Source organism: Candidatus Enterococcus testudinis (assembly GCF_002140915.1).
In the GTDB taxonomy this organism is placed as follows: domain Bacteria; phylum Bacillota; class Bacilli; order Lactobacillales; family Enterococcaceae; genus Enterococcus_D; species Enterococcus_D testudinis.
In genome coordinates this window covers 1864409-1920717 of sequence record NZ_NGKU01000001.1, presented here as the reverse complement: position 1 = coordinate 1920717, position 56309 = coordinate 1864409, and the positions used below count along the sequence as shown (strand labels likewise).

Genomic DNA, 56309 nt, shown 5'->3' with positions numbered 1-56309 from the left:
TCTCTTTTTCTGATTTCCATTTGGAGCTTTCTTTCTCGCTCTTCTAGTTCAGCTTCTTCTTGTTTTTGTTGTCTCTTTAGTCTGTATTTAGGGATGTACACAATTGCTGAAATACCTAAAATAATAGCAAGTAACCCCAGTAGAAAAGGAGCAATTGATATTAAAAAACTTGCCAGAATACAAAATCCAATAATCCCTATACACCCACCACAACCACAACCGTTATCTTCAGTAACAATATATCTTTTTCCTATAATTCTCCTCTTTTCCTTTTTGGATTAATACCAAGTGTATGATCTAGAATCTAATAGTTTTGAATGACCTAATGCATTTTCTCCATTATAGACATAAACATGTAGCGAGAAATCACTAGTAAATACCCCAACTGCATTTTGAATAGAGGAGGCCAAAGAGTCTTTTTCTTGAGTTGTAAAGCTTACAAAATCAGCAGTTACATTCGCTTGAATGTCAGATCCAGTGTATTCAATTGATCGAATAATTAACCATGGCGCGAAGAAATCATCTGGAGTTCCGTTGTCAGTAGGATTTCCGTCACCATCTAATGTCCCCAAGGCAAAACCTTGGTTTTCCTCGATATATCTAACAAGTAAGTCATTTATTTCTTTTATCTCATTTGTTTCTGTTTCAGTACTTTCTTCTGACGATGCAATAGTTTTCTCTTCTTTCTCAACTTCGGATTCAATAGTATCTACTTCAACTATTTCTCTTTCTTCTTTCTCTTCAGGAAGGTCTTCTTCCTTTTGCAAAATTTCTGAACTGCTTTTAGCTATACTTTCTTGTTCTGTTGTGATTCCTTCATTTTTGTTACTGCTACATCCTATTAGTAGAATTAAAGCAGGTAGTAACATTCCATAATGTTTTTTATTCATAACCTGTCTCTTATACACATCTAGATGTGTATAAGAGACAGGGTAGTAACATTCCATAATGTTTTTTATTCATAACTCATCTCGCTTTCTTTTTTTGTTTATATATCATAAAAATAAATAATATTTATTTTTATTGACGAAAAACTTTTTTTAGGTGCAAAAAAAATTCTGTTAATCTTAAAATGGGTCGTGAACTTGATTTTTTTCTATGTTCCAACTATCTAATAATCCTTGTCGATAGTATGATGTTTCTCCTCCGCATTGAGGACAGTATCTGAATCCACCATCTAAAAAAACTTGACAGCCACCTTGTATTTGATCAATGAGTGATTTTTCTTCATGGCTTCCAAATGAATCTAATTCTATAAATCGATTATCAGGACCACCTAAGCAGGAGTTATGTAAGATCACTGAGCAATAAGGGCAAAAAATGTGATTAGCACTAATTTCTTCAGATTCACATCGTGGACACGTAATAGGATTTCCTTTGTCATCGGTTTCAATTTTTGAATATATCATAGATTTTTTCCTCTCCATTTTATAGGTTGTGTAATTATAGGCACTTGATTTAATAAATGAACTATTAGAGCAGATCGCACAAAATTTAATAGAGTTTCTATGGACGGAAGAGCATACAATACATATTTTTGAATTAGAATCTGACCTGATGTAGTCTATGAAATTATCCACAATAGGATGATTTTCTTTTATTATATTGGCTTTTTGATATCTTCGATTGAGATCATTAATTACGTATTTAGCTACGGTGTAAGAGGTTTCAAATGCATGTTCGATACAACCAGCAGTAATTTTTTTCCAACTTGTGGTGTAGAGGTCAACTAGAGGAATGGGCGCTAATAGTCTTCGTGCAAAATAATTGGCCTCTTTTTCAAAAATATCATGTTCTAAATTTGTTAAGGAGTATCTAGCTAAGATAGTTTTTTCGGTTCTTTCATTGTGCTGCAAAATGTAATGGCCTAATTCATGTGCAAGAGTAAACCTAATCCGACCTTTGTTTTCGATTTGGTTATTATAAAGAATGATATACTGACCGTCTCCACGTTTCCACAAGCAACCTTCCTCAGAGTCTAGCAAATCATATACTTCCTGCATAGAAAGGTTTCGTTTTTTTGCAAACACAGTATATTTTTGTAAATGCAGATTTGGGAAGCTTTTAATTATTTTTTTTATTGAAACGGGGAGATTATTTTGTTTGCTATGCAGTATGGTTTCATAAGCAGCCTTTTGTGAGTTTGCATAATTTGGAGCATTATTATTATGAAAATTATCATAAGTCTTCATCTTCATCTTCCTCAAAATCATCATTATCTAAGTCGTCGAAAGTAGCTTCCATAATTTTTAGTAAACGTTGTTGATCTTTCTGTGTAAGTCTTTTTGATTTACGTTGGATTGCAAAAAATTCTTTTGTTGAATTATAATCCAAACTTTCTTCTTCGAGAGTTGGATTGCTAGTCCGGCCTAACAAATAGTCTGTTGATACGTGGAAGTAGTCGGCGATTACTTGTAGATTCTCAGCTTTAGGGCTTTGTTTCTGTAGCGTATAGAGATAATTTTTGCTGTATCCTAATTCAAGCGAGATATCTTTTAAAGTCTTATCTCTCTTTTTTGCCAATTCTTGTATTCGTTCAAATAGGGTCATTGCAAGCTTCCACGCTTTCAAATATATTTAACGAAAAAAGTACACAACTATTTGATAAATCTGTTGACAAGAACACAGTTGTGGGTTAATCTTATCTCGTAAGCTGATTTACCAAGCTAAGCAGTACAAGAAAGATACCTAATAAAAATAATACACTTCCGCGTCGCCAAACTAAGAATGTGAATTTATTAGGGGAATAAAAGGTTTATTTCGTTATGTCTATATAGTACACAACTATGGGATGACTGTCAACGCAAATTAGCGAAATTAATTAGCTTGCAAAACATTAGAGAAAGAGAGGAAAAGAGGATGAACGAGTTAATTAAAGTAACGACAAACGAAAGTGACGAACAGCTAGTAAGCGGAAGGGAATTACACGAGTTCTTAAGTGTAGAAACTCCTTACAGGAAGTGGTTCCCAAGGATGGCAGGATATGGATTCGAACAAGGTCTTGATTATACCCCGGACATTTTTGTCCATCCTAGAAACAATCAAGAAACAATCGATCATGCAATAAAACTTGATATGGCAAAAGAAATTTCAATGATCCAGAGATCTGAGAAAGGGAAACAAGCGCGGCAATATTTTTTGCAAGTTGAAAGGGCTTGGAATAATCCGGAGATGGTTGTACAGCGTGCTTTACAGATACAAACAAGAAAAGTGGAAGCTTTACAAATAGAAAATGCTGAACTGAAGCCTAAGGCATTGTTCGCAGACTCTGTCAGTGCAAGTCATACGAGTATCTTAGTAGGGGATCTAGCAAAGCTGATCAAGCAGAATGGTGTGGATATCGGTGCGGGACGTTTGTTCAAAAGGCTTCGAGAAAATGGATATTTGATCAAACGTAAAGGAACAGATTGGAATATGCCAACTCAAAAGTCGATGGAATTGGGGTTGTTTGAAGTCAAAGAAACTGTCGTTTCTCATTCAGATGGGCATACGTCAATTAACAAAACCCCCAAAGTTACTGGTAAAGGCCAAATTTATTTTGTTGATAAATTTCTGAATGTGTAGAGAAAAAGAAAGAAGGTGTTATAAGTGTCACGAGATTTCATCATTAAAGTTCGAGTAGCCCTTGCTACTCACGATAAAAATCAAGAATGGTTAGCTAAAAAGATCAATATATCCTCAGCTTACATGTCAGACATCATGAATGGCAGAAGGAAGCCTGATAAGCAAATTCCGCGTATTGGGGCTGTCTTAGCTGAACTGGAGAAGGTGAGTAAAAACTGATGTTGTTGCGTATGAACTATGAAGAGAGCTAGGATTGAACGACAAGAATACGAGGTGAAAAAGTTTAATTACTCAAATCTAAAGAAAGGAGTCGAGTATATTGGCAAAAGACAAAATTATTATTCATGGAACACCCTCAATTAAAGCACAAGAGAAAGCATTGAGTATTATTGTTCAGTCGATTTCAAGGCAGTTAGGTGTACCGTTGACGGCGACTTATCGCAAGATGACACCAGATGAAATGGAAGCATTGAAAAATAGAGTTCAGAGTGAAATCAAGTGAATACTTATAGAGAGGATGAACCAAGATTCATGGAGAAAAAATGGTTAGCTAGATTGCATATCGAACCGCTTTATAAAGCTCGGCAATTACAGACGATTTGCTATTTGAGTCTTGCATTAAACTTTGTCTTGCTACTAACAATCATTTGGATAATGGGGGTGAAGTAGATGTTAGATAACGCGATTATCAAATATAGTTGCAGGCTGATGGACCGACGTATGGCCATAGGAATGACAGCTGTTAACCAGCACAGGAAACTTACTGATGCTGAAAAGGCTGAATTGGAGTGGAGTCGACTTAAGATGGAATTAATCAAGGACGTGCAGACATTGAGGAGGGAGCGAGAAATAAATGCCTAAGAACACACTTTCAGATTTAAATAATTTTCTTTTTGGCCAACTTGAACGATTGGATAATCCAGATATGACGCATGAGGAATTGGATGCTGAAATCAAAAGAACATCTGCAATGACAGATGTAGCAGAAAAGGTCATTAAAAATGCGAATACTGTTCTGGAAGCTGAAAAACTATATTCCGGAAAAGACGGCTGGGTGGATCCTAAACGAAGACCAAAGATGATTGAAGGGTGATTAATATGCCTAAGAATAAATACACTTCTGAAATGTTGGATTACTTGAGAGAGATTGCTCCTGGTCGGTTCAACGATGAGATTACTCAGTTGTTCAACGAGCGATTTGATATGGATGTTACTGATAGCCAAATGAAGAGTTTACGATCTAGGCATAAAATCCAAAGTTCATTAGATCCAAAAGATCGAGGGATAAGAGCAAATCAATCAAAGCGGCTTTTCACTGACGAGCAAATTAGGTTTATCAAGAAAAATGCAATAGATACATCAAACATAGCACTAACCAATCTAATCAATGCAGAATTTGGAACATCCTTTACCTTGAAACAAATCAAAGGATGGAAAAAGAATCGCAGGGTTAGTAGTGGTTTAACTGGTCATTTTGAAAAAGGGCACGTTCCCATAAATAAAGGTACAAAAGGCATGTTTAATGTTGGTGGGAATAAGACATCCTTCAAAAAGGGACAAACAGCGCATAATTTTAAGCCTATTGGAACTGAACGAGTCGATCGGGAAGGCTACGTATTGATTAAAGTGGCGGATGAAGGAACTTGGCCAGAACGATGGAAGTTTAAACATAAGGTTGAGTGGGAGAAAGTCAATGGTCCGATTCCGGAAGGCTACGTACTAATTTTTCTAGATGGGAACAAACAGAATTTATATTCATCGAATTTAAAGTTGATTACCAAGTCACAGAATCTGCAATTGAATCGTAAGCAATGGAGATTTGATAATGCTGAAGCTACTGAAGTTGGGCTCAGTTTGGCAAGGATTAAAGAAAAAATATCAAAAATACAAAAAGAGCCTACTTCGTTGGCAGACGAAGTAAGCCGATAAAAAAACTAACTATTCGAGGAGATTATAACATCATGAACGAAAAAATTCAAAATATGATTACAGAATTAGGGAAAGCATGTCGGGCAGAAAACGTCACATTGTCATTAGCAGCATATGATCAGGTTGGAGAAGGAAAATTAGTGCAAAACGGTACCAACCCTCGAATTGAGTTGGTTATATCTAAGCAAATTGAACAGTGGGAAAAGGTCTTAAAGATGTGTGACTGCCTCGCTTGTAGGATGAGAGCAACTGTATTAGAAGAAGAGGATCAAGAACTAGAAAATCAATTAGATGACTTTAATGAATTTACTGAAAAGCTAGAGGCTTTCTTTCGAGGTGATCTGACATGAAAAAAATCATTCTAAACAATTTATTTTTAAAAAATTTCAAAGGTATAGAAAACTTTAATTTCGAGCCATTCGGATCCAATGCGGTTGTTAGTGGTCAGAACGGTTCTGGAAAAACAACATTGGCTGATGCTTTGTTATGGCTGCTATTTGGTAAGGATACTCGAGGAGCCAAATTAAATCCCAAACCTTTGGATATGAACAACAATGAAAAATTAGGCTTAGAGCCTACAGTTGAAGCTGTGCTAGTTATTGATGGATCTGAAGTTAATTTGAAGCGAGTACAAGAAGAAAAATGGAACACACCACGAGGGCAACTTGAAAAGGTTCGAGGGAGTGACACAACTAAGTATACGATCGACGGCGTACCTACTATGGAAAAAGAATGGAAAGCATATTTCGAAAAAATTAGCGCTGAAAATATTCTTCAAATGCTTTTTGATTCTACCTTCTTCATGAAAATGAACTGGAAAAATCGCCGTGAGATCCTGGTCAACATGACTGGTTTAAGTGACGATGAAATCATTGCTAAGGATCCGGATTTGAAAGGTATTACAAAGATTATCAAAGAGCATTCGATTGATGATTACCGCAAGATCCTTGCCTCACAGAAGAAAGAATTGAAGCGGAAAATCGATGGACTACCAGCACGAATTCAAGAAGTCACAGATATGTTTGCAAAAGCAAAAGCGGATATCGGCGATCTATCATCAGAGGAAATCCAAGAACAAGTTTTTGAATATGAAGCAGATGTATCGAATCTACAAAACAAATTAAACAGCTATGCAGCAGGCAGCGCGTCACTGGATTTTCAACAAGAATTGTCAAGTCTTAAAGTGAAGTTATCTGAAGCGCAATCTGCTTATCTATCCAGCACGAATATGGAAACACGATCATTACAAGATGACCTGAACAAGCAGCAGCGGATTGTGAACGAGATTCGTTCGTTAAGGGATGAAGAAGAAAACAAGAAAGATAAGGTAATCAAGCAGTTCTATGATTTAGAACACTTTCTAGCTGAGCATCGGAATAAATATCGCATCTTAAAAGAAATGACTTTTAATGAGCATCAAAAAGTTTGTCCTACATGTGCACAAGAGTTACCGGCAGACCAAATCGAAGAAATGGTTTCAAATTTCAATGAGCAGAAAGCAACGGACATGGAAACCAATATTGCTGAAGGCAAAGCAGCAAAAGAAAAATTACTTGCTTACAAAGCCACAATTGCTAATCACGAAAAAGAAACTGTTCGTTTAGAAAAAAGTTTATCTGAAGCAGAAGAGACACTAAACAAAATCAATGCTGAGTTAATTTTCATTCAAGGGTCTACAAAGAAATTTGAAGATACTTCTCAGTTCAAAAAAATTCAAGATCAAATCAACATTGCTCAGCAAAAAATTCTAAATGATACGTCTGATACAGCGGCAGAAGAACAAGAACTAGAAGAACAGATTCGTCAAAAACGAGTGCTTATTGCTGAAGCACAAGCTACATTCCAACGAATGGCTAGTTTGTCAGATTATGAAGATCGCATAGAAGAACTCAAGCAAGAAGACAGTAAGTTAAAGGCGCAGAATCAAGATGTAGAACGATATTTGTTCTTGTTGGATGAATTCACACGCAAGAAAGTGAAATACCTTGAGGAGTCAATCAATAGCAAATTCGAGCTAGTTAAATTCAAACTTTTCAACATTCTTAAGAATGGCGGAATTGAAGAAGTATGCGAGGCAACCTATAGCGGTATCGAATACGGTACGAGCCTTAACACTGGTGCTAGGATCAATTGCGATTTAGACATCATCAACACCTTAAGCAAAGAGTTCGGTTTGAGCGTGCCAGTATTCGTCGATAATACTGAATCAGTGAACGACCTGCATCCAATCGATTCACAAATGATTGAGTTGCGTGTAACCAAAAATAAAAATCTGAAAGTAGAGGTAGCGTGATGGATTCAATCGAAAACGTCAATCAGGAACTCAAAAAAAGGCTAGATAAAGCTACCAAAATGCAAAATCAGTACAAAGGACTTGAAGAAATAGAAAAAAAGCTGCAGGGGAGGAGTGCAAGGTTCAACATACGGGCTTTATCTTTTGACGGATACGGATATCACGAAGGTCCGGGTGGCCGTCTTCTGGAAGATTTAGGTATTGAGGATTTAGATGACGTTATCAAGACGTTGTTTCTTGCAGCAGTCTTAAAACGAAAACAGGTAATAGAAAGATGTTTTTCAAAAGATGAAACGGAGTTGGGGATTAAATGAACGGTATCTTAGTTTATGCAAAGACCAAAAACGAACGGCAGTTTATTGGTGTTTTTCGTGACTTAGATGATCTGCAATCTGAAGTTGAAGAGACCCTTGCTGTGACAAATCGCTCCGACTTGGCTAGTAGTGTTTATTTTATTTTAAACGGCGAGGAATACAAATTATTTTTGGAGGTTGAACAATGACAAATCAAATACAAAAGAGAAAAATGGCAGAGCCAGTCGAATCACCATCACTAAACAATATTTGGACAGATCAGAATGCTTTCCAGACAGCTATGCGTATGGCGAATGCTTTATCTGCATCGACGATCGTGCCACGAGATTATCAAGGAGAAAACGGCTTAGGCAACTGTATGATTGCCTTAGAAATGGCTAGTCGTTTAAATACAAGCCCTCTAATGGTAATGCAGAATCTCTATGTAGTTAATGGTCGACCGTCTTGGTCAAGCCAATACATCATTGCGATGATCAACAATTCTAAAAAGTACCGAACAGAACTACAGTTTGAGTTTGAAGGAGAAGGGGAAACACTTGCTTGTACGGCTTATGTGGAAGACTATTCCGGAAGAACAATCAAAGGCCCAAAAATCACGATGGAAATGGCAAAGGCAGAAGGTTGGGTATCCAAAAACGGTTCGAAATGGAAAACTATGTCAGAAGTGATGATCAGATATCGGGCAGCATCATTTTTCGGGCGACTAAATTGTCCGGATATGATTATGGGACTTTATTCAACCGAGGAAGCAGCTGAAATTGACGCTGACTTTATAGTTGTTGATGACGTTGCAGATCGGGTCGAAAAAGAGATCATCGAGAATGCGAATAGCGTGGTCTTAAATCCTGAACCTCACAAAGAAGATGATGAGAAGATTGAAGAACGTCCTGAGAATGTCAATGAAGATGGAGAGATTGAGAAATCTAGCCAAGAAACGTTAGATCTCGGAGAGGAAGATCCCTATTGATTTCTATTGAAATTTTTGGTTCTGGCAGCAACGGGAATGGCTATCTAATTGATGATGGTCATTCTCAATTGATTATTGAGTGCGGTGTCCCATTTAATACTATTCAACAACAGATGGGACACGACTTTTCAAGAGTGGTAGGCTCTCTTATCACTCACGAGCATCGAGATCACTGCAAGTATGTAAAGAAATTAATCGATGAGACCAGCGTTTCAATTTTTGCAACAGAGGGAACAACGCAAGCAATGTTCGCCGATGAAAAACTTAGGCTAAAACAATACGATTCTTATCGATTTAACCCACTTTTATACAAAGAAACACAAAAAATTGGTACATGGTACGTAACACCTTTTGAGACGAAGCATGATGTTGCTGAACCGTGTGGCTTTCTAATTGATAACACAGCTGGAGATAGATTGGTTTTCGTCACAGATTCCTTTTACGTGAAGTATCGCTTTCCTAATGTTACCCATATGATGATCGAAGCCAATTATTCTAAAGAAATCGTTGATCAGAAAATGAATCGTGGCTTTGATATTAAGCGAAAAGAACGGCTGCTAGAAAGTCACTTCGATTTTGAACGGACACTCGATTTTATCAAAACAAACAAAAGCAATCGGCTGCAGGAAGTCTGGCTACTCCATTTATCAGATTCAAACAGCCATGCGCAAAAATTTAAAGAGGAAACGCAAAAACTCGTTGGCGTTCCTGTTTATATAGCTTAGGTGGTGTGACGAATGAACCTAGGCTACATCAAGTTATATAGAAAAGTGACTAGTTCATTCGTCTGGACCAATTCCGACATGTTCAAGCTATGGGTCTTGTGTTTAATGAAAGCTAGTCACGAAGAAAGAAAGTTTTTATTTAATGGACAAGAAGTGTTGTTGACAAGCGGACAATTCGTCACGGGAGCCCATGCAATAGCAAAAGAGTACAACGAAGGAGTGCCGAGTGACAAAGCGGTGGCATGGCGAAAGCTATGGAGATGGCTTAAGAAATTTGAAAATGAAGAATTATTGACAATCCAATCGAACGCTAGATATAGCGTTATAACAATAAAAAATTGGTCTGACTACCAGTCCAATGACAAGCCAGTGACAAGCCAACGACAATCTAATGACAAGCCGATGACAACATACAAGAATGATAAGAATGATAAGAATGAAAAGAATAATATCGTGTCGAAAAAATCCAAAAAACGGATTTATACGGACGATGATCCAAATAAAAAATTGGCAGCCTTATTGTTCAAAAAGATTTCTCAAAACCAAAACATCAAAGAACCCGATTTAGATAGTTGGGCCAATACTATTCGATTAACAATCAAATCGGATAAAAGAGCCGGTAAAGAAGTTCAAGACATGATTGTATGGGCTACGCAAGATGAATTTTGGAAAGGCGTTGTTCTTTCAGCTTCGAGCTTGAGAAGAAATTTCGACAAAATGAATGCCCAGAAGAATAGGCAGCCAGCGAACAAAAAAATAGTACGAGAAGAAAAACTTCCGGACTGGGCTCAAGGGGAAGTACAAGAAGCTCAAATATCCCCAAAACGACAAGCGGAAATAGATGCCAAGCTAGCAGCGTACCTGAGCAAAACAAAAAAGGGGTGATTAAATGGCTGGTCCTACAGCATTAAACAAAAGAGGGAATAAAGTCCAAATTGATGGCTTTGTCTTTGATTCGGAAAAAGAAGCGCAATTTTATCAACGATTTGTTAAGGATTGCGGGTTGCCTTTTGAAATACATCCGCGATTCAAACTTACAGAACTTACTGAATTACCAGGGGGCGGAGGAAAGATTTCTCAGATCGCTTATTCGCCAGATTTCATTATCAAAAATTATGATGGCAGCTGGTTGCATGTGATCGATGTTAAAAATAGCCATGGGATGTACGGCATTGATCAATCAAATAAATTACGATTTCGACTATTTGCCATTAAGTATGGGCATCCAGTCGAAGCAGTCGTTGTAAGAGCAAGGGATTTTAAAGTAATTACGCAAGGTGTCACTAAGCCGTTAAATGATAAAAAACCGCTGATTGCAAGAGATTTTGACTACCACTGGCGAGATGCGACAAATTACTAGGAGGAAAGATAGTGGATGAAGAGATTAAATTTCTAAAAGAGAAAATTGAATTTTTAGAAGCATTACTGGAACTCAATTCTCTCTCGTTAGAAAAAGCGATGGAAACTTACAAGAAACTAATTGATTATATTAGAAACAAAGAATGATTATTTTTTACCTTTATTTAAAAGCTTTTCTGCTTCAAGAAGAGTCATTTCATTTTCTACGTCACTTAAGAGAGCTTTTATGAACATTTTGATTGACTCAACATCGTGTTCTGGATGACGACGAGTGTAATGCGTTTCATCATTGCCAAGAAAAGAAATTGCTTTAGATAGTTTTTTAATTCTTTGGTTTTCAAGTTTTTCAATCTTATTACTTAAAGAGGTTTTGGGATTTTTCAGCCATTCTTCAACAACTCCATCAGGTGGATAAGAAAGTAGGAAATCTGTCACCAGAAACTCTAAAGCTTTTCTGAATCCCATACCAGCGATTTGATCTAGTTTTTCATCTTGAGCTTTTTGTGATTGATTGTAAATATTGAAAAATTCCGGGAATTTTTCAAGTACAGCATTACTTTGAGTAATTTGATTTTCAATTAATTTAGCTTTTGGAAGGACGCTATCAGTTTCTAACCAACTGTAGTTATTTCTATTTTTGAATGACATAAAATGGATTGATGTTTTTTGGCAATAGTAACAATTAAAAAAACAAACTGCATCCTCGTTTTCGTTGGCTTCACTAAAAACCATACCACTAACAAAAATTTGTTCTCCAGTGTGGTTGCAATGATAGCATATCCTTGGCTCTTCTAAGTCAACATCATATGTAGAATGATGTTTTTCATCAAAATCGTAATAACTTAATGTTTCTGAAATCAAAATAAAAACCTCCTGTATATATTTTTTATTTTGATAATATCATAAAAAAGAAAGTAGGAAAAAAATGTCATTAGAATTTCGACCAACAATCAAATCAATCAATATTGCAAGTGAAGATCTAACCAAAATTACTCTTGAAGTGAAAAATGGATCTTTGAACGGGAAATATGACGCTTTACGAGCATTTTCAGGGAAAACAGTAAATATCACAATCGTTCCTGAATATTACCGGTATTCAATTCCTTTTGATAAAAGCACCAATGCACCAACACAAGAGTATGTTGTAAACAACGACGGTACGATTGATTTTGTACAAAAAGAGCAAACACAGCTAGAAGTTGATGATCAAGGAAATATCGATATTGAAAACCGACCATTCGAAGTTACAAAAGAGATTGTTGACGAGTTTATTAGAGCTGCAAAATCTCTTGAATTTCCGGGCAACATCAATCCTAGAAGTCTGCTGATCAGAATCGAAGATGGTGAAGCAATCGAAGAAATTGCCGAAGATTATGAAATGTCAGCAATCACCGTTTTGAATGAACTTGAAAAGGCCCGTGAATACTATGCCCCGTATGCCGCTGCTTGGGATAAAAAGCGGAATGAGGTGATTTTCAAAGAGGCTGCAGAAGATGTCGAGGATCAAGATACTGAATTGGAAGAAAAAAGTATCGAAAATGATGGATTGAGTACTCAATCGAATGAAAATGATACCAAAGAATCAGTTTCTGAAACAGAAGAGGAACAGACAGAAAAACTGGAAGACGAGGAGGAGGATCCTTATTGATACCAGGTAATAATAAAATAATCATTTTGGAAGATGGAAATTTTTATTGGGATGTTGTTAGATTAGACCAAGCAAAAGAGCTTTTCTTAAAAGGTTACAGACCATCTGAGGTCTCACAAATCATGAACGAAAAGCTAATTGATGTTGGCTTGATTTATCTGCACCTACTGCAAACGGATCAAATTAAAAATTTGGAGGTTTGACAATGAGAACAGTAATCCAGGGTAAAGAAGTTTCGGTGACTTTGAAAACTGCAGGCAGAGATTTGACGACACAAGAGATCGTAATGGCTCATCAACTGGCAACAGGAAACTTTGAGGCGTTGTTTGTTGATGACGATTCAGATGACCAGGATAAGACGGATCAGGAACCGGACCAAGATCCAGATGAAGATGATGAAAGGGTTGACTACAATGCAACGAGTAAACCTGCATGGATTGAAAAAGGGGAAACCGTATCAGTGGAAGTTACATGTCCGTTTTGCGGCTATTATGGAAAGGGGCGCACACGGTGGGGAAATTCATTTTCGAAATGTCCAAAATGTAATGAAAAACTCCATAATGCTTTCGCCACGGAGTTAGTTGGTGAAAAAAATTCTTGGGGGTGCGTTTATACCGCTACTGAACCGATGATTTTCAGAAGTGAAGGCGATCCATACCAGGAGATGTTTGGTGATGATTAGATGAATGGTATTTCAGTAATTGCTTTTAGTTTTTGTGTTGTCTTAGTGATGTTGTTGGTAATTATAGTTAAAGGAATAATAGAAGGTGATGATTGAAATGAAATTTAAAGCAAAACCGGAAAAGCCTGTCCAATCATTGAATGAACTTGAAGTTCCAATAGATTCAGAGGGTTATGTACATGGTTGGTATGTCGATGGTTTCATTGTAGGCTCACCTGTTGAGTATACAGATGAATATATAGCATTGGAGTACTGGTGTCCGATTTATGAGGACACGTTGAAACAGGTGGATGATTAATTCTGTAATAGGAAGAGATACACAACTAGGAGGAATACAGAAAATGAAGTCAATTAAAGTTCTTGTAGATATGGACGCAGGAGAAATTTTGTACATGACAAACGATGATAAAAAACTAAAGCAAGCCATGTATCAGCAACTTGTCGATGGCGGTTATGAATTCGAAGACGACATGTACGAATCAAAAAACTGGGGAGAATATGATTTTGAAATTTATGAATACTTTCCTAAAAATGAAGATGACGTGAAACTTAAGTAAGTTAGCGACAGAGATAGCTGAATAGGAGGATTATATGAAAACATTTAATATTAGCTGGGAGAGAAAACAGCAAGTATCTATAGACATCGAAGCTGAAAGCATTGAAGAAGCTTACGATAAATGGTCTAACAGCGAATATGATAGTAAAGCTGATGTGGACGATGAGGATATACTATCTAATTATGTTGACATAGACGGAAATTCTTATTATTTAGATCACTTTGAAAAAGTCAGATTTGGGAGTCAGTAATCCACCAGAATAAAAAATTAGGAGGACTGGTTAGTGAAAAATGAGTTAACAGCGGAAGAGTGGGTACTATTAGCTGATTACATGGATAAAGGGGAAAGGATATTTGATTTTTGGAAAAAGGACAAAAATTTAACCCGAAATACTAAGATTCTAAGAGTAGCGCAAAGGAAATTCTTTCAAGTGGCTTCGGAAAATAGATTGGGCAGAAATCAATAAAAAAGCCACCTCTTGATGAGATGACCTAGACAAAAGTTATTATATCATAAAGGGGTGACGCTTGTGAGATTTCAATGGCTTAAAGATTATCAGGAGCTTGATGATCAAATCATTTATCTAAAGTGGAATCTAAATAAATCTAAGCTTGAACGTGTTAGATGGGTATATGGGGATTTACAAGAAGTAAGATTAGAAAAAAACTCGCGTGCGTCATCTCTTGAGGAAAATATCGAAAAAATTACCAGAGAGATTGAATTGCTGGATGAGCAGCGAACAGAAATGTTAGCAATCATCAACTCATTTAAAGGCTTAGAAAATGATATTGTACGCATGAAGTACATCGAAGGTATGAAGCTAGATGATATTGCAGAAGAAATTGGTTACAGTGCTTCTCATATACGAAAAAAGCATGCTGAGATTCGAGGGAAATTTGATTTTCTTGACGACTATGAATCAAATACATCGAAGAGACAAACTAAAATCAGCGAAATTGATCATTACAATCGGGATCGCAGTGAAGAAGGTCAGATATCGCTATTTTAGCAATGTTCACTAAATGTATGCTCATTGTTGAAATTCAATTGTTGGTTTTAATAGGTTATAGTAATAGCGTAGAAGAAACGGAGAGCCTGTTGTTGGACTGCTCACACTAATCCAAAAACAGAAAGGGGGCTTATCCCCTCATCGCTTAACTTCTTTGATTAAACAAAAAGACAGCACAATTTTTTGAAACGAGGTGATTCTCCTCATTTCGAAATTCGCTAGTGCTGTCTTTTATGTTATTGCTTTCATAGTTTTTTAAAGTTATTATTATTAAAAAAGCAGAAAGTTGAGAGTGATGAGATGAATTTATTTCTGAGTTGGTCCGGGGATAGAAGCAAATATTTAGCCGAGTGTTTTAAAGAATGGTTACCAAACGTTTTACAGTATGTAAACCCTTATATGTCAGCAAAAGACATCGATTTAGGATCTAGATGGTCAAATGACATAGATGAAAATCTTCGTGTTAACGACTTTGGATTGGTGTTTGTGACCGAAGAAAATATTGATGCGCCCTGGATAAATTTTGAAGCTGGAGCATTGTCCAAAAATCTCAAGTCCAGACTGGTACCCATGATTTATGATACTGATGTAACCATTTTGAATACCGGCCCATTAAAACAATTCCAATCAGCGAAAGATTTTAGCGAAGCCTCCTTATTAGATCTCATTCAAAGTATCAATGTTGCATCTGAAGACAATGTTAAATTAAGTCAAGAGAGACTTCAGGCATCTTTTGATAAATGGTGGCCAGATCTAGAAGGGAAACTGAAGAAGGTTCCATCAGTCGAGGAAAAGAATGCTAGTGAAGATGATAAAAACTTCGATACTCAGGCATTAAAAATGATACTAAATAAACTTGATGTGCTTGAGAAAAGAGATATCAAGTCAAAAAAATCTGCTCAAAAACAAATAATTGACTACTCGGATTTGATAGAATTGAGTAACTTAGTAGCAGAAATTAAGCTAAGAACAGAAAATTTATACATCACTAACGATTCAATTAGTAATAATTCCCTTCGAGAAAACAAAAATCTAGCATATGCAAATGATACTTCTCTGATATTAAATATAGATCTTCTCTCAGCCATGGTTAATAGCCTTATGAATAAGTATGAAAGATATTAAAAGACAACATAAAATTCGATTACCAAAAAAATACAATCCCAATATTTAAGTCACTCTTTAAGAGTGGCTTTTTATTTTTAGGAGGAAATTATGAAAATATCAAATATGAAACTCGCTGATCTTAAAGCGGCTGATTACAATCCTAGAGTTGAGTTAAAGCCGGGGATGGAAGAGTACGAGAAATTGAAACAGTCGATCTTAGAATTTGGGTTTGTAGATCCGCCAATCTTTAATGTTCAGACCGGAAATCTTGTGGGAGGGCATCAGCGTATCGCTGTGGCTCGTGATTTGGGCCTGTTTGAGGAGATAGAGGTATCCCTCGTAGATTTAGACCTCGAGAAGGAAAAAGCCCTCAATTTGGCTCTCAATAAGATTTCGGGGAAATGGGATGAAGAAGCGTTGGCCGCTCTTTTGTCAGAACTAGATGCGGATCAAATCATTTTGAGTGGTTTTGATCAGGATGAAGCGAATCAATTGATCAAGTCATTTAACGAGATTCCTGGAGATGAGATTGGAGACTTTAACAATACCGAAATCAATATTGAGGATTTTTCTGAAGAAGAATTTGACTGTCAATGTCCAAAATGCGGCTTCCGATTTGATTTGGAATGAAAAAGATGAGCGAATGGAATTGGTCTTTAGATAAAATAAAAGACGTCAAAAAGAACGACTTCAAGGTTGTCTCTTGCTTTAGCTGTGGGGGCGGATCCACAATGGGATTTAAGCTGGCTGGATACGAGGTAATTGGGAATGTTGAAATCGATCCATCCATGATGAAACTTTATAAACAGAACCATAATCCTAAATATCCCTTTGAAATGCCAATCCAGGAATTTAATAGACTATCGATTTCGAAAATACCGAAAGAGTTTTTCAACATAGATATCTTAGATGGATCACCACCATGCTCCACATTCTCTGTCTCAGGGAAACGAGAACAGAAATGGGGTGGGGCATTTTCATTCCGCGAAGGGCAGGCAAAACAAAGACTCGATGATCTATTCTTTGATTTCATTGAAACGGCTGATAGGCTTCAACCTAAAATTATTGTAGCAGAAAATGTAGTCGGACTCATACTCGGCAAAGCAAGAGGCTATGTATCAGCAATCATAGAAGCATTTGATGAGGTTGGCTATACGACACAACTCTTCAAACTGAATGCTGCTACGATGAGGGTACCACAGAAGAGAGAACGTGTATTCTTCGTTTGCCATCGAAAAGATTTGAGTTATCCCAAACTAAGATTGGAACTTCACGAGCAACCAATCACTTATGGAGCGGTTCGTACTGGAAAAGGTCGACCTATTTCTCAAGAATCTGAAACGTATAAACGCTGGAAGAAGAGACGTCCAAAAGATCGAAACTTCGGAGATATCATGAAAAGAGAAATAGGCAGGGACACAAATTTCAGTACGGTCATATTCAAAGATCAGCTAGTCCCTAATACAATTACAGCCTCATCCATGTATTTGCGAAATGATGTGCCTGAGTTTATCTCCAATGAGGATATCATCAGGATCCAAACATTCCCGTACGATTATGATTTCATGGACCAGAACGTTCAATATGTTTGTGGGATGAGTGTCCCACCAATCATGATGAAGAAAATTGCTGAACAAATTTATTTGCAATGGCTGAAATAAAAAAGAGGCCGGTGCGCTAACACCGACCCTTTCCACGAGGATCTCTCCCTGAAGACACAGAAACCACACGCGCGTGCTTTTACCTCAGTTCTGTGTCTTTTAGCATTCTATCAAATGCGGGGTGCGTATACAATGGGAACACAAGATTGAGAAATGGAATACCTGATCCAAAAGGCTCTGGAAGAGCAAGAGTCCATCGAAGAGTACAAGAAAATAATTCGTGTAGCGTTGGGGAAATGGTTGAACAACTTAAAATCGGGTGAGATAAAGCTGAACTCGATTGGTGACTTGAAAGTATTGATTGAGGCAGATCTTATGTTGAAAGATATTGATAGTTAGTAGATAATTAAATCAAAACTAACGGAGGTAATAAAATGTTACCAGATATTTTTTATGATTCAAATGGTGAGATTGTTTGGTCAGCTATTTCAGCTACTGTTTCAGTTATCTCTGCTGTCCTTGTGTTTGCAGGAGTAATTATGAATATATACACACAAAGGAAAATAGCAAAACAACAAATAGACGCAAATTTAAAAGCAAAAGCAAGAATAGAATGGATCAATGAAGTGCGTCATAAGTCTTCAGATTTAATATCTCTCTTATTATCTTTACAAAAAAAAGAAATTGACTACAATGAACAATGGTTAAAAATAGAAGAAGCTTCAGAATTGTTAAAACTGTACTTTAGTTATAATGATACTGAAGATGTTTTTGATGACGTATCTTTTGGAGATGAAGGTATTACGTTTAGTGAAAAAGCTAAACGTATTATAGAAAAGAATGATGATAACAAAGGAAAAAACAAGTATTTGAGACGTTGTGTTGATGTATTAGTCGATAATTTCAGAAACGATAGTTACAGAAACATTATAGGTAATAAGCGTAGGATTTTAAAAGCTCTGAAAGAAAGGCAATTTCATTTGGAGGATCTTTCTGAAGATATTCCTGATAGAGAAATTGTATTTGAAAATGGATCTACTCTTATGAGGTATAACTCTTTTCCCAAAAAAGGTAGTGAAATTGATTTTAAGGATACAAAAGAGAGAATTGAACATATCAATAAGAATTTGAAGAAAGTAGACAAACTACTTGAAGGATATGATAAATCTATAAATCAGTTCTCGGTTATTATCAGTTTGTATTTAAAGATTGAATGGGATAAAGCGAAGAATGGAGAATGAGAAAACAAAACTCAACCTAAATTGATTGCGAGGTGGTGTGCATGAATGGCTAGAAAAAGGGATCCCAAACGTGACAAAGCGTTTGAGTTGTTTAAAAAATCAAATGGTACAGTCACTAACAGAGAGATCGCTAAACAGTTAGACGTGCCGGAAAAGACGATTTCAGCTTGGAAATCTCGTGATAAGTGGAATGCAGTACTACAAAAAGATGAATGTAGTACTGCAAACGATGATTGTAGTACTACAAATAAAGGTGGCGCACCGACAGGTAATCAAAACGCAAAAGGTAACCGAGGAAACAGTCGGGCGTCGCCGCCTCCGAGAAACAAGAATGCTTTGAAAACAGGAGAATACGAAACGATATTCGAGGATTTTTTATCTGATGAGGAAAGGGAGATTTACTCAGATTTGAGTGAAGATCCTTTTTCTGTTTTATCTGAGGAAATCAAGCTGTTGAAGATTCGACAGCGCCGAATGATGCAGCGCATCAAATCAGCTGAAGAAAATTTAGGTGAAGAAGAAATTGAACGTTTGCAACAGCTGCGAAAAGTCAAAGAACCGACTGTGATCGATGGGAAAGTGGTTACGGTCAAGCGTGAGGCTCTCAGAGACGTCCAAATCACGAGAAAGCAATTCAGAAAGATTGATAACATTCTTGCTATTGAGGAAGCTCTGACACGTATCAGCAATCAGCTGACAAAATCCATCAAGCAACTTAACGAGTTGTCCCTATCCAATGGTCGAGTCTCATTGATGGAAGTACAGAAACAAAAAATGGTCTTTGAGACAGAGATACTTGAACATAAGGCTTCTAAGCTTGTCCTCAAACAAGGTGAACAAAGTAAAGTTCAAGGCCTCATTGATATTGGACAAGCGCTTATTGGTCCAATAGAAGAAGATGAGGAGGTTGATTCCGATGAATCAGTTGAAATTATCGACTAAGCAACAAGAGAATATTTTTCAATCGCTCAAAGGGATTCGGATGGAGTTAAACGAGGGAACCATTCGTTCTGGCAAGACAATGTCAGATGCTCAAAAGATGGCATTGATCTATGCGGGACATCCCGACTCCAACCATCTTGTACTAGCCTATAACCAAGAGCAGGCTTATCGGATGTTTATGGACTGTGAAGGATATGGCCTAGAACATATCTTTGCAGGTTGTGGAGAAATCAGACACGATGATCATGGTGATCATTTGTGGCTAAATTTACCACACGGCGAAAAGCGCATATATTATAAAGGTGGAGGAAAGGTCAATGCTGTCGGTGCGATCACTGGTATGTCATTTGGAACGGTCACCTTTTTAGAATTCAATCTGCTGAATAAAGCAGTTATCGAAGAGGCGTTCCGAAGAACCAAAGCTTCAAGTTTCAGGTACCATTTAGCTGAACAGAATCCGCCTGCTCCAAATCATCCGAATCTTGAAACACTGAAGCCTTTTGTAGAAACAGAATCGTTTAAATTTCGTCATTGGCGGCCACACGACAATCCGATTCTAACTGATCAGGCTTTAAAGGAATGGGAAGCAGAATGCAAAGTCTCTGACTATTTTTATAAACGCGACTGGTTAGGTGTTCGAGTGATGCCGAAGGGCGTAATCTATTCGATGTTTAATGAAGACCATCATATGACTAAAAAAATAGTAGGCGAACCAAGAGAAGTATTTTTTAGCGCTGATGGCGGACAAAGCGATGCTACTAGCTGTTCATTAAATTTGGTGACTTGGAAAGATGGGGCGTTCTATTTATATAGAATGGCAAACTACTATCACAGCGGAGCTGAGACAAGAGTTACAAAAGCTATGAGCGAATATGCCAAAGAAATCAAGCAGTTTAAAGAATGGTGTTATAGAACTTGGTCGTGGCTTCCGAAACATTCAAATTTTTTTGTGGATCCAGCATGTAAATCACTTCGAGAAGAACTGCGCATTGTCGGCATTACGACATCTAAAGCAGATAATAACTCAAAAGATAAATTATCTAGTAATGGAACTAAAATTGAAATAGGGATTGAACGGATGCAAAGCGCCTTTTCACAGGGTCGCTTTTTTTTGTATGATCATGAGTTTGAATATGACCATTATCACTACGTAAAAGAGTTGGGAATGTACGTTCGGAATGATAACGGATATCCTGTTGACAAAAACAATCACTCGCTGGATGAGTGTCGATATTCGATCAACTACTTTACTAAGAAATACGTGCTTTAGCTAGGAGGTGTAGAGGTGTCGCTAATACAAAGGATTAGACAATATTTTAGAAAGGGGGCGGTGACTATAGGAGCAAAGAAAGAGTTGCAGACTGTGCTTGACCATCCAAAGATTGGCATGGACCGCGCAGAGTATGCTCGTATCCAGAATAGTTTAATTTACTATAAAGGCTATGTAAATTGTAATTCTGATAAACAGTCGAAGGCTAATGTGAATATGGCTAAAAAGGTGGCGCAGGAATACGCTAAAGTGATGTTTAATGAACAAGCTGAAATTACTATCGGAAAAGAATCCGATAAAAAAAGAAACAAAAATAGCGGTATGAACGAATGGATTGAATCGGTCTTTCAGCACAATGATTTCAAGAAAAATTTAAGCAGATATTTAGAGCCAGCGATGGCATTGGGCGGATTGGCTGTCAGACCTTATGTTAATACGGATAAGAATATGATTGAGTTTTCTTGGGCGTTAGCTGATGCTTTTTATCCACTAGAAAGCAATACTAATAAAATCAGCGGGTGCGCCATTCCTTTCAAAACTATTCGGCAAGAGGGAAAAAAGACGTATTACTATACCCTTCTTGAAATTCATGAATGGATCGATGGGGAATACTGGATATTCAATGAATTGTATGAAAGTGAAAAACAGAATGTACTAGGGATCCAAGTGAGTCTCAAAACTTTGCAACAGTACGAAAATTTGGAACCTTCGTGTCATGGAATCGGTATCGAAAGACCGATATTCGCTTATTTTCGAACAGCTGGTTTTAATAATATTAATCCTCATTCACCGCTTGGAGTCGGTGTTTTTGACAACTGCAAGAGAACGCTTGATCGATTGAATAAAGCATTAGATGCTTTTGACCATGAAATCGATGCAGGGAGAAGGCGAGGAGCGTTTCCGGAATCAATGATGCGAGGTGTAGCTGACAAAGAAACAGGACAAATCAATTTAACGTATGATCCTGACGATGATTATTATGTGATCGTACCTGGTACGGATCCCGATCAATTCAAAGTGACAGATTTAACGAAAGATATTCGAACGGAACAGTATATCGGGGCGGTCAATCATAGGTTGCGGCTATTAGAAATGGAAGTAGGTTTATCAACAGGAACCTTCATTTTTGATGGTCAAGGCGTTAAATCTACCAATAAAACTGCTACTGAGGTAGCTAGTGAGAACTCACAAACCTATCAATCTAGAAATCAGCAAATCACTCAGCTAGAAGAATTTATTCGCGATGTAATTTTGGCCGTATGCGAATTGGGTCAATCTTCATTAGCAGGTGAAAAAGCTCTATTTAACGGTGAATCACCTAATAAAGAAGAAATCGGTATCAGTTTTGACGATGGAATCTTTTTGAATAAGGAATCTGAAGCAGAGTATTATACAGATCTTTATGATTCCGGTCTAATACCTGGTTGGATGGCCATATCAAAAATAATGAACATTCCTGAAGAAACTGCTAAAACTGTTTATCATGAAGCGCAACTCGGTGAGGTTGAAAAAACAACGGGAAATATGCCGAATTCTGGGATTGATGATTTTGAGGAGTGAATTAGATGTCAATAACTCCGAAACAATTAGATATACAAGCTGCATACATCCAAGATGCTTATATGGCCTTGGAAGATGAACTAATCAAGATGTTGATCAGACAGTTGAATGCGCCGACTAGAACACTATTGACCAAAAGCACTCAGCTACGATGGAAACTAGAGAAGATGAATCAGCTGAATATGCTGAATGATAAAACAATAACTGAGATTGTCGAACAGACGAGTTCCTATTCATATGAACAAATGAGAAAATTGGTTATCGATATGGGCTTCGAGGTTGTGAAAGATTTTGATGGCCAAGTATACAAACAAACGGGCAGTGTTTTAGTTAACGGTATGGAAGATACTCTAGAATCTATTTTCAATCAACAATGGCTTGAAATTGATAATCATGTAAATCAAACTTTAATAAATACAAATTATCCTAACAACCCATTATCGAAAGCGTATCAGCAAGTCTTAAATGACATTGTTGCAAAGGTCACTACAGGACTGATCACGCCTGAAGAAGCTTTCCGAAAAGGGATATATGAATGGGTAGATAGAGGTATAATGTCCTCGTTTATCGACAAAGGTGGTCGTGAGTGGTCTTTAGAAAGGTACGTCAGAATGGTGCTGCGTACTACGACACACAGGACGTTCAATGATTTAAGGCTGAAAAGAGGCCTTGAACACGGTATTGTTACGGCAATTATGAGTGAGCATCCAGCAGCTAGACCTGCATGCGCTCATATACAAGGTGGATGGGTCCTTTTAGTACCAACAGCAGAAGCGCCTGCTGAATTACAACACATAAAATCAATACACGATCATGGATACGGCACTCCATCAGGAACGCAAGGGATTAACTGCATGCATCGTTTGTATATCCAAATCTATGATCCAATGATCGTAATTGAAAAAAAGTACAACGCTAAAGAAGCGATTGATAATGCAGAAATTGTTGCGAAGCAAAGAAAGATGGAAGTTGCGATTAGAAATGCTAAGAAACGCTTAAACGCTGCTAAAGAACTTGGAGATAAAGAAGGAGAACTGTATTTTTCAAAACTTGTTCGAAAACGTCAAGCATCTTTACGGGAATACATAGCTGAGCATAAGACGCTGCTTCACAGAGATTATTCTAGGGAGCAAGTTTATTCGCCTGTTTCAGGATCAGATAAAGCGCATTGGCAAAATATAATCGATCAGGATAAATCTGAGTATAAAAGAGTTGCAGAATTAAATGCTTCTAATCTACCTAATTCGTTGGAAGACTTTCGAAGAATAAAGTATAATGAAAGTGAAGAATTCGCTCGATTAGAGAGAAGAACTAGGACATTAGGAGAGATTGAATCGAAGTCTTGGTCACTTGAGTTTAAGAATAAAACGCGTGAGGCATATGATGAATTCCTGAAACAAGGATTTGAATTTTCAAGTCATGCGTTGAGCCGATTTGTTCAAAGATCGGATATCACTGTTGAGTATGCAAGTGTTATATTAAATAAAAGGCCCAATTATGTACAAGCTGATGGGCGCAAGGTTTGGTACTTTGATGGAAATACGTTTATCTTAAATGATACTGAAACGGAAGTTGTGACTTATGTTTTTAGAAAAAATCCTAAAGCAGATTGGAAGGAGTTGTGATGAATGAATAATTTTTTCAAATATATTGAAAAGGGCCTTTCCGGTGAAATTGACTTTTTTAAATTTTCTATAGATTTGGAACATTATTTAGTTGATCACTACGAGGAAATGTGCTCTGAAAATAAGGAAGCTACATTGTACCTGAACGATATACTTCCTGAAGAGACTGAGAAAATTGAACCGGGAATGAACCCAAGTAATTTTTATGAACAAGTAAAAAAAATTGTAGAGAAATCGAAAACACTTTAATTAGCACTCACTAACTCGTGTTGTAAGTGCTATTTTTGTACCCAAAAAGGAGATGTTTGGATGGAAAATCGAAATACTGCTCTCATTGATTTTATGCTAGAGTTACTGAAAATCGGATTGGTTCTAAAATATGAAAAAAACCCGCCAGATATAAGGAGTAAGCAAAATGGATGATGATGAACTTGATGAATATGATGAATTCGAAGATTTAGGGCTATTTTTAAAAGGAAGATGACTGTGAAAGCAAGAAAAAAACCTATTGTTATTGAGTGTTTCCAATGGGATGGCGATTTTAAAACACAAGACGGAAATTACTATGTACCTGATTAGGCAGTAGATGCGGAAAAAGATGGTGTTTTATTCTTCAAAGGTCAAGGCGATTTGTACGTTAAAACATTGGAAGGTGACATGTTAGCCAATATTGATGACTACATTATTCAAGGAATCAATGGAGAGATTTATCCGTGCAACGCCGATATTTTTAAAAAGACATTTGAAATTTTAGGCTGAAGTCTAGCATAGCTAGGCTTTTTATTATGTCCTAAATACGACACTAAACTGTTTAATTACCGAGTGAGCGGTATATCTCACACTCTAACTGGTACCAACCAGAATAAAAAGGAACGGAGAATGGATTATGGAATGGATCAAAGAAATTTTATCAAAACACGTTGGGGAGGATGGAAAGTTTGATTTAGAGGGGGCGACAAAGGAAATAAAGTCAGAGTTTCCAAAGAATGCAGTGCCGAAAGCTGATTTTAATGATAAGTCTCAAAAGTTGAAAACATCAAATGAGGATTTGGCAGCTGCAAATGCGCTTGTTGAGCAGTTAAAAGCATCGAACAGTGGCAATGAAGATTTGCAAAAGCAAATTGATGACTATAAAAATCAGTTAGAAAACGTGACCGCTGAACGGTTAGCAGATCGGAAGAACGCTGCAATCGATTTGGCTTTAACACAAGCTGGGGCAAAGAACATAACGGCAGTGAAAGCGTTGTTGAAGGCAGATGATTTGGAAATAACTGACAAGGGTGTTGAGGGACTAGATGATAAAGTAGCTGCATTGAAAAAGGATGAAGGCTATTTGTTTCAATCCAATGATCCATCAACAGAGTCAAAGAAAAAACAATTTGTGGCTGGTGGGAATACAGGTGGCGGTGAACCGCCTAAAGAAAAAACTTGGAAAGAAAAACTAGCGGAAAATATCGAAAAAGCAAAAAATGACTAGGAGAGTGGAATATAATGCCAGTAATTTTGGATAGTAAAGATTTAGCGAAAATTGACAAAGAGTTTGCAGCAGAATCACAAGTGTGGGAACTTTTAGCACAAGGTGCTAAAGATATCACAGAAGCAGATTTTGTAGGTGTCAACGAAGTGCGAGTTAATGAGATGCAAGGATTTACGGCTGCCGATTATAAGCGGAATAAAGAAAACGAGCGCAACAATATTACAGTCACAAAAACAACTTTGAAGCTTGAGAAAGAGCGTTGGATGGGCTACGATATGGATCGTTTAGATCAGTCGGAAAATGCAGCGTATCAAGTAGGAAATGTGGTTGAAGAACACACGCGTCTGGTTACCATTCCTGAAAAAGATCAAACAGCTGTGGCTCGATTGATTGAAGCTGGATTTGATACTTCTGATGAAGTTTATCAAGGGAAAACTGTGAAAGAAACAATCACTAAATCGAATATTTTGGATAGTTTTGATGATGCTGAATTGTATATGACAGATACTGAAGTCATTGGGCAATTCGTGGCGTTCATGTCAAGCGATGCTTATAAAGCGCTGAAAAATGCCGATGGGGTTTCGAAAACATTTACGACCAACACAGTTCAGTTCAATGGAATCGATCGTCGTGTTGAGATGCTCGACGGGACCAATATCATCATACAAAAAGTGGCGAAAAATCGTTTACAAGTTCAAGAAGATAAACACATAAATTATATTTTGGTGCCTTTGACGGTTGCTAAGCCAATCGAGAAATATAACACGATTGATTTGGTTCCATCTGAGCAAGATCGTGGTGGCTACCGTGACACCGTTAAAGGATTAGATTATTACGACTGTCTCATACTGAAGAAAGCGCGTCCGGCACTTTTCATTTCTTATGATGACCCAAAAGTTTAACCCCGGAAAACCGGGGTACTAAAGTAGCTTATACAGAAGTGGATGAAGGTACGATAGCATCATTGGATGGTTTGAGAGTTGATCAATTAAAAGATTTATTAGATGATGCAAATGTTGAATATCCTTCAAATGCGAAAAAAGCAGAATTGATTGAATTGTTAGAGGAGAGCCAATAGCGCTCTTCTCTTTTTTTTGGAGGTGACGTGATGAGTTACCTAACACGTGACGAATATGAAAATATCACAGATGATAAAATTGATTGCAAAGACTTTAAAAAGTTATTGAAAAGAGCGAGTGCGCTTCTAGACATCCATACGAGTCGGTTCTATCAAAAAAATGATCTGGAAACAGATGTTTTAATGCGGAAAGAAGCATTTAAAATGGCTGTAGCGTATCAAATCGAGTATATGATTGAAACGGGTGCTACAACATCTTACGGACTTCAAACTCCGAATTCTTGGTCTGTTGGCAGAATGAGCGTGAGCAAGACTGATAATTCTAATACTGCTAATGACGTTATTTCAGGCGATGCGTTGAAGGCGCTGAGTGGCACTGGTCTACTATATCGAGGTGGGAAAATATGAGGCAAACACTGCCACCAAAAAAATACTTTCCTCATGATATATCATATAGAAAAAAGACTTCTAAAGGATCACGAGGAAATTCAGAATTCGGTGAAGGTATTTTAATTGAGAATGTGCGTTTTGACTTGTCATTTAAGTTTAATAACACAGATGTTAATTCGACCGAAGAATCGCCAAATGCTTTAGTAAGTATATTGAAGAAATATTCGAGTCCTTTACCATTTTTTGATTTAGGTGATCAAATTGAGTTTCAAAATCAGAATTATATTGTAGTTGCAGTGATCCCATTGATACTGGATAATGCTGATCCGTTTGGATTTGAACTAGAGGTGGTTTGATGGGATCCGTTAGTTGTAAAGTAGATTTTGGTAGAGCGCTTGAGAAGCTGAATTCAAATTCAATTAGAAAGGGACGAATGAATTTAGCAAATAAAGCGCATAGGGATATGAATGAGAATTATGTGCCAATGAAGTCGCAATATCTACGAGATCAATCTTTTGTTGAAAGTGATGGCTCACAAATCACTTGGGTAGCTAGGTATGCTGCAGCACAATACAACGGTGGATTTATCACAAAAAGCGGGAAAAGTGTTGTTTTCTCAAATTATACTACTAGAGGAACTGGTCCATTTTGGGATGATGTAGCGATACCGGTATTTATGACGAGTTGGCTAGAAGCATTCAAGAAAGGAGCTGACTGGTAGTGGACTTCATTGATAGACTGCTGGAAGAAGCACAAAAGATAGTTCCAAACTGCAGGATTCATTCTATGGATAAAGACGAGTCAATGCGTTTGACGGCTATTCCTGGGGGCAGAACAATCGCTAAATTTATGGATGGATCAAAGGAAAAAGAATTGAATTATGAATTCGTTTATAAAACCAAAAATGATAAAGCAGACCAGGTCATGATTGACCTCGGTAATAGCTTAGAGGATTGCGAAGACATCCAATCAAAAAATGGTTCGTATGAGTTCGTTGGCTTATCAATTGTCGATGAGCCTTTTTTTGTTGGCTACGATAAAAAGGAATTTTTGTACTATCGATTGGCCATAGCTGCCACATTGTATTTTGAAAAATAGGAGGAAACAACAATGACAATCAGTAGAAAAAAAGTAGCTTTAGTAGGTTTTGAAATCCAAAAATTAACGGATGGCGAGATCACAGAGAACGGGTGGGTGCGTATCAAGAAAATTAAGAATGTATCTGATGCCTCTCAAGAGACTGTCGAAGATGGGGATGGGTACTTGGATGGCACTGGCGAGCCTGAGCAGACGGTTACCGCTCACAGATTAGGCTATAGCTTCACTGGTGATTTCTTTGAAGCTGACGAAGCATCGGAACTGATCGATGAGATGATTGGGCTGGTCGGCGATGCTCGGAAGATTGGTTTTAGAGTGACTGACGACCGAGATAATCCAACTAAAAAACGTGAAGGAATTGCGACTTTATCCAGTCCTCAAACGCGAACTGGTGCTGCTATTGAGTTTGGTAATATCGAATTCACTTTGCTGTTTGACTCTACGCCGCAGTGGGAAGAATATTCAAAGTGAATGGCTCGGATATTCAAGCGACTACTACCAGTAGCATGACTATTGCAGATTTGAAGAATGCATTGGATGACCAAGGTATTGAGTATCCGAGCGGTGCTAGGAAAGATGAATTAATTCAAATATACGGAGGGGCTACTTAGCCCTTCTTTTGTAGGAGGTAAATATGACCAAAGTAATAGATATTAATATTAAAAGAACAGGTTTTCCCGTTGGTTTTAGTAATCCAGATACGGGGGAACGAGTTGAATTGTGGTTCGATAGTTCTATTGAATCAATGAAGAAATACCTTGATCTTGATAAGCTGGCGCTAGAGAAATATAAAAAAGTGAAAGCCGCCGCTGCTAAGTTTTCAGAATCTCTTGATGGAGATCGTGCGCTAGGTGATCATGCGGATGTCACCGAAGAAACGGTCGATGCTGCGATTGACTTTAATAAAGGGTTAATCGCTGTTAAATATGACTTGTTATTTGGTGATGGTAGCTTTGACAAGATTTACGATGTTTTTCCTGATTTCGAAGCTCTAGAAAGCAACTTTTATGCTGTTGATCAAGCAATAGCTAATAAAATCAAACAAGATGAATTTGCACGAAAAAATCAGGCAAACAAAATTAGAAACCAGTACAACAAGAAGAAAAAGCACAAGAAGAAGTAGGTGGCGAGATGAGGCTTAATGACTCGGTTGTCACCTCTTTTTGTTTTGATGAAAAAGATTATCCTATCAATTTAGCTTTTGATTATGTGTTAGATGCGCTCGAAGTTTTAAACAATGGTGTACAGACAGAATTTGAAAAAGCTTGTACATGCTTGGATATTTTGGTAGGAGAAGGAGTCTTTGAAGAGGAAAATGCGATTGAACTATGGAATCTTATTTATGAAAACTTTATCCATGAAGAAGAAAAACCATTTGTAGAATATAGCATTTATGGAGAGCCTTTGAAGATTCGTGAAGAACAGAAAGTTTTAGATATCGAAATAGATGCTGATTTGATTTTCTCCTCGTTTATGTATGCCTACCAAATCAATCTGTTTGATCAGCAAGGGATTCTACCTTGGAGTAGCTTTAAAGCCTTGCTTCACAATCTCCCAGCAGATACCGCTCTTAAAAGAGTTATCAAGATTAGGATGTGGGAGCCATCTGATGGTGATTCAGCTGAATACAAAGAGGAAATGAAAAATCTGCAAATGTACTATGCGCTAGATGAGGAGGGATCGGATGGCTAAAGACGGACGTATTAATATCGTCATTGATGTTGACGGAAAACAAATCAGTGCGGTTTCGAAAGAACTCATAAATCTTGAGGATACTGCCAGAAGTGTTTCAAAAGGGTTGAAATCGGCAACCGATAGCGTTGATGATCTAGGTGATTCTAGCAAAACATCGGCAAATCAAGTTAAAAGTGTCAAAGACAGCTTAGATGATGTCGGGTATAGTAGTACAGATGCTTCGAAGCAGTTAAAAGGTGCTAAAAATGCTACAGAAGACCTAGCTGATAGTGCTTCTGATGGATCAAAACAACTGAAGTCTATCGCTGATAGTGCAGATGGAATGACAGATTCCGCTGCTGATTTATCAAAAGCGAACAAAAGTGCGGCAGATTCAAATGATGATCTAGGTGATTCAGCCAGTAAGGCTACGAAATCTGTGGATGGTCTTGGGGCTACTTCTTCGGAATCATCTGAAAAAATCAAAGATTTAGGTGATACAACTAATAAATCTTCTATAAGTGTTAAAGAATTAGCTACCTCTTTTGGATTGGTGAAAGTAGCATCAGTAGCTTTTAATGTCATGAAAAGTTCCATAAATGGTGCTGTTAGTCGTTTTGACACGCTGAATCAGTTTCCAAAAGTTCTCGAAGCGATGGGTGTATCTGCCGAGGATGCAGAAATGTCTATGGCCAAATTATCTGACGGTATTGATGGTTTACCCACCACTTTGGATGAAATTTCGTCTAATGCTCAAAGAATGTATACATCATTTGGAGATATGGATAAAGCAACGGACACTACTGTTGCTTTAAACAATGCCCTGTTGGGATCTGGTTCGAATTCCGCAAAAGCCCAGCGTGGAGTTGAGCAGTACATGCGGGCTTTGCAACGTGGACAAATGGATATGACAATATGGTCAACGCTGTCAGAAACAATGGATGTTGGGTTGGTCAAAATTGCGGAATCTTTCGGGTATGCTGGCAAGTCTGCCAAAGACGACCTATATTCTGCTTTGAAAGACGGAACGGTCACACTAGATGATTTTAACGACAAATTGATCGAAGTAGGTACAGGGACTGGCGTTATGGCTGAATTAGCAAGAGAAAATAGTTTGGGTGTAGCTACTTCGTTTGGGAATCTGCAAACAGCAGCCGTTCGAGGTTTGGCCAATGTGATTGATGCATTAAACGATCTATCTAAAGAAGTGACCGGCAATGATATAGCGCAGAATATTGACTCTATGAAAGGTGTTGTGAATGCAGCCTTTTCTTTGATGACAGATGCGGTTAAGAAGACTACTCCTTTATTTAAAGCATTTGGCACAGTGGTAGAAGGTACAATATCTATAGCTAAACCCTTGACACCTGTTTTGGTTGGAATTGCTGCTGCTTTTGCAATGTATACCGTGATTACTAAAACTATGAAAGCTATTGATTTAGCTAAGACTTCAATCATTGCTGCAAAAGCCAGCACAGAGGCGTTGACTATCTCTACAAAAAAAAATATAACTACTATGGCCATCAAAGAAGCTTTAACAAAAGCTGAAAATGCTGCGAAAATAAAAGGAGTTGTATTAACCCAAGCTGAAATTGCTGCAATTAAGACTAAGACAGCGGCAAATGTCGTTTCCAATACTACAGAAGCTGCTAATTTAGGTGTACTATCTGTTAAAAATGTTCTTATTGGGTTGCTTACTGGATCAATGACCGTTAATGCTGCGGCCACAGCAGTAGCAGCAACAGCATCGAAGGCATTCGGGGTTGCGTTACAAACTGCTATGGGGCCAATTGGCTGGGTGACTTTAGGGATAGGGGCTTTAGTTGGTGCTGTCACTGGTCTAGTCAAATGGTTTACGAGAAGTACAGCTGAGTCTAAAGAATTCAAAAAAGCTACTGAAAAATTGAATGATGAAACTGAATCATTCAACAGTTCTATCGAACAAAGTGCAACCAGTCATAAAGAAAACACGAGGGAAATAAAAGCGACTGCTGCAGCAAATTCAGATTTAGCGAAAAAAATAAACGATTTGGCAAACAAAGAAAACAAATCGTTGGGCGAAAAAAAGATGCTGAATGACATGATTGAACAAATGAATGAATCTGTGCCTGGTTTAAGCTTAGCCTTTGATGAACAAGCGGATAGTTTAAATAAAACTGAAGCAGAAATGAATAGCTATATTGAAACCGCGAAGAAGCAAGCGGAAATTGAGGCGATAAATGAACGACTTATTGAACTCACCAAAGAAAAGATGAAAGCTGAAGAACAACAAGCAGAAGTTCAGAAAAAGCTTATTGAACTGAACGAAGAAGAGAACATCAGTAACCGCGATAAGAGAAAAATGCAAAAAGAGCTAGAGGAACAAAATGGCGTTCTAAGTGAGTCTATTATTTCGTTGGGAGAAAACATCGAAGAGTATGGTGAAAAAGCGACAACAGCATATGAAGATGTGGCAAACTCCTCAATTGAAAGTGCCGAAGCACAAGGCTTCGCATTGGTGGAGTTATCTCAGACACAAGAAACTGCAATCGAAAGTATGCAGTCTAAATATGACGACTTAGCAGAAGTAGCTACTAATGCGTTTAGTAAAATCTCCAATGAATCGGATTTATCTGCTCAAGAAATGATTGAAAACTTGAAACATAATCAAGAGGTTGTTGCGGGTTGGGGACAAAATGTGGCTGAATTACATGAAAAAGCCGGACAAGAAGGAAATGAAGGATTCTTACAATGGCTTGATCAATTGGGCCCAGATTCCGCAGCAGAATTGGCAATCGTTAATAATATGACAGAAACTCAACTAAAAGAATTTATGGAATTGATGAACAACGGAGCAGAGGTAGCGACTAGTGCTTTTAGCGAGTCGTTAGGTGATGGTTTTGATGATTCTATTGAAGCTTTTAAAGAGTTCGGCCAGTTAGCGCCTCAAACTTTGCGAGAAGAACTTGAGGCAGCAGACTTAAATTCTATTGGCCGAGCAGTTGGCGAGGGTTTAGCAGGTGGAGTATCTGCAAGTGCCGAAGAGGCTGTACATGCAGTAGAAAGTATGGCAGAAAATGCTATTGATGCAGGTAAGGATGTTCTTGAGGTCAATAGCCCTTCTAAAGTTTTCGACGAAATTGGTAGGGCCGTACCTGAAGGCATGGCTCAGGGAGTTGAAAAATTATCGCAATCTGCTGTTATGGCAGTCAGAAGTATGTGCCTTCATATGGAAATGGAAGCAAGAAATAATGCCAAGAAAATGACAAATATCTTTGATCAATTGGTATCTGGTTCCGACTCTTCATTACAAAAATTGCCAAATGTTGCGAGCAAAAACATGAGTGCGATGAACAAAAGTTTTTCTGTTGGATCTAAGACTAGCGAGGCGACTATAAAATCGTTAAACAACAATATCATCAGCACATTTAAAAACACTCCGACACAATTTCTAAATATTGGTAAAAATATCATGAGTCGTATGAATTCTGCTATAAGTAGTGAAGCTAATCGAGTGATCACAACGACAAAAAACACCGCGAATCGGATTATGCAGTCATTTAGTAACACACCGAATCAAATGCAAAATGTAGGCAGAAATAGTATGAGCCGACTCAACAGCGGGTTGCAGTCGGGATCACCGACAGTTGTTTCGACTGCCTCTAGGACTAGAACGCAAATTGTATCATCATTTAACAATTTACCAAGCAGCATGAATTCTGTCGGTAGAAATGCGATGTCAGGACTCAATCGTGGTCTAATTTCGGGGTCTGGAACAGTTATCGCAACAGCTAATCGAATCGCTAATCAAGTAGCAGCCACGATGAAAAGAGCATTAAATATCAATAGTCCATCAAAAGTTATGGAAAACGAAGTCGGCAGATGGATACCTGAAGGGATTGCAGTCGGAATTGAAAAGTATGCGGGGTCTGCATACCAAGCAATCGATAATCTTTCTGAAGGGATGTTGCGTGTTTCAACACCTGAGATGGCTCTTGGAACATCGAGGATGGGACGAGAAGTATCAAATCAAGTACGTACACAAAACGCTACCGCGCATAATTCGGCGATTAATTTAGATGTGTTAGCGAAGTTGATCAATAGCAGACCTATTCAAGTTCAGTCAATTTTGGATGGCCAACAAGTGTCAAAAAGTGTAGATAACGCATTAGGATCGTTATTAAAACGTCGGGCGTATACGGGAGGTGTGAACCTTGTTTGATGAAACCCAGATTTTTTTAATCTTTGATGGTCAGACTGTGAATTTCAATAATTTATTTAACGGGGGCATTAGAATAGCTGATGTCGGTCCATCTTCTCCAGAACCAGTCTATGAATATGAAGAATTTTCGGGTAGCAATGGAAAAAGGCTTTCTAATTTGACTTATACTGGATTTCCTTTTGTAATGAAATTTAGGCTTACAACCCCTCATTTATACGACTGGAGAATGGTTCTGTCAGAAATGAGGACACTGCTTTATCGTGATAAACCCTATTATATTGTGTATTCAAGGGAGCCAGGGAGAAGATTTAAGGTGCTTCCTCAGCCGTGGGAAATTGATAGAATTATGATGCAGAAGGGAATCTTCCATTTCGTCTTTGATGTTTTTGATGGCCATTCTGAGTCTGTTTCAAACACATTGACGGAGTTTGATTTGGAGAGTGAATGGCAATTCTCTCAAGGTCTTTTAGCCGAGGATTATACCTATTCACACGATACTAGTCGATTCTCCATTTTAAATGCTGGTGATTTTGCGGTTGATCCAAGGGAACATGACTTGAAAATTAGGATTGAAGGTGAATCGGATTCGAATGTGACGATTTTTAATCGAACGACTGGTCAAAGATTTATCTATTATCCGTCTCTGAGTACGAGATCGGGTGATTGGATCGAATTAGATGGTGTTTATCCCAAAAAAAATGGTGTCAATTGTGGGATTGATACGAACCATGGATTAATCACTTTAGCCATAGGTGTGAATCAAATTGAAATTCAAAATGTAAGTCGTGTGAAATCAACTTGGGATTTCAGATTTCTTTATAAGTAGGTGAAACATGTTAATCATACGAAATTACGAAAAAACAGCAGAGGAGTTACTCGTCCATTACGATAAAGCATCTTTTTATGAAGAATGGCTGTTAAATGAAACTTGGGAAATTGGTTTTTTAGCCAGCGAAACCGAAAAAAGCAAAGTGTCTTTTGAATTATTGGATTATGAATCGTCTGTTTTTTGGCAAGGTCAAGAATTTATCATCAAGGAAATCACGCCTTTTGCAAGCGGAGAAAAATGTTTCAAATTGATAGTCGCAACGCATGTATATTATACGCTGCAGGATGGCTACCAATATGAGACGTTGACAGGGAGACGGTCACCTAGTCAACTTCTCGCGCATATTTTTAAAGACGATTCAAGAAACTTTAGTTGGTCTATACGAGGGTCTTATATAAGCGCTGACAAAGAGAATTTCGGAGATGCGAATTATATCAAACTTATTAATGAAATCTTGAAGATTTTCCCAATTGCAATGATTCCGGATAATCGACGATTGTCATTTATACCGTTAGACGAATTTGGTAAAAAAATAAATGAACCTATCCGTTATAAATACAATACCGATGATGTCAGGTTTGTGATCAATACTTATAATTTAAAAACCCAAATAATGGGATTTGGCGCAAGACAAGAAGATGATGAATCGAAGTATGTTTTTAATCCAATCACATATACCAGTCCAGAATCACAAAAGTGGGGTATACGTATTCAAGATCCTGTTCGAGATGAACGCTATCAGCATGCGGATAGTATGGAAGAGCGGCTAAGAACTGACTTACAGGATTATCCGGAAATAACAGGAATAGTTACATTGAAATGGAAAACAGAACTTGAAAAAGGGGACTATGTACCCTTTATTTACGAACCGATGGGTATCAACACTTATATACAAGTTGTAGGCATCAAAACATTTCCTGATATACCCAATAAACCACCAGAAATTGTTCTATCAAATACGAAACAAACAATGACCAAACTATTAATTAGTTTGCGACAGGAAGGATTGATGTGATTTGGGATTGATCAAACTGATACAGAACAGAATTTCCAGCGAGTGGAAGAACACGTTTAATCAAAATGTTGACATTGCTAATCGAGAAATCAATCGATTGGATCAACGGGATACGTACACGAATAACCGCATTGACAATTTGGTTTTAAGCAGTGACGAGAACACGCAGAACGAAGTGATCGACGGTCGGGTTGACTGGCGAGGTGTGCGATTTGCGACTTTGCAAGCGAGACTGACATCTAGCGAAGAATTGACTGCGGCAGAACGATTGGAAATATCGCGTGAAATTGAATCTTTGAGACAAGAAACGGAACAGCTTAACAACACTATCCAAAATCTGTACGGCGGATCAGGTGGCGTTGAGAGTATTTATGTTTCTACAAACGGAAGTGATTCGACAGGATTGGGTACTGAAGCAAGACCTTATCGATCGATTCAAACGGCGGTCAATAGTTTGCCGCTGCTATCTACTACACATTTTATTATTTATGTAGAACCTGGTGCGTATCTTGAAGACGTGGTGATCAACGGTCTAAAATCTGCGCGATTTGAAATTGTGTCTACTAATAATGCTTCAGTCGATGCTACAACGGGAACATTAAGCTGTTTCGTCCGATCAATAGAATTTATTGATTGTGACATGTATTGTCGTGTACGAGGAATTCAATCAACGGATGTCGTTAATGGACCCGATTTCTTCATTCGATTTTCTAGAGTTGCTTATGGTGCTGTAGAAAACTGCAGGACAACAGCATCTACCCTAGATAACACAACCTACTATACATATCTTTTCAATAGTTGTATTGGGAATATTTATACTTGTTGGGCAAGCAATCAGCGAGTAGTTTTGAGAGCGGAGTTTGCAGCAACTGCACGCTTTTCAGGTGATTTGGTAGGGAATAATAACAATACTTTATGTAGTGCTAGGGGATCGATTATTTATCGAGATACAGCCGCGCCTATCACTGGCACGACAACAGAACATCGATCGCTAGGGGGGCAGATATTCTCATGATCAACGAAAATCAGATTTTTAAAACGAATGAAACGATTATCCAGATCCAGGCTGAGCGATCACAGGAAATCAATACCAATGTCGTATTTTTTAGCCATGACAAGGGTACTGCACGCCTAAGATTTCAACTGAGAAAAGAAATGAATCCTTATCAGATTTCGGAAGGCACCGAGGTCATGATTTGTTTGCTATTTAAGTCTCAAGTCAATGATGGAGATGGCAGGCATATTTATACAGCACATGTTGAGGATCCGTTGCAAGGGTTAGTGTCTATGGTCCTAGAAGATAATATTTTAGGTTATGTCGGCAATGTGAGAGGGAGTATTTTTATCAAACTCCCAAATTCACAGGCCATGGATACTGCGGGTCGGTTTAATTTCCGAATTGAGAGAAGTCCAATCGATGACATGGTGCCAGAATTAGAAGAATTGTATATACATGATTTCACAGAAATCCAAGAACGGCTTCGAGTGTTGCGTGCAGAATTGGAAGAAATGGAAAGTTCGTCTGGATCAACGAATCAAAATCTTGAGGCGTTGAGACGGGAAGTTTCTGACTTAGAAAATAGGCTGTTGATCAACAAGAAAGAAATCGAAAATCTGTTGAGCAATATTCAAGTGGTACAACTGCAAGAGTATTATCACAACTTCGAAAATACAGATGAAATCACTTTTACTAGTCAAGAAGTCAACAAAGAATTGATCAGTATCTTGTTTAGTTCTTTTGTGGATGGAATGGCTTTTTTCCACGGAAGTTTGAATATAGAAATCACAGAGGATACTGCAGACGGATTGATTGAATTGAGATACCGCTTAAACAATATAGATGTAATCAAACCGATTGTGAAACAGTCTGTGCGAAAAGGTCATTACAACATCAATCTATATCTGCCGATGACGGTGACGGGCGAAAACTACTATTTGTTTAAAGCGTATTTGACTAGCAATGTGGCTGGCCGAATCGAGAGTCGCAACATCCAAGCAACCATCAAAGGTCAGGTATTGTACATCCAAGAAGGCGACTGGGATGGCATTTTGACAGCTACTGACAGTTATGGGAATCTGCTGCTTGAACAGTCTCCGCTTAAAATCGGCAATCATATCGTCACGCCAAGCCGTAGCGCACAAATACCGACTGGATCAAAAGTCAGCGATGCTTATGGTGGGTTAGGCATCATAGGTCAAAGTTTAAGTTTAAGCAATTTTAATGTAGAAGCGAGAGGAGAATCAGAAGATGAAGTATGAAGGAAAGTGTCAAATCCAACTGACGGATGTCGAAACAGGTGAGGTGACGACACACGATAGCACAAATATGTTTACGAATGCTTTAGGGAATATGCTTACCTTTCCTATACAGTACTTTAAAGATGCTTCGGCTGCAGTTATTTCTAATAATGTGGCAAATCCAATCGCTGGTGTTTCACTTGGAGGGTTGTATCTATTTCAACATGCGATAGCCGAAAATGCAGACAATGTGATACCGCCGTTTGGGTCAAATAATTTGATTGGTCATGCGGGCGGAGCTTATAGCGGTGCTGAGCCAACGAGGGGAACGTTGAACGAGAATGAGAGTGAACAGCTAGAAAATGGCTATAAATTTGTGTGGGATTTTAATACCGACAAAGCGAACGGATCTATCGCTTGTATGTGTTTGACATCGTTGAGAGGGGGGAATTTTGGAATTGGATTGCCAAACACAGCAGTAGGAAACGTAGATAGTAATGTATTTGCATTCACAGAAGGAAATACAACTTGGGGTGGCGGTTTTTCATCAAGTTCGGAGAACGTGTTGGAGGTAAGTAGTGTTATTTATACTGCTACAGCAGGTACAGGTACTAGCTATACACCGACTAGCACAGCGTTGGTTATTTACAAATACGACAATCGTGTTACAGATATCGGAATAAATGATATTATCAGACGCAGTTTACAAGCTAATGCGGCAGCTACGCTAATCGATCAAAAAGTAGTGACAAATGATACTGCGTGTACTTTGACAACGCCTGCCAGATGGATGTGTTTAGGCGATGGCAAAGCGATTTCTGTTCAAGCAACTTCAGCAAATGTCATCCATTATGCAGTCATTGATTTAGAAACAGCCACGGTAGTTGACTCGAAAGTAATTAATGCAGTAGGACTTTCATCGGGGGCTGTTCGAGCACCATTTACTATTAAAGGAGATTATTTGTATCTGATAACCGCCACAGACACCATCAAGAAAGTGTCAATGCACGACGGGAGTGTTACCGTGTTAGCCATTGAAAAAAATGGAATTACACTTTCTTCCGCTTCTAATTTACATGGATTTAATTTCAATGATGACTATTACGGTTTTGTAGCAAATATTACTACTGCTGGTAACTTCTCAAGTTCCTCGGTGATAGTAATTAAAGATGATGACACAGCTGTGGCTTCTTCAACAACGACTTCTACTACAACTAGTTCCGCAAATGGCAGGAGAATAATTCAAATGAGCGGATTGAATTATCCACTCGCTGTCTCTCAATACGGAATCAACAGCCAAAGCAACAGCACTTCTGTATACCTAGTGGCTTGCATTCAAGCCTATTTAGCAACAATCAACAACATAACGCCTGTCGTCAAAACGCCAGCGCAGACGATGAAGATTATCTACACTGTGACAAAACAATAAAACAAATTAGGAGGGTGTTATGAGTGAAAAAGAATGGCTATTAGAAGTGTTGCAAAGATTGGCTAAAATCGAAGAAAACACAAGGCATATTGACAACATTTCAGACATAGCGAGGAAAGCACTCTCTAAGTCAAGAGAGAATGAAAAGAAATTGATTGAGTTGAACGATAGTCAAAAATTCATGTGGCGCACGGTCGTGGGGATAGTGGTATCAGTTATAGTTTATTTAATCACTCAATATTTGGGAGGATGAATTTTATGAAGATAAACTGGAAAGTACGATTTAACAAGCAGAATGTTGTTTTTTGGATGCGATTTGCATTTGCTGTTTTCATTCCAATTTTGGTATACATGGGATTGGAAGTGACGGACTTGGATACTTGGGAGTCTCTTGGCTCAGTGCTGTTAGCAGCTATATCAAATCCATATTTGGTCGGATTAACGATTGTAAATGCTTTGAATCTGATACCTGATCCGACAACCGAAGGAATTTCGGATAGCAATCTGGCAATGACATATCAAGAGCCTAAAAAGGACACAATGCTTGATTATGGCGAAGGCCAAGAATTTACAGAAAATACGAACTATCATACGGAGTTAAAGGACGAAGAGTAGTCGGATGACTGCTCTTTTTTCTATATAAAAATTGGAGGGAAATACTATGAGAAATAAGGAAGCATTTATCAAAGATTTTGAAGCGGTAGCAAAAGAAGAAATTGTCAAAGAGGTTGATCCAGTCGAAGATGCAGCGCACACCATGCATCATACCGGAACAACAATTTTTCAATTATTAGGCATTTTCACGAAATCTGAAAAGCCGGTCAATTTTAAATTTGAAATCAAACAACGTGAAAAGACGGATAATCCAACCGAAAAAATTGATGACTTTTTCTACATTGGAATGGAGGAATAAACTATGAGTTATAACAATTCAACATCTCACCGAGGGCACAACGCCAAAACACCAGGTGCCAGCGGAAACGGACTAAAAGAGCATGAAGTAGCACAAACGATCCACACCAAATTTAGAGATGTCACCAAAGCGGTAGATTGTACGGATGATGCGGGTGCGACCGCCAATGCTAATTTGGTCAATATTGGAAATAAAATGAACGAGGTGGGTAAATCTTGGCACGTCAGTCACCATCTAAATGCTTTTAATGGAACTGCTAACGGATTCGAAATTTGGCACATGGCTGGAAACGCTGAAGCTAAAAAACTAGCAGAAGCTATTTGTGCCGCAGTTTGTGCAGTGACTGGTTGGGTCAATCGTGGTGCTAAAGCGACAACATCTTTGTATGTGATTCGTGCATCGGCGGGATCTGCGATTTTGGTAGAGTGGGGTTTTATTGACAGTAAAAAAGATATGGACATTTTGGCAGATAAAATGGATGTAGCGATCAATGCGATGTTAAAAGTGATGGGATATGGATCAGTATCTGGAAGTGCTTCAAGTGGCGGATCAAACATTGGTAGCTCATCTAGCAACTCATCTACAAGTACGTTTGATATCAACAATTATCACACGACTAAGTTTGATCAAATCCGATTTGTTAAAGCGGACTGGGCTTATAAAGAAGTATCGCTTAAAACAAAAGATGGTAATGATCGTGTGCCTAAAAATACAATTTTGACTGTCACAGGATTGGAATATAGCGGACAGTATCCACGATTCAAACTTAAATCAGGACTGTATATCACGACCCGAAAAGATACGGTAGAGGAGTATAAGGCTAGCAGTTCATCTTCATCAAGCAACGCGACCGTTAAGTTAAAAGGCTCTGATTTGCCTAACAAAGGCAAATACACATTTACAACCAACACAAATATTCGATCTGCAGCATCGACCAGTTCGGCCAGCGTAGGAATCTACAAAAAAGGCGAAAGTGTCAGCTACGATCAAAAGGTGACAGCTGGCGGATACGTTTGGCTAAGCTGGATTGGCGCATCTGGTAAACGGAGATATTCTGCAGTCGTTTAACACAAACACCCCTTACTCGTTCGAGTAGGGGGCTTTTTTTTGTTTGAAATACAAACTTATGTTTGGTATAATTTCCACATAATCCTCATACGATTATATCTGCTATAGGAAGTCTAGGAAAACGCTTGTTTTCGAGGCTTCCTTTTGGTTTAATTTAATTAGCAGATATATTGGAGGTATTATTAAATGATTAAGTATATGAAAGTTTTCGAAATAAATCCTGATTTGGAGGTCATTTCTCACGAAAGTGACGTTATGTCAGACTTTGATTTTAAAATAGATGACTTTTTTAGGAAGCATATTATAAAATCTACAACAGATCCCAACTCTAAGGCGGCAAGATTTAGATCTGACAATAGCGATATTTTTAATCCTTGTATTCAATGTTTTACAGAAAATGATTTCGATCAATCTTCGTTAGATATTGCAAATCATTTGAAGATGAATATGCACTATTCTGTAAAGAATTCTTTTCTACTAGTTGTTCTTAGTTATAATTTTGAAGAAGAAAGATTTGTTGGAACTGATGAAGTGCTTGCAATTATGAAAATGGAATTGAATGAAGGGATTCAAATGAATGGCAATAAATTTAAAATTCAGCCAAATATGTTACCGGATTTAGGCAATAGTCTTCAAAAATGTGCCTTTATATACAAATCAAAAATCGAGAATTTTAAAGACAATACTGTAGCTGTCTCTTATACACATCTAGATGTGTATAAGAGAATTTCAGGAAGTTTTATTCCTAATGTTATTTCTTCAATTTTTAGTTTTAGATTAGAGACGGAAAAAATAGATTACGAATTATCCAATTTTATTCAAATTCAAAGCAAGTATGACCGGAATATTTCTTCGGTTCCTTTTTTATTAGATTCCATTGATTTTCTATCCTCTAATCTATCGAGAAGAATTATGATAGATGCATTATCAAATATTTTTGATAACAAAAATGGGAATTCACTTTTAATTATAAAGCAGTCGGTAAAAGTGATAGAGATAGATAAACTATCCGGAGATTTTGAAAAATGCTATGAAATAATTTCAAGAATTAATGAGTTTATTTTTGGGGAACCTTCAAACTACAGAGAAAAACTTAGAATTTTAAGGAATCTACTGTATGAGGGAATTGATGAAGAAAACAACAACATTTATGATCAAGATTTTTGGAACAAGCTACTGATTCTAAGTATCAATGAATATAATATTTATGTAGATGAAAAAGTTACAAAATTTATTTCGGAGAAAAAGGAAATTATTAAAGAACAATTCTCAATGTCAAAAGAAATTAGTAACCAAATCGCAGAAACAAAAAAAAGTTTGATGAATAATATTGTATCAATAATCGGTATTTTTTTGAGTAAATTTATTTTTGATGCAATTTCTAGAAATGATGAACATTTATCGTTTTTTTCCTATTTGATTGCTTTATTTTTTTCAGTCTATCTACTCGTAATTTACTTTATCAGTGGAGAATTCAAAAGCTATCAAACGTATGTCAAAAGAGTGGAAATAATGAATACGTACTATCCAAAACTTTATTTGACCAAGGATAACATTATTGGTGATTTAGAGGAAAAAATTTCGAATCCAGAAATCAAGAAGTTAAAATATGTAAATATAACTGCTGGGATTTGCTATGTTTTTTTTGTTGTTCTATTCTTACAAAGATTGGGATTCTTTGATCTTTTTATAAGAACTATTTTCACTCCTGATAAATAAAAAAATCATACGCAGACTTTTATTTTGAGGGTTTCTCTATTCTCATCAGTTATTTTCACCGGTTTATTAGCATGATAGAATAAATTAACCAATAAAATAGCTTTTACATTTTTCTATTTCCCACTTCACTTAATGCAGTGGGCTTTTTTTCTGCATAAATTCCGCAAAATAATTAAGCTTATAGTACCCTTAGCTAACACTTTTTCTTTTTTTACCTTCTTTGTAAAAAGCCCTGTCCTTAATTGGATAGGGCTTTTTTGCGTTCTTCAATCAATTCTTCTAATTCTGCCAGTTCCTCAAGAGATACGTTTTTGATATATCCCTAGGCAACTGAGCGGCTATGGATGTGTTTCAAAACTTATAAATAGAAGAAAAGTTCGTTCGTTGTGGGTCAAACTCAGGATTTAAAAAGAAAAAGTTCGAAAACGCCTTGGTTATCAACTTTTAAGAACTTCTCAAATAGTCTCATTTTATTTTTGGTTTAAAGCGAACAAACTTTTAAATAAAAAGAGTAGACTACTAATGAAAGTAATTTACTCTAAATCTATATGCGGAAAATGGGATTTGAACCCACACGAGCAATATGCTCACAAGACCCTCAATCTTGCACGTCTGCCATTCCGTCATTTCCGCTTACTACTAACAGATAGTCACCGGTCTGCCGTTCCACCACATCTGCTTTATCAACGATATTCAAACAATGTTTCAAACATCTAAAAAATATCTTACCCGAAGATCGACAGGTTTGTCAATCGGTTTTAAAAATTATTGAAATACGTTTTTTCTACATTTCTGTTTGGCTTTTATGTTGAGAAAGGGTATGCTTATACTATCATACTTTGATTGAAGGGGGAGCTTATGCACTATTTCTATAATTTGTTGATCAAGTCAATTAGACAGCGCTTATTTTATGTTTTCCTTGCGGCTGCGTTTTGTTTGGGGATCGGTTTTTCACTTTATCTGAAATTGATCGATCCGATTCAGCTTTCTGCGACGACGACGGCAGAACAGGCGCAAGCTTCTCGGTTAGTCAATCAGTATCAAAATGGAGAAAATGGCACTGAGGAAGAGCAGGCTGTCTATGACTTGGTCTTGCAGAACTATAACCTGACTTCAAGACAATCGTCTAACTTGATTATGGAGATGTATCCGCGATTTAATGAAACGAGTCTTGCGATAGCAGATGTCCAGCTGAAGTTATGGCAGGCGTCGCTGGAAGAGAATGATTTTTTGCAGCCGGTTTGGTTGATCAATCAAAATAAAGTTTTTTACCAAGCATTGATCCAACAAGAAAAGACACCTGTTTTGACAGCTGACAATGCCCAGACGGCGTTGTCTTTGGCACTGCTATTTTTGATGAATGTTGGGTTTGTCTTTTGGGCTTTTCTGGCGAGTGACAATTTACTGGAAGAAAGAGAACATTTCACGTTGATTCGGTCTTATCCGCAGATTTTTTTGGTTCGGATGGTGAGTAAGATCATGGTCAAGGCTGTGACCAATCTGGGCTTGTTGCTGTCTTTTTTAACAGGTGTGGTTTTGAGTATGCTTGTGATCGGTTCCAGCGGCGATTGGTCCTACCCAAGCAGTGTGTATCTGGGTGGTACTTGGCAGGCGGTCCCGTTCGTCCAATTTGTGTTTTATAGTTTGATTTCGATACTATTGATGATTTTGCTGGCGGAAGTTGTGGGGTATTTGGCGAATATCATTTTGCCGAACCGCTATGTGTCTTTTTTTATATTGCTTTTGCTTTATGGGATCAGTTATTTGGCTATCGCGCAGCACACGTTTCTGGCACCGATTGCTGTTCTTAGGCTTGAGCAGTTTTATACGGGGGCCTTTGCGTGGCAATCTGGCAGTCAGCTAGGGGTCTATGGCAGTTGGGTCATTACTGGGGGATTAGTGGCCTGTGGGCTGGCTTTGATTTTGTTGGCCGACAAAAAACAATGGATCTTGCGAGGTGGACGATGAATAAAGACTACTTTTTATTTGAATGGCGGCAGTTGTTGCACAGTAAAAAAACAATTGGTCTCTTTTGTCTGCTGATGATCTATGCAATCGTGTACTGTTTTCAGCAGCAAAGCTATCGTCCAATTGAGCGGGTGGATAAAGCAGAAATGACGCAACGCTATCAAGTGCGGCAAGCGTATTTAGATCAGCAAGCTGAAACACCTTCTGAGCATTGGTCAGCAGGACTGGCGATTGCTGCCTTCACGCCTTGGAATCAGGCAGAAAAGGCGCGGCTTGATGCATTGGCATCTGGTGATTGGCAGGCATACGCTGCGGCCACGAGTCAATGGTATCAAGTGGCATTGACCTATACTGATGACCAGTCGATCTTCTACACGCCGGACTATTATACCTATAAAAACTATTACGCCGCTTACGATGGCCGCTTTGGTTATGCATCGACGGCACGTTTGATGGATAGTTATCGACAGCTGCCCAATAACCAATTGTCACAAGCGGTCATGGAGCAAAAAACGGGAATTCAAACAGTTTATCGCGGTATGCTGGATGTTTTGCCGCTGTTGTTTGTGTGTGTCACTTTATTTCTGTCAATCGATTGTTTATTGAAAGAAAGGAAACACCGGTCGCTATTCCTGGCGTTTCCAATGGTGGCAGAAGATATGTTATGGACGAAGACGGCTGCTGTCATGCTTTGCTCTGCCCTGATGATGCTCAGCACGATGGGGGTGATCTGGCTAGGTACGGGACTGCAGTTCGGTTTTGGTTCAGTGTCGCTGCCGGTGGCGATTTTTTCAGCAGATGTGGATGCGCGCTATCCGATTGCTTCAATGGAAGCCTTCGGCACACAGTCGATTGGGTGGTTCTTGTGCCAATGTGTGGCAACGATCCTGCTGATACAATTGATTTATACACGGGGAATTTTGTTATTGAGCGTACTGTTTCGCTCTGAGCTCTTCAATTTACTGTTGGTTGGTTTCTGCCTAATGACTCCTTTGATTTTCCAACATCGTTGGTTTAGTGCTTTCTTGGATCGTTCGAATAATCTCTATTTGTATCAAGAAGTGGGGAAAATTCTTTCAGGTTATAGCCGATTTTATTTTGGATCCAGCGGATTCATTTTATCAAAAGGGTTGCTCTGGTTTGGTGTCGTCTGGTTAGTGATAGAGTGTGGCTTGTTTTTCAAATTGCAACACAAAACAGGCCGTATAGTATAGGAGGATGAAAAATGTTAGAACTGAAGAATGTGACGGTTCAGTATGATCGTCCGGTATTGGATAATTTGTCACTGTCCTTTGCAAAAGGCGAAATTGTTGGTCTTGTAGCGCCCAATGGGACAGGTAAGTCAACCTTGCTGAATGTCTTGATGCACTTTGTCCAGCCGGATGCTGGAGAGGTCTACCTTGATCAAGCACCCTTGTATCAAACCAAAAAAGGGGAAGCTTATGCGCATCAGCAGATTTCTTTTTTTCCTGATCAAAATGACTTGTATGAAGATTTGAGTGGTTTGGATCATCTGAAATTGTATCAACGGATGTGGCAGTCGCAGGCTTCATTGGTAGAGGCAACGATTGAGGCGTTGCGAATGTCGGACTATATCAAGCGGCCTGTCCAATCTTACTCATTGGGCATGCGACAACGCTTGTGCTTCGCGATGCAAATCGTGACGGATACGCCGTATATGTTGATGGATGAAGTGATGAATGGACTAGATCCGACCAATGTGGCATTGATTTCTGCAGTTCTGCGTCGATTGCGAGGCCAGAATAAATGTATTATAATCGCTTCTCATATCTTAACCAATCTTGACAGCTATGCAGACCGAGTGCTTTTTTTGCGGGAAGGTCATATCATCCATGAATATTTAGGTCAAAAGTCGTTGCAAGATGCGCCGGTGTATGTAAAAATCAATACGCCTGATTTTCTGGTGACGTTCCCTGAATTGACGACAGTGATGATTGATTTGCAGCAGCAAATGTATTTGATTGAGTTGACCGACCCTTCTTGGGTGCAAAAGTTTTTGGCCGCAGGATTTACTGATTTCTCAGTGGGACACATGGCACTGCAAGAATTGTATTTGCTGTATTTCCCTGAAAAAGCGTAAAAAATAGGTATCAGCACGTGTTGTCTTAGTGATTGACAACAGGTGCTTTTTTTTATGGTGGATCAAAAGGCTCTCAAAAAAATTTCGCCAATAGGAAAACTTTTTGCTATAATAAGTTCAATCTGAAAAGAGATCAACGACGAGTACCAATAACCAAACGTTGACCTACCGGTTAAAGGAGAAAACTATATGAAGAAATTTTCGAAATCGTCAAAACTTGAAGGGGTCAGTTATGATGTACGAGGCCCTGTCTTAGAAGAAGCAGATCGGATGCAAGAAGAAGGCATCAGTATTCTGAAATTAAATACGGGGAATCCGGCGCCTTTTGGTTTTGAAGCCCCAAATGAAATCGTCCGTGATTTGATCATGAACGTCCGCGAATCGGAAGGATATTCTGATTCTAAAGGGATTTTTTCTGCCCGAAAAGCGATTGAACAATACTATCAATTACAAAAATTCCCCAATGTCACGATCAATGATATATATACCGGTAACGGTGTGTCTGAATTGATCACGATGTGTATGCAAGGGTTGTGCAACAATGGTGATGAGATTTTGGTGCCAATGCCGGATTATCCTTTATGGACGGCATCGATCTCACTAGCAGGAGGTAAACCTGTGCATTATATTTGTGATGAGGCGGCTGAATGGAATCCTGATATTGCTGATATTCGTTCAAAAGTCACCAGCAAAACCAAAGCAATCGTCCTGATCAATCCAAATAACCCGACAGGTGCGGTTTATCCTAAAGATATCTTGCAACAGATCGTGGATGTGGCAAGAGAGCATGACCTGATCATTTTTTCTGATGAAATTTATGATCGCTTGGTGATGGACGACTATGTTCATGTGCCGATTGCGACATTGGCCCCAGATCGCTTTGTTGTGACATTAGGCGGCTTATCCAAATCACATCGCGTGGCGGGCTTCCGTGTCGGCTGGATGGTTCTAAGTGGAGACAAAACCAATGTCAAAGACTACATTGAAGGGTTGAACATGTTGTCGTCAATGCGCTTGTGTTCCAATGTTTTGTCCCAGCAGATCGTTCAGACAGCATTAGGCGGCTTTCAAAGCTCAGATGAATTGCTGCTGCCCGGTGGCCGTATCTATGAACAAAGAGAATTTATCTATCAAGCCCTTAATGATATTCCCGGTCTGACAGCTGTCAAACCGAAAGCGGCATTTTATATTTTCCCTAAAATCGATATTCAGCGTTTTAACATTACCAATGATGAACAATTCGTCTTGGATTTCTTACATGAACATCATATTCTCTTGGTCCATGGCGGCGGCTTCAATTGGCAGCAGCCGGATCACTTTAGGATCGTCTATTTACCGAACATGGATGATTTGAAAACGACTGCGGAGAAAATGACGCAATTTTTGGCCAGTTACCGTCAAAAATAAAAAGAACTGCTTTCTGATTTTTCAGAAAGCAGTTTCTTTGTTATTCAATTGTTGGTTGACAGTTTTTTTTGCTGACTATCATGCGATTGGTAAACTTTTCCAGCATTTCTGTACTCGGTTTGTTCACTTGGACGAGGACTGAATTCTCATATTCTCTTTCAATAACTGCCTCATAAGTTTTGCCTTCCCATGTAAAAAAGATCGTACTATCGACCGTCATATGTTCACCTCATTTTTTAAAATCGTTGAAAAATAACAAGATATTGTTGAAATTGCTTTCCTTTTTGTCATTATGTGCTAAAATGAAGAAAATTAAAAATGCGAATTCGCATTTCTGAACATAAAACCGTTCTATTTAAGATTTATGGAGGAAACACATGAAGAAAAAAGAGGAATCATTTGGCCAGATTATCCGTTCTATTCGTCAAAATCGCAAAATGACTCAAAAAATGCTGGTCCAGGATATTTGTTCTCAAAGTGTTCTGAGTCGTATTGAAAATAATGAAGAATTGCCTAACGTTTGGGTCATGTATCAAATTTGTCAGCGCTTAGGGGTCACACTAGATCAAGTGATGATGCTTCACTCAGAAGAAATCAACCAATCCAACCAAGTGTTTGCCCAAATTGAGTCTCATTTTGTTCACAAACAGTTTCAAGCATTACGTGAGAAACTGCAAGACAAACAAATTAAACATTATTTGTATTTAGATACGGATATGCAAATGTATTATTACTATTTGGGTAGCTGCGCGTATTTTATTGATCTCGATTACGAATCCGCCTTGGAATCTTTGAAGAAAGGTTTATCTTATACCTATCAACAAGACAAAACCAATGTTTCAGTAATGGAAATTCGGATTCTTAGCTGCATTGGACGAGTCTACAGTGATCTGCAACTACTGGCAGATGCCCGCTTGAATTTAGAAAAATCCTACGAAAGTATGCAAGCTTTACCTTCTGAACGTTTATCGACGACACTGACGAAAGTGTACTATAATTATGCGGTCTTTTTGAAACAGCAGCATGAATATTGCCGCTCATTGAAAATCATAGAAGAAGGCATCGCATTGGCAAGAGAAAAAAATAGTTTTTACTTTTTAGAGGAATTATTTGAAATCAAAGCCCAAGTCTTATCGATTCTGAAAGAAGAACAAGCAGCGAGAAAGAGCTTTCAATTGTATCAAGCAGTGGTGGATATTCGACAATCCGCCAAAATGGTGTAGACCTTTCTTGACTTCTCCAGCAAATAAGAGTAATTTTAAAGGAGAAAGAAATAGAGGAGCGATCTAGATGAATCAATATATTTATGCGGATAAATTCTTTTTGAAATCGGCAGTACATGGACCCGGTTACTTAGAAATCAAAGATGGGAAGTTTGGTGCAATCCGCCAAGAAGTTCCAGCAAACGCAGATGTAGTCGATTATTCTGGTAAATGGGTAGCACCTGGTTTAGTAGACACACACATCCATGGCTATATGAATCATGATGTGATGGACAATGATGCCCAAGGAATCAAAGCAATGTCAGAAGGGTTATTGTCTTGCGGCGTTACCTCGTTTTTGCCTACTACTTTAACATCAAGCAAAGAACGCTTGCGGGATGTGGCTGAAACGATTGGACAAGTTAAAGATGATGTCACTGGTGCTAAAATTCAAGGGATCTACTTTGAAGGACCTTTCTTTACTGAAGAATATAAAGGGGCACAAAACCCAATTTACTTTGGCGACCCTGATTTGGATACTTTCCACGAGTGGCAAGCGGCTTCTGGCGGTATCATCAAAAAAATCGCATTAGCCCCTGAACGTGAAGGTGTGCGTGAGTTTGTATCCGCTGTGACAGATGAAGGTGTAGTAGTAGCACTAGGCCACAGCAATGGCACATTGTTGGAAGCACAAGCAGCAGTTGAAGCGGGAGCGAGTGTCTTCGTTCATGCCTTTAATGGGATGCGAGGATTGAATCACCGTGAACCCGGTATGGTTGGCGCATTGTTGTCACTAGACCAAGTTTTCTCTGAATTGATTTGTGATGGGCATCATGTCCATCCGCAAGCAGCTGAGATCTTGATGGAAAAAGCTGGACATGATCATGTAGCGTTGATCACTGATTGTATGATGGCAGGCGGCATGCCTGATGGCGATTATGTCTTAGGTGAATTTCCTGTTGTTGTCAAAGACGGAACAGCACGCTTGGCAGAAGGCAATTTAGCCGGCAGTATTTTGAAACTGAAAGAAGCCATCAAACATGTTGTTGAGTGGGGAATCGCTACACCACAAGAAGCTGTCATGATGGCAAGCTTAGTGCCAGCTATCAGTTGCAAGATCGATGATACCTGCGGCATGATCAAAGCAGGCCGGGCTGCTGATTTTATTGTATTAGATCCGGACATGAATTTAGAAGCAACATACTTAGACGGTGTTTGTCGTTACGAAGCGTAGTTGCTGACTATTTGCATCGTTGAAAGAACCGATCGAGCCGATGGCTTGGTCGGTTTTTTCGATGATTGACCCATTTGTAAAAAAGAAGGATCAAGGGGAATAATGGAGACATGATGTCTGATGATTCGCTGATTCAGATGTAACTTGTTATACTTATTCATGAGGAGGTGCTGCTATTGAAAACAATCGTCGTTACAGGTGCCAATGCAGGCATGGGGTACGCTACTGCTGAAGCATTGGCAAAACAAGGGGCCCACGTCATTATGTATTGTCGTTCGAAAGAAAGAGGTCTAGCTGCCCAAAAAACGATTCAAAAAAGTACTGGCAATCAAGCCATTGACTTGGTGATCGGTGACTTAGGGTCTCTAGAAAGTGTGCAACATTCGGCTGCTGAGATGCGTGAACGGTTTGATAAAATCGATGTCTTGATTGACAATGCTGGCGTGGTCACAGTTAAGAAAGAATGGACCAAAGATGGTTTTGAGCAAATGCTCGGTGTCAATTACGTCGGTCATTTTGAACTGACTCGATTGCTGCTACCGTTGCTCAAACGGGCAGATCATGCCAGAATCGTCGTTGTGGCTTCTGGCGCTTACAAGTTTGTACCAAAGAAAGATGGCGCATTTTTTGATGTGGACGGGTTTTTGCCTTGGCGGGAATATGGCCGCTCCAAGAAAGCGATGATCTTAATGGCAGAGGCGTTTGCGTATCAATTGAGAAATACAGATATCACAGTTAATTCTCTGCATCCTGGTGCCGTTGCTACAAGCTTAGGGGTCAGTCGCAAAACCGGTTTTGGCAAAGCTGTTTATAAAGTGCTGACACCATTTTTCAAAACACCCGCACAAGGAGCAGATACCGCTATTTATTTGGCAACAAGTCCTGAAGTGGCTGGTATCACTGGTCAATATTTTGTTGATCGGCAAGTTACATCGTTAGATATACCTAACAAAAAACAACAAGCGCAGCATTTATGGACGCAAACACAGCAAGAGATTGCGGATCATTTGGCCAAAAAAAACTAAAAAAGCGACCAAAGGAGCCAATGGCTTCCTCTGGTCGCTTTACGCATAGTCACTGCTTCTCATTATTTTCTTGTTCTCTGGTTGAGATCGCGCCTTGCACGTCCTGTAACATCGCTTGCAGGTCAGCTTCTTTTTGCTTCAAAACAGCCAAATCCTCGATGATTTCTTCTTCTTTTTCTATTTCTGGCGGGCGAATCACAAAATTGATCATCAATGCAATCAATGTCCCGATAAAGGTATCTAATACCCGATCCAGCGCGAAGATGATCGATTCCCCTTGTGGCACACTAAGTGTGATCAAGAGCATGGTGGCAATTCCTGATATAATACCGGAATTGTTGTTGATGCCGTCTGATAAAACAATAATGAACATCACCAAAGCTGGCAAGACCAGTAGTTCAATCAAAAAATCATGGTGGAAATATTGTTTTGTCAAAAAGTAAAAAATCGCAGTGCCACCACCAATCGAATTGCCAATGATCCGTGAACGACCGAAAGACAAGGTCGTATTCAAATCTTGACGCAATGAGAAAACGGCAGACAAAGCCGCGATCAGAGGTTGGCCTCGATCCAAAAAGTGAAATAAAAGAATACAGAGCATCACAGCGATCGCTGTTTTAATCGTTCTCATTCCTAAGCGAAAACGCCCTAATTTCATGATGTTGATTCCTCCTTTCTCTTATCATAACGAAAGGTTCGCAGAAATTCTAGTTTTATCCCTTAATGTTTAGTATACTTTCAAAGAGGTGATCAAATGAAGATTGGTTTAAGGACCATCAAAACAGCCATTGCCGCTGGCTTGTCCATGTATGTGGCACAAAGTATCGGTCTGCTCTATGCACCAGCTGCGGGTATCATTGCCATCTTGAGTGTAGGCAATACGAAAAAAACATCGCTGTTCACGGGTATCGGCCGTTTGATTTCGTTGGCTATTGCGACAGCGCTGGCCTTTATTTGTTTTCATATACTTGGCTTTGGACCGCTAGGCTTTGTCTTGTTTCTATTCTTGTTTATTCCAGTGGCAGTGTATTTTGGATTGACGGATGGCATCGTTGTCAATTCTGTACTGGTTACCCACTATTTAATGGAACGATCCTTTGCACTGCCGTTGATTGGTAATGCTTTTTTGCTGATGAGTATCGGGATCGGTTTTGCTTTACTATTCAATCTCTATATGCCTAATGGAGAAGAGAAATTGCAAGAAGTCCAACAAGTCGTGGAAGAGTCGTTTAAAAGTCTTTTAAAAGAAATGGCCGCATCGTTTACAACCGCGGAAACTGCGCTGTTGCCTATCCAGTGCGATACGTTATTCGATCAAATCAAAGCGGGGCATTATCAAGCCAAAATACATCATGAAAACCAATGGGTCGCCTCATCAGGCTACTATGAAGCGTATTTCGCCATGCGTCAAACCCAAGCCCGGCTTTTGATGGATATGACTGATATTTTGCAGCATATCCATGTTGAAGCAGACTATTCAATCATGTTTCAGTCTGTTTTGCATTTCACAGCAGAAACCTTTGCCGAAAATAATGATGGTCAGCAGATTTTAGCAAAAATCGAGGAACTCCATGCAGACTATCGGCAAAAACCATTGCCGCAGTCACGAGATGAATTTGAAAATCGCGCGCAACTGTTTCAGTTTTTACAGACTTTTAAAAGTTTTATTGAAGTCAAAGCAGATTTCTCCGAGCAAATCACCGGGAGAGAAACCCTGTAATCAGACAAACAAAAACCCCTGCGAGATGCAGGGGTTTTTGTTTATTGTTGGGCCCAAAAGGCCTGCATTTGATCAAGTACGCTAATGACATCTGTGGTTAAATGAATGGAACCAGCTGATGTGCCCTCGATTGTTTTGAGCATATTTTCGATTTCATAATTCAACGCTTGATTGGTATCGCCGACAGCGACTGTTTCTGTTTTGCCATCACGAAAATGAATCATGGCTTGGTCGGCACGGGGATATTCGTCTACTGTGATGTAGCCTTCTTCAAACGCAACGATACCTGTTTTGGGCATTTTTGCTTGGAAGGTCAATGTGACATTGGCCATTTCATCGGCTGGATTGCGCAAAATCGTTACCGATTGCTCATCAACACCTGTAGAGAATGGTTTCATATCACTATAAATAACTTCTGGTGCTTCACTCATAAAGAAGCGCGCAAATGAGACAGCATAGGTACCGATGTCTAATAAAGCACCGCCGCCTAAATCAGGATTGAAGAAACGATTGGCAGGATCTGGTTCTTTGTAGCTGCCAAAAGGTGCTTGGATCATTTTCAATTTTCCAAGACGACCAGCATTGATTTGTTCTTTCAAGGCTGCATATAAAGGCATATTGAAAATGGTCATGGCTTCTTCCAGAATCAATTGTTTTTCTTTAGCCAGCGCCAATTCTTCAGCCAGTTCATCGGCATTTGTGGTAATGGCTTTTTCACAAAGGACATGTTTGCCTGCCAATAAAGATTTCATAATAAATTCATGGTGCAGATCGTTCGGTACGGCAATGTACACGATATCGATCATTGGATCCTCAAGCAGATCATCTGTTGTCGCGTAAGCTTTCGGAATGTGATATTGGGCTGCAAATGCTTCAACCTTTTGTAAGTTGCGGGCACTGACCCCGTGTAACTCACTGTTTGGACTATTGAATCCTGCGGCAAATTGACTGGCGATATCACCTAAACCAATCATGCCCCAACGATATGTTTTCATAAAATATCATCTCCTTCGTTTCTAGTATAGCAAAAGTACAGCAATCTTTAAAATAATCAAAAAGAAAAGCAAAAAGTTTCTTTTCCCTCCAGCTTTCAGTAAAATAAACAGTAGGAGGGGATAAGTATGCATCATGTATCAATTGCCATTATTTTGAACACGATCGTCGAACAGTACGTATCTGAAAATCAATTTTATGAGAATCAATTGGGGATCGACGCCGCACAGTGGGAAGCGTGGAAAGCAGGAAAAGCCAGTTTATCACCAGCTGAAAATCAAAAAGTCAAATTGCTGTTTTCTGACTATGAGTGGATGCTGATCCAAAAACTGGTCCGACAAACAGTGATCTATCCGGAGAAACGCAATTTAGGAGTGCAAGAATTCAAAAAAATGAAGACGCAGATTGCCAGAAAATGGCTTGGCAGCGATTTAGCAAAGGTAGAAATATTAACACAATCTGAAGAAATCGTCCAATACCTTGATTTGCGCGTCAGTATTACGTATGATGAATGGGGCTATGACGATATTCTAAATTTTCGTTTGCCTGCGTTCGTGCAACAGCAAATCAAAAATGATAAAGTCGAATTGCTGACATGGGTCAAAGAAAATTTAGAAGAAACTTATCATTAAAGGTAGGATCTATTTGAAAAAGTATTATGGAATTATTGCAGCTGTTTCTTTTTTAGCGATAGTCATTTTGTCGGTAGAAATCGGCAAAGGGGCTGTTCTAAATGAATCAGTTCGCACACAAAGCAGTCTTGTCGATACGGCATTAAGTACGGCGGACTCACATTCTACAGCAGCATCTGTTACAGAATCCACATCGCACGCTACATCCCAACAGAGTGAAGAGACAAGCGAGAAGGAATCTGATGATTTTCCCGATGTGTCGCTGGAGGATTGGTCGATGGTTCTCGTTGGACCGAAAAACAAAATCGATCAAGAAATTGCGCAATCAGGTTTGGCAAAGTTAAGCAATGGCTACTTAGTGGACAAGCGTATTGTCTCGGCATATGAAGATTTGGCTGAAGCAGCTGATCAAGCAGGCTATCCGTTGGTGATGGTCTCGGCTTATCGATCCGTGGCGTATCAAAAACAAATCTTTGCTGAGAATGTCGCTACCTTGATGAGCCGT

General features: G+C 38.6%; 72 protein-coding genes and 1 tRNA gene (2 of these 73 running past the window's edge). 64 read left to right on the top strand and 9 right to left on the bottom strand.

Annotated features, from left to right (window positions below; genetic code table 11):
- The 4 genes from A5886_RS15845 to A5886_RS16090 all read right to left on the bottom strand — a co-directional run.
- On the bottom strand, positions 1 to 101 hold the 5' portion of the coding sequence (locus A5886_RS15845) for a hypothetical protein (protein ID WP_179190016.1). The gene continues 61 nt to the left of window position 1, outside the view; 101 of the gene's 162 nt are visible here — the first part of the coding sequence; it begins with the start codon at positions 99 to 101; its stop codon lies off the left edge, out of view.
- Between the two features lie 177 nt (positions 102 to 278).
- The gene (locus A5886_RS09245; RefSeq protein WP_086274760.1) at positions 279 to 890 is read right to left on the bottom strand and encodes a hypothetical protein; all 612 of its coding nucleotides are present in this window, start codon (positions 888 to 890) and stop codon (positions 279 to 281) included.
- Between the two features lie 177 nt (positions 891 to 1067).
- Entirely contained in the window at positions 1068 to 2192 is a 1125-nt protein-coding gene (locus A5886_RS09240; RefSeq protein ID WP_179190015.1) for an ImmA/IrrE family metallo-endopeptidase, read from the bottom strand.
- Positions 2179 to 2550 carry a helix-turn-helix domain-containing protein gene (locus A5886_RS16090; protein ID WP_256926193.1) on the bottom strand — a complete coding sequence of 124 codons (372 nt, stop codon included), beginning with the start codon at positions 2548 to 2550 and terminating at the stop codon, positions 2179 to 2181. The genes A5886_RS09240 and A5886_RS16090 overlap by 14 nt, the downstream gene beginning before the upstream one ends.
- Positions 2551 to 2859: 309 nt before the next feature.
- Here A5886_RS16090 and A5886_RS09230 point away from each other — a divergent pair, with 309 nt between their 5' ends.
- The 14 genes from A5886_RS09230 to A5886_RS16080 all read left to right on the top strand — a co-directional run bounded on the left by A5886_RS09230 (position 2860) and on the right by A5886_RS16080 (position 11298).
- Positions 2860 to 3564 carry a phage antirepressor KilAC domain-containing protein gene (locus tag A5886_RS09230; RefSeq protein ID WP_086274756.1) on the top strand — a complete coding sequence of 235 codons (705 nt, stop codon included), beginning with the start codon at positions 2860 to 2862 and terminating at the stop codon, positions 3562 to 3564.
- Positions 3565 to 3588: 24 nt separating this feature from the next.
- Positions 3589 to 3783 (top strand): helix-turn-helix domain-containing protein, encoded by a 195-nt coding sequence (locus A5886_RS09225; RefSeq protein WP_086274754.1) that lies wholly within the window; start codon positions 3589 to 3591, stop codon positions 3781 to 3783.
- Positions 3784 to 3883: 100 nt separating this feature from the next.
- Positions 3884 to 4066, top strand: coding sequence for a hypothetical protein (locus A5886_RS09220; protein WP_086274753.1), 183 nt, complete (start codon positions 3884 to 3886; stop codon positions 4064 to 4066).
- 351 nt (positions 4067 to 4417) lie between these two features.
- Complete coding sequence (locus A5886_RS09210; protein WP_086274749.1) at positions 4418 to 4657, top strand: hypothetical protein; 240 nt, start codon at positions 4418 to 4420, stop codon at positions 4655 to 4657.
- Positions 4658 to 4662: 5 nt separating this feature from the next.
- Positions 4663 to 5493 (top strand): HNH endonuclease signature motif containing protein, encoded by an 831-nt coding sequence (locus A5886_RS09205; protein ID WP_086274747.1) that lies wholly within the window; start codon positions 4663 to 4665, stop codon positions 5491 to 5493.
- A gap of 32 nt (positions 5494 to 5525) precedes the next feature.
- Complete coding sequence (locus A5886_RS09200) at positions 5526 to 5843, top strand: hypothetical protein (protein WP_086274745.1); 318 nt, start codon at positions 5526 to 5528, stop codon at positions 5841 to 5843.
- Positions 5840 to 7786, top strand: a complete 1947-nt coding sequence (locus tag A5886_RS09195) for an AAA family ATPase (RefSeq protein WP_086274743.1) — start codon at positions 5840 to 5842, stop codon at positions 7784 to 7786. The genes A5886_RS09200 and A5886_RS09195 overlap by 4 nt, the downstream gene beginning before the upstream one ends.
- On the top strand, positions 7786 to 8100 hold the full coding sequence (locus A5886_RS09190; protein WP_086274741.1) for a hypothetical protein: 315 nt from the start codon (positions 7786 to 7788) through the stop codon (positions 8098 to 8100). Before A5886_RS09195 ends, A5886_RS09190 begins: the two co-directional genes overlap by 1 nt.
- Positions 8097 to 8288, top strand: a complete 192-nt coding sequence (locus A5886_RS09185) for a hypothetical protein (RefSeq protein WP_086274739.1) — start codon at positions 8097 to 8099, stop codon at positions 8286 to 8288. The genes A5886_RS09190 and A5886_RS09185 overlap by 4 nt, the downstream gene beginning before the upstream one ends.
- The gene (locus tag A5886_RS09180) at positions 8285 to 9067 is read left to right on the top strand and encodes a hypothetical protein (protein WP_086274737.1); all 783 of its coding nucleotides are present in this window, start codon (positions 8285 to 8287) and stop codon (positions 9065 to 9067) included. The genes A5886_RS09185 and A5886_RS09180 overlap by 4 nt, the downstream gene beginning before the upstream one ends.
- Positions 9064 to 9792 (top strand): MBL fold metallo-hydrolase, encoded by a 729-nt coding sequence (locus A5886_RS09175; RefSeq protein ID WP_086274735.1) that lies wholly within the window; start codon positions 9064 to 9066, stop codon positions 9790 to 9792. The genes A5886_RS09180 and A5886_RS09175 overlap by 4 nt, the downstream gene beginning before the upstream one ends.
- 12 nt (positions 9793 to 9804) lie before the next feature.
- Positions 9805 to 10677, top strand: a complete 873-nt coding sequence (locus tag A5886_RS16085) for a phage replication protein O (protein ID WP_256926192.1) — start codon at positions 9805 to 9807, stop codon at positions 10675 to 10677.
- A gap of 4 nt (positions 10678 to 10681) precedes the next feature.
- Complete coding sequence (locus tag A5886_RS09165) at positions 10682 to 11152, top strand: DUF1064 domain-containing protein (protein ID WP_086274733.1); 471 nt, start codon at positions 10682 to 10684, stop codon at positions 11150 to 11152.
- An 11-nt stretch (positions 11153 to 11163) separates the two neighbouring features.
- Positions 11164 to 11298 (top strand): hypothetical protein, encoded by a 135-nt coding sequence (locus A5886_RS16080; RefSeq protein WP_256926191.1) that lies wholly within the window; start codon positions 11164 to 11166, stop codon positions 11296 to 11298.
- On the opposite strand, the gene A5886_RS09160 is transcribed toward A5886_RS16080, so the two are convergent.
- The gene (locus tag A5886_RS09160; protein WP_086274732.1) at positions 11299 to 12012 is read right to left on the bottom strand and encodes a DUF4145 domain-containing protein; all 714 of its coding nucleotides are present in this window, start codon (positions 12010 to 12012) and stop codon (positions 11299 to 11301) included.
- A 64-nt stretch (positions 12013 to 12076) separates the two neighbouring features.
- Here A5886_RS09160 and A5886_RS09155 point away from each other — a divergent pair, with 64 nt between their 5' ends.
- The 40 genes from A5886_RS09155 (at position 12077) to A5886_RS08955 (ending at position 43522) form a co-directional block, all read left to right on the top strand.
- Positions 12077 to 12799 carry a hypothetical protein gene (locus A5886_RS09155; RefSeq protein ID WP_086274730.1) on the top strand — a complete coding sequence of 241 codons (723 nt, stop codon included), beginning with the start codon at positions 12077 to 12079 and terminating at the stop codon, positions 12797 to 12799.
- Entirely contained in the window at positions 12796 to 13002 is a 207-nt protein-coding gene (locus A5886_RS09150; RefSeq protein WP_086274729.1) for a helix-turn-helix domain-containing protein, read from the top strand. The genes A5886_RS09155 and A5886_RS09150 overlap by 4 nt, the downstream gene beginning before the upstream one ends.
- 2 nt (positions 13003 to 13004) lie before the next feature.
- Positions 13005 to 13481, top strand: a complete 477-nt coding sequence (locus tag A5886_RS09145; RefSeq protein ID WP_086274728.1) for a hypothetical protein — start codon at positions 13005 to 13007, stop codon at positions 13479 to 13481.
- Positions 13482 to 13578: 97 nt separating this feature from the next.
- The gene (locus A5886_RS09140) at positions 13579 to 13779 is read left to right on the top strand and encodes a hypothetical protein (protein WP_086274726.1); all 201 of its coding nucleotides are present in this window, start codon (positions 13579 to 13581) and stop codon (positions 13777 to 13779) included.
- 43 nt (positions 13780 to 13822) lie between these two features.
- On the top strand, positions 13823 to 14038 hold the full coding sequence (locus A5886_RS09135; RefSeq protein ID WP_086274724.1) for a hypothetical protein: 216 nt from the start codon (positions 13823 to 13825) through the stop codon (positions 14036 to 14038).
- A 34-nt stretch (positions 14039 to 14072) separates the two neighbouring features.
- Positions 14073 to 14288 (top strand): hypothetical protein, encoded by a 216-nt coding sequence (locus A5886_RS09130; protein ID WP_086274723.1) that lies wholly within the window; start codon positions 14073 to 14075, stop codon positions 14286 to 14288.
- 33 nt (positions 14289 to 14321) lie between these two features.
- Positions 14322 to 14504: a hypothetical protein gene (locus A5886_RS09125; protein ID WP_086274720.1), complete on the top strand. Its 183-nt coding sequence runs from the start codon at positions 14322 to 14324 to the stop codon at positions 14502 to 14504.
- Positions 14505 to 14567: 63 nt separating this feature from the next.
- Entirely contained in the window at positions 14568 to 15047 is a 480-nt protein-coding gene (locus A5886_RS09120; protein ID WP_086274718.1) for a sigma-70 RNA polymerase sigma factor region 4 domain-containing protein, read from the top strand.
- Positions 15048 to 15347: 300 nt separating this feature from the next.
- Positions 15348 to 16172, top strand: a complete 825-nt coding sequence (locus A5886_RS09115) for a TIR domain-containing protein (protein WP_086274716.1) — start codon at positions 15348 to 15350, stop codon at positions 16170 to 16172.
- 90 nt (positions 16173 to 16262) lie between these two features.
- Positions 16263 to 16784, top strand: coding sequence for a ParB N-terminal domain-containing protein (locus A5886_RS09110; protein ID WP_086274714.1), 522 nt, complete (start codon positions 16263 to 16265; stop codon positions 16782 to 16784).
- Positions 16785 to 16789: 5 nt separating this feature from the next.
- The gene (locus tag A5886_RS09105; RefSeq protein WP_256926190.1) at positions 16790 to 17815 is read left to right on the top strand and encodes a DNA cytosine methyltransferase; all 1026 of its coding nucleotides are present in this window, start codon (positions 16790 to 16792) and stop codon (positions 17813 to 17815) included.
- 153 nt (positions 17816 to 17968) lie between these two features.
- Positions 17969 to 18154 (top strand): hypothetical protein, encoded by a 186-nt coding sequence (locus tag A5886_RS09100; RefSeq protein WP_086274709.1) that lies wholly within the window; start codon positions 17969 to 17971, stop codon positions 18152 to 18154.
- A gap of 35 nt (positions 18155 to 18189) precedes the next feature.
- Positions 18190 to 18996, top strand: a complete 807-nt coding sequence (locus A5886_RS09095) for a hypothetical protein (protein WP_086274707.1) — start codon at positions 18190 to 18192, stop codon at positions 18994 to 18996.
- 45 nt (positions 18997 to 19041) lie between these two features.
- The gene (terS, locus tag A5886_RS09090; RefSeq protein ID WP_086274706.1) at positions 19042 to 19938 is read left to right on the top strand and encodes a phage terminase small subunit; all 897 of its coding nucleotides are present in this window, start codon (positions 19042 to 19044) and stop codon (positions 19936 to 19938) included.
- Positions 19913 to 21208, top strand: coding sequence for a PBSX family phage terminase large subunit (locus tag A5886_RS09085; protein WP_086274703.1), 1296 nt, complete (start codon positions 19913 to 19915; stop codon positions 21206 to 21208). Before terS ends, A5886_RS09085 begins: the two co-directional genes overlap by 26 nt.
- A gap of 15 nt (positions 21209 to 21223) precedes the next feature.
- The gene (locus tag A5886_RS09080) at positions 21224 to 22768 is read left to right on the top strand and encodes a phage portal protein (protein ID WP_086274701.1); all 1545 of its coding nucleotides are present in this window, start codon (positions 21224 to 21226) and stop codon (positions 22766 to 22768) included.
- 5 nt (positions 22769 to 22773) lie between these two features.
- Positions 22774 to 24393 carry a phage minor capsid protein gene (locus A5886_RS09075; protein WP_086274699.1) on the top strand — a complete coding sequence of 540 codons (1620 nt, stop codon included), beginning with the start codon at positions 22774 to 22776 and terminating at the stop codon, positions 24391 to 24393.
- 3 nt (positions 24394 to 24396) lie between these two features.
- Positions 24397 to 24642, top strand: coding sequence for a nitrogenase subunit molybdenum-iron protein alpha (locus A5886_RS09070; protein WP_086274697.1), 246 nt, complete (start codon positions 24397 to 24399; stop codon positions 24640 to 24642).
- A 637-nt stretch (positions 24643 to 25279) separates the two neighbouring features.
- Entirely contained in the window at positions 25280 to 25870 is a 591-nt protein-coding gene (locus A5886_RS09060; RefSeq protein WP_086274696.1) for a phage scaffolding protein, read from the top strand.
- 14 nt (positions 25871 to 25884) lie between these two features.
- The gene (locus A5886_RS09055; RefSeq protein WP_086274694.1) at positions 25885 to 26772 is read left to right on the top strand and encodes a capsid protein; all 888 of its coding nucleotides are present in this window, start codon (positions 25885 to 25887) and stop codon (positions 26770 to 26772) included.
- 38 nt (positions 26773 to 26810) lie between these two features.
- Positions 26811 to 26948, top strand: coding sequence for a HeH/LEM domain-containing protein (locus tag A5886_RS09050; protein ID WP_086274691.1), 138 nt, complete (start codon positions 26811 to 26813; stop codon positions 26946 to 26948).
- A 30-nt stretch (positions 26949 to 26978) separates the two neighbouring features.
- The gene (locus tag A5886_RS09045) at positions 26979 to 27356 is read left to right on the top strand and encodes a head-tail connector protein (protein ID WP_086274689.1); all 378 of its coding nucleotides are present in this window, start codon (positions 26979 to 26981) and stop codon (positions 27354 to 27356) included.
- The gene (locus A5886_RS09040; RefSeq protein ID WP_086274687.1) at positions 27353 to 27694 is read left to right on the top strand and encodes a putative minor capsid protein; all 342 of its coding nucleotides are present in this window, start codon (positions 27353 to 27355) and stop codon (positions 27692 to 27694) included. Before A5886_RS09045 ends, A5886_RS09040 begins: the two co-directional genes overlap by 4 nt.
- On the top strand, positions 27694 to 28059 hold the full coding sequence (locus A5886_RS09035) for a minor capsid protein (RefSeq protein ID WP_086274685.1): 366 nt from the start codon (positions 27694 to 27696) through the stop codon (positions 28057 to 28059). The genes A5886_RS09040 and A5886_RS09035 overlap by 1 nt, the downstream gene beginning before the upstream one ends.
- Positions 28059 to 28436, top strand: coding sequence for a minor capsid protein (locus A5886_RS09030; RefSeq protein ID WP_086274683.1), 378 nt, complete (start codon positions 28059 to 28061; stop codon positions 28434 to 28436). The genes A5886_RS09035 and A5886_RS09030 overlap by 1 nt, the downstream gene beginning before the upstream one ends.
- 12 nt (positions 28437 to 28448) lie before the next feature.
- Positions 28449 to 28907, top strand: a complete 459-nt coding sequence (locus A5886_RS09025) for a phage tail tube protein (RefSeq protein WP_086274680.1) — start codon at positions 28449 to 28451, stop codon at positions 28905 to 28907.
- Positions 28908 to 28942: 35 nt separating this feature from the next.
- A complete protein-coding gene (locus A5886_RS09020) occupies positions 28943 to 29047 on the top strand; it encodes a HeH/LEM domain-containing protein (RefSeq protein ID WP_143353783.1) in 105 nt (34 codons plus the stop codon).
- Between the two features lie 23 nt (positions 29048 to 29070).
- On the top strand, positions 29071 to 29559 hold the full coding sequence (locus A5886_RS09015) for a hypothetical protein (RefSeq protein WP_086274677.1): 489 nt from the start codon (positions 29071 to 29073) through the stop codon (positions 29557 to 29559).
- Positions 29560 to 29567: 8 nt separating this feature from the next.
- Positions 29568 to 30128 carry a Gp15 family bacteriophage protein gene (locus A5886_RS09010; RefSeq protein WP_086274674.1) on the top strand — a complete coding sequence of 187 codons (561 nt, stop codon included), beginning with the start codon at positions 29568 to 29570 and terminating at the stop codon, positions 30126 to 30128.
- Positions 30121 to 34311: a tape measure protein gene (locus A5886_RS09005; protein WP_179190014.1), complete on the top strand. Its 4191-nt coding sequence runs from the start codon at positions 30121 to 30123 to the stop codon at positions 34309 to 34311. The genes A5886_RS09010 and A5886_RS09005 overlap by 8 nt, the downstream gene beginning before the upstream one ends.
- Positions 34304 to 35137, top strand: a complete 834-nt coding sequence (locus A5886_RS09000) for a phage tail domain-containing protein (RefSeq protein WP_086274670.1) — start codon at positions 34304 to 34306, stop codon at positions 35135 to 35137. The genes A5886_RS09005 and A5886_RS09000 overlap by 8 nt, the downstream gene beginning before the upstream one ends.
- Before the next feature lie 7 nt (positions 35138 to 35144).
- Positions 35145 to 36155: a phage tail protein gene (locus A5886_RS08995; protein WP_086274668.1), complete on the top strand. Its 1011-nt coding sequence runs from the start codon at positions 35145 to 35147 to the stop codon at positions 36153 to 36155.
- A 1-nt stretch (position 36156) separates the two neighbouring features.
- Positions 36157 to 37170 (top strand): hypothetical protein, encoded by a 1014-nt coding sequence (locus A5886_RS08990; protein WP_086274666.1) that lies wholly within the window; start codon positions 36157 to 36159, stop codon positions 37168 to 37170.
- A complete protein-coding gene (locus tag A5886_RS08985; RefSeq protein WP_086274664.1) occupies positions 37167 to 38414 on the top strand; it encodes a BppU family phage baseplate upper protein in 1248 nt (415 codons plus the stop codon). The genes A5886_RS08990 and A5886_RS08985 overlap by 4 nt, the downstream gene beginning before the upstream one ends.
- Positions 38404 to 39822 (top strand): hypothetical protein, encoded by a 1419-nt coding sequence (locus A5886_RS08980; protein ID WP_086274662.1) that lies wholly within the window; start codon positions 38404 to 38406, stop codon positions 39820 to 39822. Before A5886_RS08985 ends, A5886_RS08980 begins: the two co-directional genes overlap by 11 nt.
- Positions 39823 to 39841: 19 nt before the next feature.
- Positions 39842 to 40075 (top strand): hemolysin XhlA family protein, encoded by a 234-nt coding sequence (locus A5886_RS08975; protein WP_086274660.1) that lies wholly within the window; start codon positions 39842 to 39844, stop codon positions 40073 to 40075.
- A gap of 5 nt (positions 40076 to 40080) precedes the next feature.
- Entirely contained in the window at positions 40081 to 40437 is a 357-nt protein-coding gene (locus tag A5886_RS08970; RefSeq protein ID WP_086274658.1) for a phage holin, read from the top strand.
- Between the two features lie 46 nt (positions 40438 to 40483).
- Positions 40484 to 40735, top strand: a complete 252-nt coding sequence (locus A5886_RS08965; RefSeq protein ID WP_086274656.1) for a DUF5960 family protein — start codon at positions 40484 to 40486, stop codon at positions 40733 to 40735.
- A gap of 3 nt (positions 40736 to 40738) precedes the next feature.
- The gene (locus A5886_RS08960; protein ID WP_086274654.1) at positions 40739 to 41803 is read left to right on the top strand and encodes an N-acetylmuramoyl-L-alanine amidase; all 1065 of its coding nucleotides are present in this window, start codon (positions 40739 to 40741) and stop codon (positions 41801 to 41803) included.
- Between the two features lie 186 nt (positions 41804 to 41989).
- Positions 41990 to 43522, top strand: coding sequence for a nucleoid-associated protein (locus A5886_RS08955; protein WP_086274652.1), 1533 nt, complete (start codon positions 41990 to 41992; stop codon positions 43520 to 43522).
- 549 nt (positions 43523 to 44071) lie between these two features.
- Here A5886_RS08955 and A5886_RS08945 read toward each other — a convergent pair.
- Positions 44072 to 44155 (bottom strand) — tRNA-Leu (locus A5886_RS08945).
- Between the two features lie 225 nt (positions 44156 to 44380).
- On the opposite strand from A5886_RS08945, the gene A5886_RS08940 reads away from it, so the two are divergent.
- The 4 genes from A5886_RS08940 to A5886_RS08925 all read left to right on the top strand — a co-directional run bounded on the left by A5886_RS08940 (position 44381) and on the right by A5886_RS08925 (position 48998).
- Entirely contained in the window at positions 44381 to 45490 is a 1110-nt protein-coding gene (locus A5886_RS08940) for a hypothetical protein (protein ID WP_086274649.1), read from the top strand.
- A complete protein-coding gene (locus A5886_RS08935) occupies positions 45487 to 46704 on the top strand; it encodes an ABC transporter permease (protein ID WP_086274647.1) in 1218 nt (405 codons plus the stop codon). The genes A5886_RS08940 and A5886_RS08935 overlap by 4 nt, the downstream gene beginning before the upstream one ends.
- Before the next feature lie 11 nt (positions 46705 to 46715).
- Complete coding sequence (locus A5886_RS08930) at positions 46716 to 47591, top strand: ABC transporter ATP-binding protein (RefSeq protein ID WP_086274645.1); 876 nt, start codon at positions 46716 to 46718, stop codon at positions 47589 to 47591.
- A gap of 189 nt (positions 47592 to 47780) precedes the next feature.
- On the top strand, positions 47781 to 48998 hold the full coding sequence (locus tag A5886_RS08925) for a pyridoxal phosphate-dependent aminotransferase (protein ID WP_086274643.1): 1218 nt from the start codon (positions 47781 to 47783) through the stop codon (positions 48996 to 48998).
- Between the two features lie 40 nt (positions 48999 to 49038).
- Here the strand turns inward: A5886_RS08925 and A5886_RS08920 are convergent, their stop codons facing one another.
- Positions 49039 to 49218, bottom strand: a complete 180-nt coding sequence (locus A5886_RS08920) for a DUF2187 domain-containing protein (RefSeq protein WP_086274641.1) — start codon at positions 49216 to 49218, stop codon at positions 49039 to 49041.
- Positions 49219 to 49375: 157 nt separating this feature from the next.
- Here A5886_RS08920 and A5886_RS08915 point away from each other — a divergent pair, with 157 nt between their 5' ends.
- The 3 genes from A5886_RS08915 to A5886_RS08905 all read left to right on the top strand — a co-directional run bounded on the left by A5886_RS08915 (position 49376) and on the right by A5886_RS08905 (position 52459).
- The gene (locus A5886_RS08915; protein ID WP_086274639.1) at positions 49376 to 50221 is read left to right on the top strand and encodes a helix-turn-helix domain-containing protein; all 846 of its coding nucleotides are present in this window, start codon (positions 49376 to 49378) and stop codon (positions 50219 to 50221) included.
- A gap of 67 nt (positions 50222 to 50288) precedes the next feature.
- Positions 50289 to 51434, top strand: a complete 1146-nt coding sequence (nagA, locus tag A5886_RS08910; protein ID WP_086274637.1) for an N-acetylglucosamine-6-phosphate deacetylase — start codon at positions 50289 to 50291, stop codon at positions 51432 to 51434.
- Between the two features lie 176 nt (positions 51435 to 51610).
- On the top strand, positions 51611 to 52459 hold the full coding sequence (locus tag A5886_RS08905) for an SDR family oxidoreductase (protein ID WP_086274634.1): 849 nt from the start codon (positions 51611 to 51613) through the stop codon (positions 52457 to 52459).
- A 49-nt stretch (positions 52460 to 52508) separates the two neighbouring features.
- Here the strand turns inward: A5886_RS08905 and A5886_RS08900 are convergent, their stop codons facing one another.
- On the bottom strand, positions 52509 to 53117 hold the full coding sequence (locus A5886_RS08900) for an FUSC family protein (RefSeq protein ID WP_086274632.1): 609 nt from the start codon (positions 53115 to 53117) through the stop codon (positions 52509 to 52511).
- A 96-nt stretch (positions 53118 to 53213) separates the two neighbouring features.
- Between A5886_RS08900 and A5886_RS08895 the strand changes: the two genes are divergently transcribed.
- Positions 53214 to 54179 (top strand): aromatic acid exporter family protein, encoded by a 966-nt coding sequence (locus A5886_RS08895; RefSeq protein WP_086274630.1) that lies wholly within the window; start codon positions 53214 to 53216, stop codon positions 54177 to 54179.
- A 41-nt stretch (positions 54180 to 54220) separates the two neighbouring features.
- Here the strand turns inward: A5886_RS08895 and A5886_RS08890 are convergent, their stop codons facing one another.
- Positions 54221 to 55174: a Gfo/Idh/MocA family protein gene (locus tag A5886_RS08890; RefSeq protein WP_086274629.1), complete on the bottom strand. Its 954-nt coding sequence runs from the start codon at positions 55172 to 55174 to the stop codon at positions 54221 to 54223.
- Positions 55175 to 55300: 126 nt separating this feature from the next.
- On the opposite strand from A5886_RS08890, the gene A5886_RS08885 reads away from it, so the two are divergent.
- Together A5886_RS08885 and A5886_RS08880 are read left to right on the top strand one after the other, a co-directional pair.
- Positions 55301 to 55804, top strand: coding sequence for a hypothetical protein (locus A5886_RS08885; protein WP_086274626.1), 504 nt, complete (start codon positions 55301 to 55303; stop codon positions 55802 to 55804).
- Between the two features lie 13 nt (positions 55805 to 55817).
- A protein-coding gene (locus A5886_RS08880; protein WP_256926188.1) for a M15 family metallopeptidase crosses the window boundary here: on the top strand, positions 55818 to 56309 show its 5' portion. The gene runs 351 nt beyond the window's last position; 492 of the gene's 843 nt are visible here — the first part of the coding sequence; the start codon lies at positions 55818 to 55820; its stop codon lies beyond the right edge, outside the window.

Excerpts from the sequence above, each read along its gene's own strand:
- A5886_RS09245 (WP_086274760.1), bottom strand. The coding sequence starts at position 890 with ATGAATAAAAAACATTATGGAATGTTACTACCTGCTTTAATTCTACTA.
- A5886_RS09240 (WP_179190015.1), bottom strand. The coding sequence starts at position 2,192 with ATGAAGACTTATGATAATTTTCATAATAATAATGCTCCAAATTATGCA.
- A5886_RS16090 (WP_256926193.1), bottom strand. The coding sequence starts at position 2,550 with ATGACCCTATTTGAACGAATACAAGAATTGGCAAAAAAGAGAGATAAG.
- A5886_RS09230 (WP_086274756.1), top strand. The coding sequence starts at position 2,860 with ATGAACGAGTTAATTAAAGTAACGACAAACGAAAGTGACGAACAGCTA.
- A5886_RS09210 (WP_086274749.1), top strand. The coding sequence starts at position 4,418 with ATGCCTAAGAACACACTTTCAGATTTAAATAATTTTCTTTTTGGCCAA.
- A5886_RS09205 (WP_086274747.1), top strand. The coding sequence starts at position 4,663 with ATGCCTAAGAATAAATACACTTCTGAAATGTTGGATTACTTGAGAGAG.
- A5886_RS09200 (WP_086274745.1), top strand. The coding sequence starts at position 5,526 with ATGAACGAAAAAATTCAAAATATGATTACAGAATTAGGGAAAGCATGT.
- A5886_RS09195 (WP_086274743.1), top strand. The coding sequence starts at position 5,840 with ATGAAAAAAATCATTCTAAACAATTTATTTTTAAAAAATTTCAAAGGT.
- A5886_RS09190 (WP_086274741.1), top strand. The coding sequence starts at position 7,786 with ATGGATTCAATCGAAAACGTCAATCAGGAACTCAAAAAAAGGCTAGAT.
- A5886_RS09185 (WP_086274739.1), top strand. The coding sequence starts at position 8,097 with ATGAACGGTATCTTAGTTTATGCAAAGACCAAAAACGAACGGCAGTTT.
- A5886_RS09180 (WP_086274737.1), top strand. The coding sequence starts at position 8,285 with ATGACAAATCAAATACAAAAGAGAAAAATGGCAGAGCCAGTCGAATCA.
- A5886_RS16085 (WP_256926192.1), top strand. The coding sequence starts at position 9,805 with ATGAACCTAGGCTACATCAAGTTATATAGAAAAGTGACTAGTTCATTC.
- A5886_RS09165 (WP_086274733.1), top strand. The coding sequence starts at position 10,682 with ATGGCTGGTCCTACAGCATTAAACAAAAGAGGGAATAAAGTCCAAATT.
- A5886_RS09155 (WP_086274730.1), top strand. The coding sequence starts at position 12,077 with ATGTCATTAGAATTTCGACCAACAATCAAATCAATCAATATTGCAAGT.
- A5886_RS09145 (WP_086274728.1), top strand. The coding sequence starts at position 13,005 with ATGAGAACAGTAATCCAGGGTAAAGAAGTTTCGGTGACTTTGAAAACT.
- A5886_RS09140 (WP_086274726.1), top strand. The coding sequence starts at position 13,579 with ATGAAATTTAAAGCAAAACCGGAAAAGCCTGTCCAATCATTGAATGAA.
- A5886_RS09135 (WP_086274724.1), top strand. The coding sequence starts at position 13,823 with ATGAAGTCAATTAAAGTTCTTGTAGATATGGACGCAGGAGAAATTTTG.
- A5886_RS09130 (WP_086274723.1), top strand. The coding sequence starts at position 14,073 with ATGAAAACATTTAATATTAGCTGGGAGAGAAAACAGCAAGTATCTATA.
- A5886_RS09115 (WP_086274716.1), top strand. The coding sequence starts at position 15,348 with ATGAATTTATTTCTGAGTTGGTCCGGGGATAGAAGCAAATATTTAGCC.
- A5886_RS09110 (WP_086274714.1), top strand. The coding sequence starts at position 16,263 with ATGAAAATATCAAATATGAAACTCGCTGATCTTAAAGCGGCTGATTAC.
- A5886_RS09105 (WP_256926190.1), top strand. The coding sequence starts at position 16,790 with ATGAGCGAATGGAATTGGTCTTTAGATAAAATAAAAGACGTCAAAAAG.
- A5886_RS09100 (WP_086274709.1), top strand. The coding sequence starts at position 17,969 with ATGGAATACCTGATCCAAAAGGCTCTGGAAGAGCAAGAGTCCATCGAA.
- A5886_RS09095 (WP_086274707.1), top strand. The coding sequence starts at position 18,190 with ATGTTACCAGATATTTTTTATGATTCAAATGGTGAGATTGTTTGGTCA.
- terS (WP_086274706.1), top strand. The coding sequence starts at position 19,042 with ATGGCTAGAAAAAGGGATCCCAAACGTGACAAAGCGTTTGAGTTGTTT.
- A5886_RS09085 (WP_086274703.1), top strand. The coding sequence starts at position 19,913 with ATGAATCAGTTGAAATTATCGACTAAGCAACAAGAGAATATTTTTCAA.
- A5886_RS09075 (WP_086274699.1), top strand. The coding sequence starts at position 22,774 with ATGTCAATAACTCCGAAACAATTAGATATACAAGCTGCATACATCCAA.
- A5886_RS09070 (WP_086274697.1), top strand. The coding sequence starts at position 24,397 with ATGAATAATTTTTTCAAATATATTGAAAAGGGCCTTTCCGGTGAAATT.
- A5886_RS09060 (WP_086274696.1), top strand. The coding sequence starts at position 25,280 with ATGGAATGGATCAAAGAAATTTTATCAAAACACGTTGGGGAGGATGGA.
- A5886_RS09055 (WP_086274694.1), top strand. The coding sequence starts at position 25,885 with ATGCCAGTAATTTTGGATAGTAAAGATTTAGCGAAAATTGACAAAGAG.
- A5886_RS09045 (WP_086274689.1), top strand. The coding sequence starts at position 26,979 with ATGAGTTACCTAACACGTGACGAATATGAAAATATCACAGATGATAAA.
- A5886_RS09040 (WP_086274687.1), top strand. The coding sequence starts at position 27,353 with ATGAGGCAAACACTGCCACCAAAAAAATACTTTCCTCATGATATATCA.
- A5886_RS09035 (WP_086274685.1), top strand. The coding sequence starts at position 27,694 with ATGGGATCCGTTAGTTGTAAAGTAGATTTTGGTAGAGCGCTTGAGAAG.
- A5886_RS09025 (WP_086274680.1), top strand. The coding sequence starts at position 28,449 with ATGACAATCAGTAGAAAAAAAGTAGCTTTAGTAGGTTTTGAAATCCAA.
- A5886_RS09020 (WP_143353783.1), top strand. The coding sequence starts at position 28,943 with ATGACTATTGCAGATTTGAAGAATGCATTGGATGACCAAGGTATTGAG.
- A5886_RS09015 (WP_086274677.1), top strand. The coding sequence starts at position 29,071 with ATGACCAAAGTAATAGATATTAATATTAAAAGAACAGGTTTTCCCGTT.
- A5886_RS09010 (WP_086274674.1), top strand. The coding sequence starts at position 29,568 with ATGAGGCTTAATGACTCGGTTGTCACCTCTTTTTGTTTTGATGAAAAA.
- A5886_RS09005 (WP_179190014.1), top strand. The coding sequence starts at position 30,121 with ATGGCTAAAGACGGACGTATTAATATCGTCATTGATGTTGACGGAAAA.
- A5886_RS08995 (WP_086274668.1), top strand. The coding sequence starts at position 35,145 with ATGTTAATCATACGAAATTACGAAAAAACAGCAGAGGAGTTACTCGTC.
- A5886_RS08985 (WP_086274664.1), top strand. The coding sequence starts at position 37,167 with ATGATCAACGAAAATCAGATTTTTAAAACGAATGAAACGATTATCCAG.
- A5886_RS08980 (WP_086274662.1), top strand. The coding sequence starts at position 38,404 with ATGAAGTATGAAGGAAAGTGTCAAATCCAACTGACGGATGTCGAAACA.
- A5886_RS08975 (WP_086274660.1), top strand. The coding sequence starts at position 39,842 with ATGAGTGAAAAAGAATGGCTATTAGAAGTGTTGCAAAGATTGGCTAAA.
- A5886_RS08970 (WP_086274658.1), top strand. The coding sequence starts at position 40,081 with ATGAAGATAAACTGGAAAGTACGATTTAACAAGCAGAATGTTGTTTTT.
- A5886_RS08965 (WP_086274656.1), top strand. The coding sequence starts at position 40,484 with ATGAGAAATAAGGAAGCATTTATCAAAGATTTTGAAGCGGTAGCAAAA.
- A5886_RS08960 (WP_086274654.1), top strand. The coding sequence starts at position 40,739 with ATGAGTTATAACAATTCAACATCTCACCGAGGGCACAACGCCAAAACA.
- A5886_RS08955 (WP_086274652.1), top strand. The coding sequence starts at position 41,990 with ATGATTAAGTATATGAAAGTTTTCGAAATAAATCCTGATTTGGAGGTC.
- A5886_RS08940 (WP_086274649.1), top strand. The coding sequence starts at position 44,381 with ATGCACTATTTCTATAATTTGTTGATCAAGTCAATTAGACAGCGCTTA.
- A5886_RS08935 (WP_086274647.1), top strand. The coding sequence starts at position 45,487 with ATGAATAAAGACTACTTTTTATTTGAATGGCGGCAGTTGTTGCACAGT.
- A5886_RS08930 (WP_086274645.1), top strand. The coding sequence starts at position 46,716 with ATGTTAGAACTGAAGAATGTGACGGTTCAGTATGATCGTCCGGTATTG.
- A5886_RS08925 (WP_086274643.1), top strand. The coding sequence starts at position 47,781 with ATGAAGAAATTTTCGAAATCGTCAAAACTTGAAGGGGTCAGTTATGAT.
- A5886_RS08920 (WP_086274641.1), bottom strand. The coding sequence starts at position 49,218 with ATGACGGTCGATAGTACGATCTTTTTTACATGGGAAGGCAAAACTTAT.
- A5886_RS08915 (WP_086274639.1), top strand. The coding sequence starts at position 49,376 with ATGAAGAAAAAAGAGGAATCATTTGGCCAGATTATCCGTTCTATTCGT.
- nagA (WP_086274637.1), top strand. The coding sequence starts at position 50,289 with ATGAATCAATATATTTATGCGGATAAATTCTTTTTGAAATCGGCAGTA.
- A5886_RS08900 (WP_086274632.1), bottom strand. The coding sequence starts at position 53,117 with ATGAAATTAGGGCGTTTTCGCTTAGGAATGAGAACGATTAAAACAGCG.
- A5886_RS08895 (WP_086274630.1), top strand. The coding sequence starts at position 53,214 with ATGAAGATTGGTTTAAGGACCATCAAAACAGCCATTGCCGCTGGCTTG.
- A5886_RS08890 (WP_086274629.1), bottom strand. The coding sequence starts at position 55,174 with ATGAAAACATATCGTTGGGGCATGATTGGTTTAGGTGATATCGCCAGT.
- A5886_RS08885 (WP_086274626.1), top strand. The coding sequence starts at position 55,301 with ATGCATCATGTATCAATTGCCATTATTTTGAACACGATCGTCGAACAG.